Here is a 55,863-nt window from a genome sequence, read left to right as displayed (position 1 = left end):
TCATGCTTATTCCGTGGGGATCCATAGGCTCCTTCCGGAAGCTGTTCCGGGACCAGATAGTTCCGCTGGGCTTCTACGTTGGCAAAATCGGAATAGTCTTTCTTTTTCTTGTCGCTCATCATATTTGACCTCCTTATGCTTAGAGTGAGCGTAAGGAACGGATTTATGCTACAGGAGATATGGAAGATAGTTTCTGAGCTCTTCAGCTTCCATCGCACTCAGCTGGAATAAATGCTCCAGGTATCCGTCCCTGTTGATGTTTTCTTCATCCAGAAGCCCCTGCCTGTTTTTAGGCAGGTTGATGACGAGAGATTGGTTTTGGAAATACTCTGCTTTCATAATAGCAAGTTCGAACCGATGACTGCCTGCGGTAAACGAAACGAACCGTGTGCTTGTATCCTGGGTAACATCTTCTAATAGTGGACGTTGGGACATCCTTTACACTCCTTTTGTTCGTGCTCTTCTGCATAGTTATCAGGTAGTATATCCATTACGCTGGAATTTATCGACCTAAAATAGTTGTGGTATGATAACGGTAGCATGGACTTTATCAGTCAGGAGGGTTTTACATGTATTTTGTGGATCGGGAAAAAATTGAAAAGATCTTATCTTATATGGAAACAATACAAGCAGAAGTGAGAAAGCAGGGGTTTTCCACATTCCGGGAGAAGCTTGTACTGGAGCGTTTGACACATCTTACTGTCGAGGCTGTATTAGATGTCGGCAATATGATGATTGATGGTTTTATTATGCGCGATCCGGGCAGTTATGATGATATTATCGATATCTTACTGGATGAAAAAGTTCTTCCTGCTGAACATGAGGAAGCATTTAAACAGTTCATTCAATTAAGGAAGATGATCGTCCACGAATATACGGAGGTGGATCATGAGTCTGTCGAACGTGCATGGACGACGTATCAACAGGCACTGGAAGCTTTCCCTGAGCGGATCCGCATGTACCTCGATCACGAACTGGGTCCTGTATCCGCTTTTTCAAAAACCACTACGAAAGGGGAAGACTGATGAAACATTATCAGGGGTACCTGGTGGATTTGGATGGGACGATGTATAAAGGGGAAGCGGCCGTGGACGGGGCTTCTCACTTTATTGACCATCTCATCGGTCTTCAGGTCCCTTTTTTATTTTTGACTAATAATTCCTCCCGTACGCAGGGTCAGATTGCAGCGAAATTGAACAAGCTTGGTGTGAAAGCCCGGCCTGATCAAGTGTATACAAGCAGTTTAGCAACGGCTGACTTCATCAAGGAGAAGAAGGAGCAGGCACGAGTGTATGTAATTGGGGAGGAAGGTCTTCATAAGGCTCTTACAGACCGGGGGCACACCCTTGTGGAGGAGGATGCAGATTTTGTAGTCATCGGCATCGACCGGGAAATTTCCTATACCAAGCTTGCCCGCGCCTGCCTCGAAGTGAGGAAGGGAGCCGGTTTTGTGAGTACGAACAGCGACACAGCCATTCCGACAGATAAGGGGATGCTTCCTGGAAACGGAGCCCTGACAAGTGTTGTTGCTGTCAGTACGGGGGTGGATCCCACCTTTGTCGGTAAGCCGGAGCCGATCATTATGGAGCGGGCTTTGAAGGAGCTGCAGCTTCAGGCGGACCACGTATTGATGGTGGGCGACAACTATCACACCGATATCCTCGCCGGCATGAAAGCAGGGGTGGACACATTGATGGTGGAAACCGGATTGAGCTCATTTCATGAGATAGAAGCTCATACCCATCAGCCTACCTATAAAAAGCTGAACCTACACGAGTGGTTAAACGGCCATAAAGGGTAAATAAAAATCACCACCTGCTTCATGAAGCAGGTGGTGATTTTTTTATAAAACGTAAGGGCCGAAGAAGATGGTGATCAAAGCGACGTGAACGCTGATGAAGTAGGTGATCTGAACAGGGATCGACCAATCTCTTCGTTTTGCACCGGTTTTCAGAATTCCAAAGGAGATCAGGGCAAAACCAAGGATGAAAATGATTGGACTTCCGGGGAAGCTTAAATAATCAGGTGCCCTGGCGAGGAGCTTTTCTGAGAATAAGGGACTGCGCACAAGAATGGCGGCTGCCAGATAAATGGCGATACCCGTGAGCAGAATCCATGTACGGTCCTGGTCCAGCGCGTCTCTTTTAACAAACATTAGAATCACAAGGAACAAAAGCGGCCATATATACCAGAACGTCATAATGAGGAGTCCGAAAAAGCTGTAGGAAAGCATCCCCATTGTTTTTCCCAGTGCTCCTAAAAGGACACGGGAGTTCCATGTGTCAGCCTTCTCAATGATTTCAGGGTTCTGGGATGATAAGAGGAGTTTGTGACTGTCCCCGCCTTTATCAACCCAGATTACACTGTTATCTTGAATTTGAACCGGGTGGGTGGACAGATCTGGTGTGTTGCTTATCCGTGTGATTTCTCCAACCCCGGAAGCACCGAGCGGGGCTTTATAAATGTTAAACTGGCTGTTTTCACCGAATCTTGTATTGGTGGCCCCCACCGCTTTAAACAGCAGGGAGGTACCCTCTTTCTGAGGATGCAGACTCATATCCGATATTTCTCTGAGAGGCTGCGAAGAAACGGGATCAATAAAGGAAAGGCTGGTGGTCTTTAAAGGTTCTTTAAAGGAAGTGGTTCCGAAATAATAATGGTTTTCCATCTGACCAGAAGCAGATTGTTTCTGAACTGTTGATATAAGCACAGCGGCTTCCTTGTTCTGCACTGTAAACTGGATGTCCTTAATACTTTCAGAACCGGACGGTACAAAAGCGGCTTCTCCAATCTTTTTCACTTGATTGTCCACGTGTTCAAAGAAGTGCAGGTGACGGCCTTCCTCATCTGTGTACTCTTCCATAAGGTAAGTGCCTTCATCCGTCTCTGCCGTTCCCACCTTGGAATCATTGGAGGTGAGTGTCATCAGCTTGCTGCTTTCATAATTGGTTGGATCTATGGCGTAAAGGGCGTTCCCTTTTTGATAAAACGCAGCTGAGGATGTGGGAATAAAGCCGTCAATATCCGTCAGTTTTTCTTCTGTATCTCCGCGGTATAAGCTGTAGTAATCAGAATAGAGGAGTTTGTCATTTTCTATGTAAAAGCTTGTAAACTTATCCACGGGAATCGAGTACTGCTGCTCATCCGTTTCTGTGTAGTTGTCATCATAGGTATGTTGGGTAATCCCACTGTCGGTAAGGTAGGAAATCTGCACGCCATCTTTTGATTTCTGAATACGAGGCTGTTTAACCGCGGCGGTTTCCCCAACCTCCCAATCTCTGCTCCAATCCTGATCGGCAGGTTCCGTAACTTCCTGGTAATTTTCAAAAAATAAAAGCATAATACCTGCTGCAATGATGATCAGCGGCAGGATCCATACAAGTTTTAAACGCAGCGTCTTCACGTTATCCGCCCCCTTTTCTATGTATACGTAGTGGAGAGCGGTGAAGTTTCATTGGATTACAAAAAACACCAGGCAGCTGCCTGGTGTGGGTACGTTCTATTCGTCATCTTCGTCGTCGCCTACAATGCTGTGGGCCAGCCGGCTGGAAGCAGCTGCTGCAATGGCTCCTACAATATCATCGAGGAATGTATGGCATTCGCCGGAAGATTTATCATTCAGTTTCTGGAGAATTCCAGGTTTCTGCTTATCAATATAGCCGTAGTTGGTAAATCCGATCGATCCGTACACATTGACGATGGAAAAAGCAATGATTTCATCGATTCCATACAGGCTTTCGTCCACTTCGATGGTGGATTGAAGCGGCTCTGTAAGCATTTTCTTTTCGGCCAGGCGGTCCATCTCGATTCCTGTGATCACAGCGTTCTGGACTTCCCGTTTGGTGAGGACCTTGTTTACATTGAACCGGCACTCATCCATCGATAGGTCATCATGGTATTTCGACTGCAGATAATAAACAAGATCGGCGATATCGTCGATGGTGACGCCTCTTTCTGTCAGCCACTCCCGTGCGGTTTTTTCAAGACTGGATACTTTCTTCTCATTTGCCATAGCGAACTACCTCCCTGCTCTCTCTTTGGTCGCGATATTATTATACCCGCGTTTATTGTTTCACAAACGACTGGTGTTATGTTCATTATATCAAAAGTCCGGGTTCTCCGTGAAAAAACGTGCCCTTTTTCTTATGTGTTACACTGGAAGAAAAAGGAGTGGAGATGCTGTTATGGGGAAACCGTCAATTTTTATTACCCGCCGTCTGCCGGCAGAAGTTGTTGAACCTTATCAGGACCAGTTGGATATCGAGATGTGGCCGGAAGAGGATGAAGCCGTCGACAGGGAGACGCTTTTAGCTGAGGCAGGTCGCGTGGATGGACTGGTAACGATGCTGACCGACCAGGTGGACGAGGAGCTTCTGGCCGCTGGGAACTCTCTTGGGATTGTTGCCAATATGGCGGTTGGCTACGATAATGTGGATGTGAAAGCTGCAGAGAACATGGGGACGGCCATCACAAACACCCCGGATGTTTTGACGGAAACGACGGCCGACCTTACGTTCAGTCTGCTCATGGCCGCTGCCCGCCGGATTGTGGAGGCAGGAAACTATATTAAGGAAGACGCCTGGAACCACTGGTCTCCTTTACTGCTTGCCGGAACAGATGTGCATCATAAAACGATCGGAATCGTAGGTATGGGGCGGATAGGAGAAGCCGTGGCGCGGAGAGCCAAAGGTTTTCAAATGGACATTCTTTATCACAACCGCTCCAGAAAAGAGGATGTGGAAGATGAAATCGGCGCGAGGTATATCTCATTTGATGAGCTCTTGGAGAAGGCGGATTATGTGGTCAGCCTGGCTCCATTGACGAATGAAACCCGGCATATGTTCAATGCGGAGGCTTTTCGAAAGATGAAGGACACCGCAATCTTTATCAATGCATCCCGGGGGGCTTTGATGGATGAAAAAGCACTCGAAAAAGCGCTCAGAGACGAGCAGATCGCCGGTGCCGGTCTTGATGTGTTTGAGGAAGAACCGATCAGAGCGGGCCATCCGCTCGTTTCCATGCCCGGCGTTGTCTGTCTTCCCCATATCGGATCGGCAACGAAAGAGACCCGGTATAAGATGATGCGTCTCTGTCTGGATAATGTTGTCCGTTACTTCGAGGAGAAGCCGCTGCTCAGTCCGGTTTCCAGGTAAAAGAAGCCCGTACACGACAACGTGTACGGGCTTCTGATTATCTGATTTAGAAAACCTGCTCCACTTCATAAATGCCAGGGATCTCCTGAGAAAGCGCACGCTCAATACCTGCTTTCAAAGTGATGGTTGAACTTGGGCAGTTCCCGCAGGCACCCATAAGACGCAGACGTACAATACCATCCTCTACATCTACCAGCTCAACGTCTCCACCGTCACGAAGTAAAAATGGGCGAAGTTTGTTTAGTACTTCTTGAACCTGTTCATGCATGTTCAATCTTCCCCTTTCTTATAGTATCATTATAAAACGAAGTGACGAAAAAATCTATGGTATCTGCTTATGTTCCTTTGGATTGAGAACTATTATCATTTTATCTTTTTCCGCTTCTTTTGTAAAATGGAAGTACGTATAAAAAAGGGGAGAGGGCCTCATGAATCAACCGGTTATTCGTGTATATGTATACGGGGCGGAAGTGAAGTGTGCAAGCTGTGTGAACGCTCCCGGCTCAAAAGAGACCTATGAGTGGCTGGAGGCCGCTTTAACAAGGAAGTACGGGGAGAAGAGCCTGCAGTTTCACTATTTTGATATCCATACAGAAAACCAGGAAGGCGTGGATATGGAAATCGTCCAGCAGCTGTTGAATGATGACCTGTTTTACCCGCTCGTCCTGGTGGAAGACCGAATCGTGGCGGAAGGAAATCCAAGGTTGAAGACGATATACAAATCTCTGGAAGAACATGGTCTTCAACAGGTAAGTAATTCCTAACGCAGAACCACCAGCGTATGATAAAATCATAAGGCGCAGGGTTCTTCCGAAAAAGAGGTGACGTGGATGAATCCATTGATTGAATTTTGTATCAATAATTTAGCTGAAGGTTCCCAAAAAGCTAAGGATGAACTGGAAAAGGATCCGGATCTTGATGTGATGGATTACGGCTGCTTGAGAAACTGCGGTCTTTGTTCGCAAAGCAATTATGCCCTTGTTGAAGGAGAACGTGTCATTGCCGATTCACCTGAAGAATTAGTCGATAAAATTTATCAACACTTGGACGAAACCCTGTAACAAGTGGAAAGGCATGACTTTTTCAATACAATGAGAGGCACCCGGTAAAGGGTGTCTTTTTACTTGGCTGAGCAGGTGCTGCTGTTTGATAAAAAGCAGGCCGGTTTAGTATACTGAAAAGAAGAAGAGAAAGGAGAGGCTTGGTATGATCCTGAACATTACAGAAGCTGCCGGTCATCAGATCAAAGAGATGATGAAGGAAGAAGAAGGAGATGTCCGTCTCCGCTTTGGCGTGAAAGGCGGCGGCTGCAGTGGATTGTCATATGCGATGGGCTTCGAGGATGAGATTAATGAAGAACTTGATCTTCTTGAAGATTCCAGCGGTATTCCAGTTGTCATCAACCGTCAGGATGCGGCGATTGTAGAAGGTACGACCATTGATTTTAAACAAAATATGATGGGCGGAGGCTTCACGATCGATAATCCGAATGCCATCGTTTCCTGTGGCTGCGGGTCTTCCTTTAAAACGGCGACGAACGCTGGAACACCAGACCCCAACTGCTGATAGATTCCAACCTTCCGGCTCACGGAAGGTTTTTTTTATGGGAACCACCACTCTCCTATCACAACCGGATAGGGGAAGGAAGCTGAACTTTATTAAGCTCCGGCTGCATGAAAAAAAAGCCTGCAGAAAAACACAGGTTTCTCTGCAGGCTTTGTTCTTTAGGAGAACATACTCGTCGAGTGTTTCGGCTGTACACGCGCTCCTGGATCGATATAGGCTTTCGCATTGTTGACCGCTGTCGGACCTTCGCCAAAACCGGATGCAATCAGTTTGACTTTACCCGGATAGGTGCAGATATCGCCGGCGGCGTAAATGCCTTTGATGTTCGTTTCCATTTTGGAGTTGACGACAATGCTGTTTTTGTCGATTTCAAGCTCCCAGTCCTTGATTGGACCAAGGGAGGAAATGAACCCGTAGTTGACGATGACATCATCAACGTCAATCGTCTCTGTACGATCGCCTTTAACTTCCTGAAGCTCGACTTTTTCAATGCGCTTCTCTCCGATAAACTGCTCAGGAGTGAAGGGTGTCATGACGTTGACGTTGGATTCGTTCAACTGGGACACACTGTGTTCGTGAGCTCTGAATTTATCTCTTCTATGGACAAGAGTGACCTGTTTGGCAATCGGCTCCAGCATTAATGCCCAGTCGACAGCAGAATCACCGCCGCCGGCAATCATCACGTTCTTATCACGGAAGTTGTCCATGTTACTGACGTGATAATGCAGGTTGGTATCTTCAAACCGTTCGGAGTCGTCCACTTTGAGTTTCCGTGGCTGGAATGCTCCGTTACCAGCTGTGACAATCACGGTTTTCGTGTAGTGGACATCTTTGTTCGTGGTCAGTTTTAAAGACTCATCTTCCATCCGCTCTACATGGATGACTTCCTCTTCGAGCGCAATGGTCGGGTTGAAAGCCATCGCCTGCTCCTCCAGGTTGTCAATCAGCTCCTGTGCACGGACTTTAGGAAAGCCGGCCACGTCAAAAATGTATTTTTCCGGATAAAGGGCAGTCAGCTGCCCTCCAAGGTGCGGGAGGCTTTCGATGATTTTGACACTCGCTTCACGCATTCCACCGTAAAAAGCTGTGAACAGACCGACGGGGCCGCCGCCGATGACTGTAATATCGTATATTTTATCGCTCATAATAAACCTCCTGAAAAAAATTTCACTAAAATTTATTCTATCATAAAAAAAATTACAATGGGAACACTGAACATATGTAAACCTTTCCAAAGACGGCAATTGTTCAATAATTTTGATAACTTGATTTTGGGTTGAAAATCAAGGGGAAAAGGTCTAAGATGATGATAGACCATATAGTTATGATTTGTGACATTTTTCACCTGATTTCAACAGGTTTTTTTAATGTCTTTTTGTGTGAAACAGGTCACAATGATATAGGTGACGGATGGAAAAAAATACGAGATGGAAGTGATTATTCATGAAGAATCCGAACATTGTCATTATCGGTGCCGGTTACGGGGGCATCATGACAGCTGTCAAACTTCAGAAGAGTCTTGGGGCGAACGATGCCAACATAACACTTGTGAACAAGCACAGCTACCACTATCAAACAACTTGGCTGCATGAGAACGCAGCAGGTACGCTTCACCATGACCGCACACGTATCGCAATCAAAGATGTTGTGGATACAAGCAAAGTCAACTTCATTCAGGATACAGTGACTGATATTAAAGCCGCCGATAAAAAGGTAATCCTTGAAGACGGCGAACTTTCTTATGACTACCTTGTCATTGGTCTTGGATTCGAAGCGGCTACGTTCGGTATCCCTGGACTTAAAGAGCATGCGTACACAATCAACAGCATTAACAGCTCTCGTCTGATCCGCCAGCATATTGAATACAACTTTGCGAAGTACAACAACGAGCCTGAAAAACAGCAGAAGCGTTTGAACATTGTTGTCGGCGGTGCCGGGTTTACAGGGATTGAATTTGTTGGTGAACTTGCGAACCGTATCCCTGAACTATGCAAGGAATACGATGTTCCACGTGACAAAGTGCGTATTATCAACGTAGAAGCTGCCCCGACAGCTCTTCCAGGATTCGACCCTGAACTTGTCGAATATGCGATGAACTCTTTGGAAGCGCGCGGTGTCGAGTTCAAAATCGGTGCGATGATCAAAGAAGTAACCGAAAACAGATTGGTTTTCGAAAAAGACGAACAGCGTGAAGAAATCGATACGAACACCGTCGTATGGGCGGCCGGTGTACGCGGGAACTCACTGGTTGAAGAAGCCGGTTTCGAAGCGAACCGCGGACGTATCCCGGTTCGTGATGATCTTCGTCCAGAAGGATACGATGATGTATTCATCGTAGGGGACTGTGCTCTCATTATGAATGAGAAAACAGAGCGCCCTTATCCTCCGACAGCGCAGATTGCCATCCAGGAAGCGGAGCATACAGCGAAAAACCTTACCCGTCTCGTGAAAGGTGACGATCACCTTGAGCCATTCAAGCCTAATATTCAAGGTACGGTTGCTTCCCTTGGGCACAATGATGCCATCGGTGTTGTCTTTGATGATAAGAAACTCTTCGGCTGGTCAGCGACTGCCATGAAGAAAGTTATCGACAACCGTTATCTTCTAAAATTAGGCGGTCTTCCGCTCGTTCTAAAGAAAGGGAAGTTGAACTTCTTTAACTTCTAAAAGATATAGGAAACGCGAAAGCAGTTCATGCTTTCGCGTTTTTCGTACGTCCGGATATGCTTGCGCTTTCATAGGAAGCGGTTTAGAATGAATAATGGATTTGTACGTCCCTTTTAAGGGGAGTAGGGGGAAGCGACGTTGAATATTGTCCAATTTGCTGTATCCATTCTTTTGTTTTTTGTACTGTTTTTCGGGATATCCTTTCTATTAAATATGATTCTGCGCTCATCCTGGATCATGTCCATCGTGTATCCTGTCATCGTGTTGTTTATCGTGGATAACTTTCCGTGGACGGAATATTTCTCACAGCCGGGCACAGCCTTCCCGACTGTGTTTAAACAGCTCGGCCGTCTAGGTGTCGTGGACGTTGTGATCCTGACCAGCGGTTTTGTCGGCACCATTGCAGCTGGCATTGTTATTAAGAAATTAAGGAAGAGCGGGTATCAAATGTTCTGAGAAGAGAAGAAGGGGCATCGATCTAAGGATCGATGCCCCTTCTTCTGGTTCAATTATTTGAATAAAATGATCGGTCTTGGACATGCTTACATCTAGAGGTGATGACATGTTTGCAGGACGTACGAAAAGGCTGTTTCTTCCTTTCTTATTCGCAGGGGCTGTGGTGAGTACGGCTTCCTATGTAACAAATCTATCTCTATCTGATCTGGGAGAATGGGTGATCGGTGAAATAAAAGACAGGAACAACACGACGGCTGATCCAGACCCACAAGTGAAAAGCGCAGTTGTTGAGGCGGTCCAGACGCTGGAACAGTCGATTGATTTGTCCCAGTATCAAAGCCGTCAGGTTACCGCTACGGGCTATACAGCCGGGTTTGAATCAACGGGAAAAACGCCTGAGCACCCGGCCTACGGCATTACGTTCTCCGGAGTGAATGTAACGAGGGACCTGTATTCCACAATCGCTGCTGATTTGAACGTGTTTCCTTTAGGGACCATCCTTTTTATTCCCGGATATGGGTATGGAGTGGTGGCTGATATTGGAGGGGCTATTGAAGGGGAGGAGCTGGATCTTTATTTCTCCAGCGTAAAGGATGTGTATGACCAATGGGGAAAGAAAACGTTGGACGTGTATGTGATCAAAGAAGGAGAAGGTCAGCTGACGGAAGAAGAACTGGACACTCTGAATGAAAATGAAGCCCAGCAGGTATTCCGGTCTGCAATCAAACCATAAAAAAACACTTCCGTTAAGAATGGCGGAAGTGTTTTTGTCCTTTAATAGATCAGAGAATGAAGCAGGAATGTAAGCAGGATGCCGGTCAGGCCCCCGAAAAACACTTCAATGGGCTGGTGTCCGAGCAGCTCTTTCAATTCCTCTTTTTTTTGATACCCTTCTTTCTGCTGCCAGCTTTTCGCTTCACTGACGAAGCGGTTAAAATCATTCAATAAGATGTTTAACATGATGGCCTGCTCCCCTGTCTGCCGTCGGACACCTGTACTGTCGAACATGACGATGATAGAGAAAACGCAGGCGACAGCGAAAATGGATGAACCGAAGCCCTGCTCAATCCCTACGCCCGTAGCCAGGGCTGTTACAGCGGCAGAGTGGCTGCTCGGCATGCCTCCTGTACTGAAGGCAAGGGTGGCATTAAACTGTCTGGAAGCAATGAATTGTATGGGGACTTTTACCGCCTGGGCAAAAACGATTGCAGCGATGGAGGCCCAGAGGGGGAAGTTTTGCAGTAAATCTAACAGCATTGTAACATCCTTTCTCATCCGGCAGGGTATCGAGATGGTTGATCTTTATGTAAGTCGTTTGTTGCTTATAAACAAAGACATTATATCATACATTCCGATAAAACGTCCCTTCATAAGGAAGGAGGGATGCGTATCTTGTATACTGGAGAAGGAGGTGGCGTTATGTTGACAATAACACAGAAGTGGAAACCCGAAGATCCCCTTGTCGTCGGGGTGTCTGCGGATGAGAATCAAAGCATTCTGATAGAGAAGATAAAAGATGCAGCAGGATTACATACAGCGGATTATTTAAAGAGTGGTCTCATTCAGCCCCCGCCGGGCCGAGTGGAAAATGTGATTGTTCCGTATGAGAATCAAATGGTCCGGGTCTTATGTATCGGTCTTGGGTCCAGGCAGATGATGACAAAAACTGATAGGAGAAACCTGTGGGGACAGGCTTTTCAGCAGATTGAGGCTCAAGGTGTGGAGCGGTGTTCCCTTTTGCTGGAGACTCTAATTCCTGATGGTAAGCAATATAAAGAGTGGACGGCGTTGTTAGCGGAAGCGATCGGTTTATCAACCTATAAGCAGGAAAATTATAAAAAAGGATCGGATGCAGTCAAACGGCTGAAGAGCCTGTCCATTTTTTCTGCTCAGTTCGATCAAGCTACGATGGAAACAGCCGTTGCGGAAGGGATGGCTTATGCAGAAGGGGCCAATACAGCAAGGAAACTGGTTCACCTTCCCTCCAACATTCTTACTGCATCCGAACTCGCCGCACAATCCCTGAAAATGGCGGAGCGGTTTGGGTTGGATGCCCAAATCCTTGAGAAAGAAGATATGGAAAATCTGGGCATGGGAGCGCTCCTCGCTGTAAATCAGGGTTCTGTAGAGCCGCCGGAGCTGATTGTTCTGAAGTATCAAGGACTGGAGGAGTGGGAGGATGTCACTGCTCTTGTAGGAAAAGGCATAACGTATGATACGGGGGGCTATTCCATTAAACCGAAAACAGGCATGCCTGGTATGAAAGGGGATATGGGAGGCGCTGCTGCCGTTCTCGGAGCTATGGAAACCATAGGGCGCATCAAGCCTGAGAAGAATGTCATGGCTGTGATTCCGTCTACGGATAATATGATATCCGGTGGAGCATTTAAACCTGATGATGTGATTACTTCCATGAGTGGTCAAACCATTGAAGTACTGAATACAGATGCCGAGGGGCGTCTGGCACTGGGCGATGCAGTAACGTATGCCCGCTCAGAAGGGGCTGACAGGGTTATTGATGTGGCTACACTTACCGGAGGAGTAGTCACGGCCCTGGGATCGTGGATGACAGGGGCGATGACAAATGACGAGTCCTTTTATAAACAAATCGAAAAGGCAGGTCAGGAGACTGGAGAAGGGATCTGGCTTCTTCCGTATAACGATGATTATAAAGCTCAGGTAAGGAAAAGCAGCATTGCTGACTTGAATAATTCTCCAACACGCAAAGCTCATGCGATCATGGGAGGAGCGTTTGTCGGGGCTTTTGCGGAGGGGGTTCCGTGGGTGCATCTCGATATTGCCGGAACATCTGCAGCAGAATCCGGGCACGCCCTTGGCCCTGAAGGATCTACAGGAGTCATGGCGAGGACACTTGCCTATTATGTGAACCATTAAAAAACATAAGTTCCTGTCCAAGATAGCTGACGCCGTGCCGCGGCAGGCATCCACCGATATGCGCAGCGGGATTGTATAAACGAAATGCGGGGCAGCCATTCTATATCGAATATTTACGTCTGGGCTTCAGCCCAGGCTTTTTTTGTGTGGATGGATATTGTATAGGAAGCGGTTTTTCAAGGAGGGCTTCCTATCTCTATTGCTGTTTCAATAAGAAACAAGACCCGGCAGCTGATGCAGATCGTCCGAACGCCTCTGCTGCTATCCAAAGTGGATAAGCATATAGGTACGATGCTGCTGCTTTATACAGCCTCCCAAGTATACTACGGGAAGGTGGACATGGTGCAGGGGCGGGAAATCTATATGACCATCGGTGACCGTGTCCTGATCATCGACGGCAGAACCCTTGTTCATGTTTGCCCCGCGTGAAGGGTTTCTCGTCAATATCTCAACTGTGGATATAAAAAAGCACATACGCTTGTAAGCGTATGTGCTTTTGATTGTTAATCCTGGATGGCTGCTTCAAGAGCCACTTCAATCATTTCGTTAAAGGTGGTCTGACGTTCTTCGGCCGTCGTTTCTTCTCCGGTAAGGATATGATCACTGACAGTAAGAACGGACAGCGCCTGGCGGTTGTATTTCGCTGCAAGCGTATAAAGAGCGGTTGTTTCCATCTCTACAGCCAGCACGTTGTACTCAGCAAGCAGGTTGAATAGATCCATTGCATTGTCACGGTAGAAACTGTCACTTGTAAAGACGTTTCCGACTTTCAAGTCCAACCCTTTTGCTGTTCCTGCATCGTAGGCGTTCTTCAACAAATTGAAGTCCGCTGTCGGTGCATAGTCGATGCCGCCGAATACCATGCGGTTCATCTGGGAATCCGTTGTCGATGTGGAAGCAAGAATCACGTCACGTACGTTTACATCGTTCTGCAGTGCTCCGCATGAGCCGACGCGGATCAACTTCTGCACGCCGTAGCTGTCCATCAGTTCATTGACGTAGATGGAGATGGACGGTACCCCCATCCCTGTTCCCTGAACAGAAATGCGCTCTCCTTTATATGTACCTGTGTATCCGTACATGCCACGTACTTCGTTATAGCAGACGGCATCCTCCAGGAAGTTTTCAGCAATATATTTGGCGCGGAGCGGGTCTCCTGGCAGCAGGATCTTATCCGCGATATCTCCTTGTTGTGCTCCAATATGTGTTGTCATGGGTTTTTCCTCCTTCATTTCTTTCAACATTTTAAAATTACCACACCACGAAAGCGAATACAAATGTCGTTGGTTTCAACCGAAATATTGTTTTTCCAGATCATTCAGCTGGTCTGCCGCATGGCTGTTGAAATCGGTGTCCCGGCGGTTTAATTTTTCTTTCAGTTTTTCAACAGACAGCTTGAGAGATTCCTGGTATTCGGGGATTTCTGTCCCTTCATAAGGATGAACGGCTTCTTTTTGGACGTTGGCTTTTTCAAGATAACTCAGCGCTTTCCGTTGATGAAAAAAAACATTCTCTGTTTTACCTGGGTTGTGAAGGTCGCCCTGCATCGGATGTTTATCAACGGCGAGCACCTGAACGAGGTAAAACTTCCCGCGGTCCTCTTTCACTTCTCCCATATATATCCCTGTTTTATAGTGTGCTTTTACTTTAGAACCGACCTGGATCTCAGACATCTTATTCCCTCCTAAATTCATCTCTTGTTTCATTGTAACAAAAAATATGTAGATCTTATGAAAACGGATGCGGAATTCCAGATGTTTGATATACTTGGGGAAGAAGGGTGGGGTTCACCATGATGGAATTTCTGTACTTCCCAGAAGATAAGTCTGAGTATATTCCTGCTGTCCTGATGCTTCTGCTGTTCATTGTGGCTGCAGCGGTGACCATGATCTGGATTATTAAAGCCTCTCAAAAAGAAGAGCATACATTTGATCAGAATTACTCCATAAATGAACAGGAAGATCGCGAACCGAAAAAGCCGCATTAGGTGCCTGCCTAATGCGGCTTTATTATATTTTCAGCAGCATGGGGGACACTAGAAAAAGCAGATTTCATCAAATGGAGGTTTTGAACCCATGAAGCGTGCCTTTATGTGTGCCGGTACGATCGCTGTTGTTTTGACGGCGTGTTCCGGAGAGGAAAGATCGCCGTTGGAAACATCTATCTATAACAAGGATAATGACAAAATCGGAACAGCCGTATTGACCGAACAGCCTGAAGGCGTTCAGGTGAAATTGAAAGTAGAAGGGCTTGAACCGGGGATGCACGGGATAGCTGTTCATGAATTTCCAAAATGTGATGCGCCTGAGTTCAAGAGTGCCGGGAACCATTTCAATCCTATGTCCAAAGAGCATGGTCTCATGAATCCCAAAGGGGCGCATGTGGGGGATATGCCGAACGTGGAGGCTGACCAGAGCGGTATGATTGATGTTGAGGTCATGCTTTCGGAGGCGAAGCTGAAAGAAGACCAGAAGTCGCTTCTGAGGGATGAAGGGACTTCCTTGATCATCCAGAGCGGACCAGATGATGGAATGACCCAGCCGGCAGGAGATGCAGGGGAACGTGTAGCCTGTGGAGTAATTACCATGGACGCAGACAAGGATGAAACGAGTGATCCCACGGAACCGGATAAACAGCAGGAATAACATGCCCTTTGCCAACTAGACGGAAGGCCATTCTGGCGTTTACGGATACCTCTATGCAGACAGAAGGAATGATAAAATAAAAAATAAGGCTGCCGTTTTTTCCCGGCAGCCTTATTTTTTATTCTATATTAAGATTGTTCAAAGGTCTGGACAGCTTTAATGATGCGTGTGACACCTTCCTCAAGTGTAGACATCGGAGCAGCCAGGTTGAGGCGCATAAAGCCGCGGCCTTCTTCTCCGAAGGACGCACCGTCGTTTAAGCCGACACGGGCCTCTTTCTGCATGAACTTCTTCAATTCCGTCTGGGAAAGTCCCATTTGTGAACAGTCCAGCCATAACAGATACGTCCCTTCGATCGGAAGCGCACGCACAGATCCTGTTTCATTCTCCAGCCGCTGAATCACATAGTCGCGATGCTCCTTCAGCACTTCTGTCAATGCGTCAACCCAGTCGGATCCATGTGTATACGCGGCTTCCATCGCCGTAATACCGAGGGTGTTCAGCATCATCATGCCTTGATTTTTAAAGTGTTTATCCAGCTTTTTCTTATCTTCCTTGTTTGCAGTAATGACATAAGATGCCTGCAGACCGGCAAGATTAAATGTTTTTGTAGGGGAAAGGCATGTGACCGTCTGCTGGTTCGTTTCTTCAGAAAGAGAAGCCATAGGTATATGCTTGTTCGGTGGGAGAATCAAGTCGGCATGAATTTCATCCGCTGCGATTTTCACACCGTGCTTCCGGCAAATCCGGCTCATTTCCTCCAGTTCCTGCTTCGTCCATACCCTCCCGACAGGATTGTGAGGGTTGCATAGGATGAACATGGTTACCTGATTATCTTTGATTTTGTTCTCGAAATCTTCAAAGTCTATTTCATACCTGTCCTCTTTATGAAGGAGTGGGTTTTTAACGATATGTCGGCCATGGTCTTTGACAACACTGTAGAACGGAGGATAAACCGGCGTCTGAATGAGAACGTTGTCGCCGATTTCCGTCAACGATTGAATAATCATGTGCAGAGATGGAATGACACCCGGGCTGAAAGTAATCCAGTCCGCTTCTGTTTCCCATCCGTGACGATTGCGAAGCCATCCCGTAATGGATTCCTTCACATCCTGGTCGGGAATGGTATATCCGAAAATACCGTGTTCGACTCTAGATGTCAGTGCGTCTGTAACCGCTTGCGGCGTCTTGAAATCCATATCGGCCACCCACATCGGTAAAACATCTTTATTCTGATAAAAGTCTTCAATGAGATCCCATTTGACCGAGCGGGTCCCGGTTCTTGGGGTATATTGTTGAAATTCTTCCAAAGTTCTCGCCTCCATCAGCCATTTTTCCTTATCATAACCGAAACCGGGTCCTTCATGAAACTAACTTGTTCGGGAAGGGATTTTGGCCAAAAAAAAAAGCAAAGCGAACGCTCGCTTTGCTTACACAGGGGGAATACGAGAAAGTCTTACGTTATTTAATATAACCCTGTTTCATAGTTTATAAACCTCTTTTTTAATTTTTCTGCTGATTCAGGTCATAAAGCAGATTCATAGCCCGGAGTACGTCCTGTTCTGAAAAGTCACGGGCTTTCCTTAAGATCAGTTTAGAGCTTTTGACGCCGATGTCCTGGACCAGCTGTGTAAGTTCTTCGTCAAAAGGAGATTCATCTTCATCGTGGAATTCCATCAGTTCGGAGGCGGGAATATCCAGAACCGTCGAGATCTTTAAGACGGTATCAAGTTCTGGTGTGCGCTCATTAGATTCATAACTTTCCAATGTGTGGACGCCCATCCGGGCTTTGAGAGCCAGTTCCTCTTTCGTGAATTTCTTCATTTCCCGGTACTTTCGGATATTGTTTCCTACGGACATACGCTGAATCCTCCTTTATTCTTTTTTCTAGTATATCACGATGCGAACAAATGATGTCTGAACGATTCGTGAACATAGACGGGATATTGCTTATTTCGCGCCTTTGTGGTAAAATCATTTATTGCGTGAAAAGAAGCGAATATTTAATGAATCAGGAGTTGTATAGCATGTCAGAGAAGTTCCAAGAAGGTCAAGTATTAGAAGGTAAAGTCACAGGCATTCAGCCTTACGGCGCGTTTGTAGCATTGGATGAGCAGGTTCAAGGTCTTGTACACATTTCCGAGGTTACTCACGGTTATGTAAAAGATATTAATGAACACCTTTCTGAAGGAGATGAAGTTCAGGTTAAAATTCTGAACATCGATGAGAAGAGCAACAAGTATTCTCTATCCATCCGTGCGACTCAGGAAGCACCTAAACAGCAGGAGCGTCGTCCACGTAAACAGGCGGCTCCAAAACAGCAGGAAGAAGCTGCAGGCTTCAACACGCTGAAAGACAAGCTTGAAGACTGGATCAAACAGTCTGATGACCGCGAAAAATTCCGCAAATAAGGAATGAAGAAGAGACCAGGGCCTGCCCTGGTCTCTTTTTTTATTCGTGTTCAACAGCTGTGTCGGCCGGTACATCACTGTTTTGTGCTGCGGGGATGAAATAAAGGGAAATCGCAATAAGTCCGCTGATCCCTACAGCCGTATAGATGATACGCGCAAGGAATGCACGCTGCTCACCACCGCCAAACAGCCCGGCAACAAGATCATACTGGAAAAGTCCGATAAGTCCCCAGTTGATGGCGCCAATGATGATCAGCAGGAGAGCCGTCCGTTGTATCCAGCTCATATTCAGACCTCCTTTTCTTCTCTTGTATTTAGTATGGATCTCGAAGCCGATGTTCATTCCAGACAGCATTTCTTTTGAGATTCTTCAAATTATCGGGGATAATAGGAAAGCACGTTAAGAAAAGAAAGGAGCTTCCAATCCATGGATACATTTACATTTCATAACCCAACCAAACTGATCTTTGGTAAAGATCAAATTGAACAACTGCCCGGCCAGCTGCCGGAAGGGGCGAAAAAAGTCCTTGTTGTATACGGCGGAGGCAGTATTAAGAAAAACGGCGTTTATGACCAGGTCATGGACCAGCTGAAAAAAGCTGAGGTTGAAGTTCTTGAGCTTTCCGGAGTTGAACCAAACCCTAAATTGACAACGGTCGAAAAAGGGGTGGAGATTTCCAAACAGGAAAATGTTGATTTTCTTCTTGCTGTCGGTGGCGGTAGTGTCATTGATGCTACGAAAACCATCGCTGCAGGTGCTAAATATGAGGGTGCCCCTTGGGATCTCGTAACCCGTCAGGCGACACCTGAAGATGCTCTTCCATTCGGTACAGTGCTGACGCTTGCAGCGACAGGCTCTGAAATGAATGCGGGCGCTGTTATTACCAATTGGGAAACGAATGAGAAATACGGATGGGGTGCGGCTCCATTGACCAACCCGGCCTTCTCTATTCTTGATCCGGCCTACACTGCAACGGTTCCTGAAGATCAGACAGTATATGGCATTGTCGATATGATGACACACCTATTCGAACAGTATTTCCACAATCCGACACAGTCTCCTGTGCAGGATGAGATGATTGAAGGTGTCCTCCGCTCTGTCATTGAAACAGCTCCGAAGCTGCTTCAAGACCTTGAATCCCTGGAGCATCGTGAAACGATCCTTTATGCAGGTACGCTTGCATTGAACGGGATGATGCAGATGGGTTACCGCGGAGACTGGGCAAGCCATAACATCGAGCACGCGGTTTCAGCGGTTTATGACATTCCGCATGCCGGTGGACTGGCGATTCTATTCCCGAACTGGATGAAGCATAACCTTGAGGTTAATGTTTCCCGCTTTGCCCGTCTTGGTGAAAAAGTGTTTGGTGTAGAAACTGAAGGGAAATCAGAGCGTGAAGTGGCTGAAGAAGGTATCCAGGAACTTCGTAAATTCTGGACATCCCTTGGTGCACCCCAAACGCTTGCTGACTATGACATCGGCGATGATAAGTTTGACGTAATCGTTGACCGTGCGATGAAACGCGGACCATTCGGTAACTTTAACAAGCTGCACGAAGAAGACGTTCAAGAAATCCTGGAAATGTCTAAATAAGGTTTATCGAAAAAGGCGCGGGGATCCGTGCCTTTTTCTTTTACAAAACATTTTCCCGATGTATCCGTTTACAAGTGGAGCTTTGCTTGATTTGCTATGGAGGTTTCGATAAAGTGAAATTGGTCAGGTATAAAATTGACGATTTGGAGGGTATGACATGACACATATTCGTTTTGATTATGAAAAAGCGCTGCCATTCTTTGGCGAACATGAATTGGAATATATGCAGGGTGCTGTATCAACAGCCCACAAAGCGCTCCATGAAAAGACAGGAGCAGGTAACGACTTTCTAGGGTGGGTCGATCTTCCCGAGGACTATGATAAGGAAGAATTCGCCCGCATTAAAAAATCCGCAGAAAAAATTAAATCCGACTCGGACGTCCTTCTTGTCATCGGTATCGGCGGTTCATACTTAGGGGCAAGAGCAGCCTTGGAAATGCTCAACCACAGTTTCTACAACACGCTGGCGAAGGAAGACCGTGACACACCACAGGTCTTCTTCGTAGGAAACAGCATCAGCGCTCCATACATGAATGAGCTGTTTGATGTCCTTAAAAATAAAGATGTTTCCATTAACGTCATTTCTAAAAGCGGAACGACGACAGAGCCGGCGATTGCATTCCGTGTCTTCCGAAAGTTCCTGGAGGACAAATATGGGCAGGAAGAAGCGCAGAAACGTATTTATGCTACGACGGATGCCAACAAAGGTGCATTGAAGACACTTGCTGATGAGCAGGGATACGAATCCTTTGTGGTCCCTGATGATGTGGGCGGTCGTTATTCTGTCCTTACTGCTGTTGGACTGCTTCCAATTGCAGCGAGCGGCATTGATATTGATGCCATGATGGAAGGGGCGCAGAAGGCCCGCCAGGAGCTGAGTGCCGAAAAGCTTTCTGAAAACCCGGCCTATCAATATGCAGCGGTTCGTAACGTTCTTTACAACAAAGGCAAAACGATTGAAATGCTGATCAACTATGAGCCATCCCTTCAGTACTTCTCTGAATGGTGGAAGCAGTTGTTTGGCGAAAGTGAAGGAAAAGACCAGAAGGGGATCTTCCCGGCTTCTGCCAACTTCTCTACAGATCTTCACTCTCTTGGACAATATGTTCAGGAAGGGCGCAGAGACTTGTTTGAGACGGTTCTTCACGTGGAAACGCCAAGCTCTGACATGACCATTGAAGAAGATGATCAGAACCTTGACGGGTTGAACTACCTGGCTGGAAGCACTGTGGACAAGGTCAACGAAAAAGCATACCTTGGTACAATGCTGGCGCATACAGATGGGGATGTTCCGAACTTGATTGTTCACCTTCCGAAGCGTGACGCCTACACGTTTGGTTATCTTGTATACTTCTTCGAGAAAGCCTGTGCCATCAGTGGCTATCTTCTCGGGGTCAACCCGTTTGATCAGCCTGGAGTGGAAGCGTATAAGAAGAATATGTTCGCCCTTCTTGGCAAGCCTGGATTTGAAGAAGAAAAAGAAAAACTCGAAAAACGCCTGTAAAGCGCAAAAGCGTGGCTCATCCATGAATTGGATGAGCCGCGCTTTTTTTATTGGGGCATAGTAAAACATAAAGGAGGAATGACAATGATACCTTTAACCTCTTCATTGACGGGACAGGTCTTTTCTTTTCAGGATGCAGAAGCAGCTTTGAAAACGATCGGATTTAAACTGGCGGACAACTGGGATTATGAACACGGCTATTTTGATTATAAAATTGATGACCGCGTTGGCTATCAATTTATCCGCCTGCCTTTTGTAGTGACGTCCGGATCCCTTGATGCCCCATCAGATTACGCCATGATTGAGATGACGGAGCCGTTTCTGCTTTCTCATAAATACAATCCCGGTCTTGATGACAATGTCAAAGAAGGGAACATCCGGGCCATTTTTGACCAGTTCCAAGAGCCTGTGGATAAAGATGCCTCTTTTCCGGAAGAACACATCCAATCAGGTCAAGAGCTCCTTCAGGCGGCAGAAGAAGTGCTACTTCCTCAGAGGTGAGAACAATATGAGCTCATCTCCCTTTTCCAATTCGATGTTTTCGTCAAGGTGAAAGGACAGCTCTCCATTTTTTCGGATGCCGATAATCTGGCATCCTTTTTTTAAGAAAAATTCATAAGCCGTTAAGATCGGGTGACCTGCGAGTGTTTCGGTAACTTTCTCTTCGTGAAACTGACGCTCGGTCAACAGGGAAAGGAGGAGCTCGAATGGTTTGACAGGATCATTGCGGTAAAGCTCCTGGTAAAACAGGCTGCTCATAAAGTCATTGGAACGGATGATTGTACTGGCGCCGGCACGCTGCGCATTAATTTTCTGGCGGTCTGTCAGCACCTCCGCGATAATGAACAATTCCGGGTGATGCCCTTTCAAGGCAACAATCTGATGGATCACAGCCTGGTCCGACTGCTGTTCCTCCATGGATGGATCTGCCGTGATGATTGCCATCCGGGCTTCTTTAATATTGGCATGCTCCAGCGTGTCTTCATTTGTCGCACTGCCGCTGATAAAGTGGACGCTTGGCAAGCGCTGATAAAACTGGTTCATGGTCTGATCAATCATCACGATCCGTTCGTGAAGGTTCTGATCCTGCAGCATATCAATTAAGTGGCGGGTCCGCTCATTCCAGCCGATCAGGACAATGTGATTGGCTCCCTTATACGGAACACGACCTTCGGACAAACTGGTTTCATGCTCCACCGTAGAAGCTGATAACGTGGCCATATAAAAGGTGACGAGCCCTCCTCCCGAGAGAATTAATAGAATAGCCACAGCTTTCCCCGCAGGACTTAAAGGCACATAGTCCCCGTATCCCACAGTGGCACCTGTTACGAAAGCCCACCATAATCCGTCAAAAAAGGTAGGGAAATTCTCAGGTTCGATGATATGGATAATGATGCCGAATAAGGTCATCGTGAAGAATACCGTACTTAAAAGGCGGACAAATAAAGGCAGTTGAAAGTAAAGGCGGATGAGGTGCTGCATAACCCGGCCCCCTTTTTTACCTACAGTATGGCTTGAATCCAGGCAAAACAAACGTAAAAAGAACCTGCTTCATGGAGAAAGCAGGTTTTGGTGTGTCAGGATTGAAGGGTCTGTTTCATATCTTCATAGACGTACTGCCATAGATCCTGGTTATCACGGAAGGCTTTTGTAACGAAAAGCAGGACTTCCCTGCGCTTTTCTTCGTAATCCGGTGCTTCTTTATCTGGGAGGTTTGTAAGAGAGTCGGTTACGTACTGTTCCAGTTCCGGTGCCCGAGGCCCCCAGACAGCGGCTTCTTTCCCTTCTGGATCGATCAGAATGATTTTTGGAATGGAACGGGAGGTGCCATTTGTTAAATAGCGGTCCATCAGCTCCGGGTTATCATCCCGGAGGAAAAAGCGCGTATCGATCTGTCCGGCTTCTGAAATCCTGAGGAAAATAGGCAGGTTCAGCATTGCATCGCCGCACCAGTCTTCGGTCAGCACCAAAGCTCTCCACTGTTTGTTCTGTACGTTTTCAAAAAGAGGTACATCCTCCACTTGTGTAGAGAAGTGTTCATATATGTACAAAAAATCATTTTGATGGGACTGCATCTGATCCACATATTCCTGAGGCTGCATTCCTTCGTAAAACTGCTGGTTCAAGTCCATAAGAAATTCTCCTTTCTAATGCCTACCTATTCCTTTTCCCTAAAAAGAACAGAAGTATGCATCCATATGAAGTCCGTCTGTTTTTTTGTTAAGATAATTACGAAGGAGGGTGTTTACCTGTGGAAAAAGAACGTCTGGACTTTCTAATGGAATTGTTAAATACCCCGTCTCCGTCGAGTATGGAGATGGAAATACAAAAACGCTGGATCGAAGAAATGCGTCCTTACGCAGATGAGATTCAGACCGATCATGCCGGCAATGCGATTGCTGTGCTCAACCCGGAAGCGGATTTCAAAATCATGCTGGCGGGTCATTGTGATGAAATTGCTCTTGTCGTCAATCGGATCGATGAGAACGGGTATGTGTATGTCGATAAGATGGGGGGCATTAACCCTAAAGCGGCCGTAGGGATGAAAGTGAGCATTCAAGGTCACGGCGGGACACTAACCGGCGTCATTGGTGTCAATGCCCAGCACCACGGTGGACTGAAGGGAGACTTCGGACTTGAAGAACTGTTTATCGACTGCGGAGCCAAATCCAAGGAGGAAGTCGAAAAGTTCGTACAGATTGGCGATCTGGCCGTTTATAAAAGGGAGCCGGAAGTGCTGATGGACCGATACATAGCCGGCCGTGGTCTTGATAACCGGACCGGTCAGTTCGTTGTCGGGGAAGTGCTGCGCCGCTTATCTGAGAAAAAATTGAATGTCGGTGTGTATGCAGCGAGCACGGTGAATGAAGAAACGAATATGGGCGGTGCCTATTTTGCAGCAGCAGGCATAGAACCTACGATGGCCATTGCCTGTGACGTGACGTTCGCTACGGATTATCCGGGTGTAGACAAACGGAAACACGGGGACGTCCGTCTTGAGAAGGGTCCGGTACTTGCCAAAGGGGCTCCGATAAACCGCAAAATTAATCAACTGCTGGAAAAGACAGCCTCCTCTCTCGATATGGATGTTCAATATGAACTGACTCCCAGAGCGACAGGTACGGATGCTGATAAGATGCGGTTGACAGGGAAAGGTGTGCCGGTCAGTCTTGTCTCGCTGCCGCTTCGGTATATGCATTCCCCTGTAGAAACAGCGAGCATTCAGGATATGGAAGAGGAAATCACCCTTCTTGTCGAAATGATCGCCGGCATGACTGGAAAAGAAAGTCTAAATCCACTGGATGATTAAAATGACTGAGGATATGCTGTTCCTTCAATAAGTCAGAGGTTTCCCGAACGGCGTATCGGTGGATGCTTATCGTGGGCACGGCCTCAGCTGTTCCTGGAGGCGTCACCACCGAGCACTCCTCGTGAAATCACCTGAGGTGAAAGGGAATAGAGTGGGATGATAGACGCTTGATAATCTTCTTTTTGTTCAAACCATCATGTCCAGGGCTCGTATATTCCTTCAGCTGTTGAGATTCATTTTCAACAGCTGAACTTATGATTACATGAAAAACACATGCTCTCGCAAAGTCCGGTATCATCAACCATCTGTGTGTAAAATCGTTTTATACCAGCCACTCCCTCAACGTTCTATAGTATTTTGTTTATTTTCATGCATATTTGGGGACACTAGCCGATATAATCTTCTATAGTGTTAAGGAGTGATCGGCATGGACCGTGAAGCACTGCATCAGCAGATTGTAATGTTGAAAGGAAGAATCAATGCCGGCCAGGTTCACGTTCAGGGGTATGATGACTACATTATGCTTCAGTTAGGAAAAGTGAAAGACAGTGAAGACGGCCTCGTAGACGTCTCAACGGTTTCTGCAACACTGAGGCTTCTGCTGGACGCGACGGATAAAGTGGATGGTCCTGCTCATTAGGAGCGGGATTTTTTATGTATTTTTTTACATAATTACGGCTCATTTTCAAGACTGTTCAGGAACCGCCTCTGTTATACTTAAATCAAGACGATTGGATTTAAAACTTTGCAATTTCTGGAGGCGGAGAAATTTGGATTGGGATGTCGTAGAAAAAGAAACGACCCATGTCGAATTGTTTAAAGCGGTTGAGGATCATCTGGCCCTCATATTTTTTGGGAAGGACCGCAGGGTATCCTATGCGAACGATATTTTTGCACAGACGATGAACTATCGGAAGAGCCAGGATTTGATTGGCAGGCATCACAAGGAATTCTGCTTCAGTGATTTCACGCAAAGCAACGCGTATGAACAATTCTGGCGTGCGTTGTGGAATGGGAAAAGCTTTCAGGATAAGATTAAGCGCAAAGATGCTTCAGGTCATGAAGTGTGGCTGGAAGCTACTTACATGCCTGTATATAAGAACGGAAGCATTATCGGGATAATGAAGGTGGCTTCTGACATCACACCGAGGCAGAATGAATTGACCGGAACGGTGGAAGAGCTTCAGAATGTATCCTTGAACTTGAACAACCGAGCTGAGGAAGGGATGGAGGAGCATAAGGCTTTGAACAGTCAGATTGCTCTCATTAATGAGACTTCCAAAGAGAACACGAAAACACTGGCAGGTTTGAAAATACAGGCGCAGAATATCCAGGGGGTTGTGAAAACCATTAAGGAAATCGCCTCCCAGACGAATCTTTTGTCATTAAATGCTGCTATAGAAGCCGCAAGGGCAGGGGAGCACGGTCGAGGATTTGATGTGGTTGCTAAGGAAGTCCGGAAGCTCTCCAACAAAGTGGAGCATTCCATTGGGGAAGTCCGGGAAAATGTGGACAAGATTACGGAAGAAATCACCCGTATCAATCAGGGGACCGAGATGATTCAAAAGGAACTGGTGGAAGCACTGCATAACCTCGAAGGTGCATCCCGTGGCTATCAGCAGGTAGTCGAAGCAGGAGAAGCGGTTAACAAAGAAGCGCAGTCCTTGAAGGAATTGATATAAAACTGGAATGGAAAAAAAGAGAGCCTGCCATGTGGCGGGCTCTCTTTTGCATTATAGAAGACCTCCGTCATCAGGAGCTGGGAAAGTGAAAGATGGGGCGTCTGTATCTTGTTTGCAGCGGTCAGGATTCAAATCACAGACATTTCCGTGTGCGTCGCGAATGACCGGACGAGTAACCGTGATTGTTGTTTTAAGAATGATTTTCACAATAATTCCTTCTACTAGAGTGAGGCCGGCAGCTCCTACAACAGGAACGCCTTCCTGGGTGAAAATCCCCTCAATTTCCAGTGGTGTTTCCGTCAGGTTATCTTCTGGACAGGCGCCTGGAAAGTCAGTGTGGGCTTGGAATGGGATCGAAGTATTGACAACCCCTGTAGTCAAAGTACCCCCATCAGGAAGGAATGTGACGGTAACGGTCGCTGGAATCAGACCGATGTTGACAACTTTGTTTCTGATGATACGGGCGTTCATCGTAATGTTTTCCAAATTAGGGACGACTTCTATAGATACAAGGCTGCCAATGGTTACACCTGCAGCTGCAAATACACTGAGCGGCAGGGTAGCTTCAGCAACTTTCTGTACCTGCTTGGTTCCGACCAAAGCATTTTCTACGAAGCAGTCACTGTTCAATTTGGCGGGCTTAAGTTCAGGCTTTTTGAAGTTACACTTACATCCGGACGGACAATAATGTTTTTTCTCGCATTTCTCTTTCTTCTTAGGAAACTTCATCGGCAGTTTCCCCGGCACGGAAATTTTCCTGCAGTGCGCCATATTTTTTCCACCTTTATCAATGAATTTGTGTTGTACATAGGTATACTATTCCTGAAGGGATAGACGGTGTAGGCCAGTGTGATAGATTTATTGGAATAGGCTGTAAGATTCGGTTAAATACCGCTGAAAGACCTGCCTGATCATGGACGTGTCTGCAGCACACCGGATTCCTGATCGGGGAATTAGCATAAGAAGGACCGGTGTTTAATGGAAAAGAAAGAGAGCTTATCACCCGATAAGCTCTCTTTCTTTTCCATTAAAGGATTCCGTCGTCTTCCGGGCCGGGGAATGTAAAGGATGGAGCGTCAGTGTCCTGCTTGCAGCGGTCGGGGTTCAAATCACAAACGGTTCCGTGCGCGTCACGAATGACAGGTCTCGTAACCGTGATTGTGGTTTGAAGGATGATTTTCACAATGATCCCGTCTACCAGCCCTAACCCAGCTAAATCGACAATGGGAACTCCCTCCTGCGTAAAGATCCCTTCGACTTCCAGCGGTGTTTCAGTCAACGTATCTTCCGGACACGCCCCAGGGAAATCCGTATGGGCTTGGAACGGGATGGAAGTATTTAAGACACCCGTTGCCAAAGCTCCATCGCCATCAAGGAAATTGACAGTCACTGCAGCCGGAATTAAGCCAATATTGACGACTTTGTTTTTAATGATACGCGCGTTCATTGTAATATTCTCCAAGTCAGGGACAACTTCTACAGATACCAGACTGCCAAATGTAATTCCATCAGCTGGAAATAGACTGAGCGGCAGGGTGGATTCAGCAACTTTCTGTACCTGCTTGGTTCCAACCAAAGCATTTTCTACGAAGCAGTCACTGTTCAATTTGGCGGGCTTACGTTCAGGCTTTTTAAAATGACACTTACATCCGGACGTACAATCATGATGTTTCTCACACTTCCATTTTTTCTTAGGAAACTTCATTGGCAGTTTCCTGGGGACGGAAATTTTCCTGCAATTCGCCATGGTTTTCCACCTTTATCCATATTATTGTGTTGTACATTGGTATCGTATTCATCCTTAGGTAGACGGTGTAGGCCAATGTGGTAGATTTAACAGAACAACCTTTTGATGAAAACAGAGGGTGGAACCAGCCGTCAGAACTTCCTGATATCACCAAGATTATATTGATTTCATCTTCGAGTCAGCGTGAGTAAATCAACGCCTGGCTCGTTTTCTACGTAATATCCATCGGTGTGAAGGTGTTTGAAAAATGAGCACCGCAATAGGTGTTCTCACTTGTAGACGAAGAGCTTTGGATTGAATTCTTTGACTCCATCTGTCATAGATTGTTTCCTTTATAATTACATGGCTATAAGTATCTGTAGTTATACGCGAACCCGAATTACAGCCTGTTCTTGGGTGTTTTTTTAAGCTTTCTTCTTATTGGAGAAGATATGTGATCATTGTATGTTTGAGGTCCTGAACTTTAACTTCATATGGCGTATAAGGAATACCTGCGCCAGCGTGGACAAGAAATGTGCTTTTTTATCCTTACCAATTTCTTTTACCATTACCTGTAAAAAACACTTCATCCTTGTACCATTTAGGCAAGGAAATTCTCTATTAAATATAGGAATAAAAAAAGTGAACCCAATGGATTCACTTTAGAAAATTCATCGCCTTATAGGGTTTTCGAGTGTTCTTACTTCTTCTTCGATGGAAGAATATTGTGTTTGCAACACAGATATCGCATCGTTCACCGCATTATTGTAGAAGTGGGAGGCTAGTGAATCTTTGAAGAAATCAAGGATGCTCTCTGCAGCAAAGTCTGACAGTTCTTCATCTCTTTCTTTTAGGAAGAACTGTTCGATTTCTTCAATCATCATTTGTCTCTGTTCTTTCGTAAGATTATGTTTCATATGATCACTCCTTTATAAACAACAGGAGTATTATATAACGCTGATAAAATGCATTGAAGACTTTCATTTTATTAATATCTGTGTCCAACGATTATTCGATATTTTAGAGAGTTCAAACAAAGAAGAGAGCGTTCATAAGAATTGATCGTTATTTGCAGATTCTCATAAATTTGTTAATCAATAGATCAAGTTCTTGAGATTTAGTAACACATTTAGAGTAATTCTTTTCGACAAGGTAGGCATCGTGCATTTCTTCGCGTTTGAGGTCAATTTGATGTTTTAAGTTTTCGCATATATCCATGATACAGCCTCCTTTAAGGTTGGACTGAATGATTATACCAAAACCTACAAAGGAAAACCTTGCCAAAATGTGCTCGGAAACTAACATTATAATGAAATGAGAGAGAAGACCTAGCGCTGATCTGGGATAACTTGAATGTCCATCAATCCGCACTTAGGACATTGTATCCAGAGGATGGTTACATAGGTATCTTCCAACGGCCTAACGATCAATTGGGTTATCACTGACTTTTTATAATGGCAGCTTGTACATCTTCTCAGCATGCATTGTCCTACTTGGTGCTCTGTCACAGTTTACCTCCATTGAAATGCATATGTTTTAGAGGTATAGAGTAACCTGAGAACAAGTATATAAGCAAGAAGAAAATAAGAAGTTAAAAAGTACTTACCACAGAAGGCGGGCATTGTCATGTATGGAAGGTAAGTCAACAATACTATTTGTGGGGAATTCAAAAGATTAAAATTTATGGTCTATACACAAAGAGGGAACTTCTTATAAGTTTTTGTTGGGTATTATAGCAAGATTGAATCATGTAACAATAAGTTCCATGTAATAATCTGCAATATACAAAATGGGAAGCTCAATGATACTGATCTTTTGCAGTGGAAGTATGTTTAATTTGAAAATACATAGGTTATTGTAAAAAATGTAAAATCAATATTAATAGGAGGTCGTTACTTGTGTCTCATGAACAGTATCAGTCGGTAATACAATCCCTACATGAATGTATGGAAGCTTGTAATCATTGTTATGACTCTTGCTTAAAAGAAGAAGATGTGAAAATGATGGCTGAATGTATTCGATTAGATCGAGAGTGTGCAGATATGTGTTCCTATCTTGAACAATCATTAGTAAGAAACACACCTTTTGCTGCTGAACTTGCTAATGTCTGTGCAAAAATTTGTGAGGCCTGTGGTAACGAATGTCAAAAACATAATCATGAGCATTGCCAAAAATGTGCGGAAGCGTGTTTCAAATGCGCAGATGCATGTAAGAGTATCGCTTAACCCTATTCAACGAATAATATAAGAAAGGCCGGCTTAAATCCGGCCTTTTATTTTTTGAGTTTATTTATACCCCTACTAGGTAATGGTATTGAATATAAATGCAAAATAGAATGGAGGGTTTTCTTTGAAAATGAGTTCTACCCATGACACACACGAGGATCATAGCCATAGCCATGAAGGTCATGAGCATCATAGTCACGCAGGACACGATCATGGATCAATGGTTGAAGAATTTAAGAAGAGGTTTTTTGTGTCTTTAATCGTAACTTTGCCTATTCTTATCTTGTCACCAATGATTCAGAACTTTATAGGTTTAGACATTTCTTTTCAATATGACCAGTATGTATTATTTGGTTTAGCAACGTTCGTATTTTTCTACGGTGGTTGGCCATTTCTTACGGGAGCTATTGGTGAATTAAAACAGAAAAACCCCGGGATGATGACTCTTATAGGGCTGGCTGTAGTTGTTGCTTATGTGTATAGTTCCCTTGTTGTTTTCGGATGGGCAGGTAGAAATTTCTTTTGGGAATTAGCAACATTAATAGACATTATGCTGCTGGGACACTGGATTGAAATGAAATCAGTGATGGGGGCTTCCAATGCTCTTCAAGAATTAGTCAAATTAATGCCTAATGAAGCGCATCGTTTAAAAGAAAATGGGGAAACAGAGGATGTCCCATTAAATGAGCTGCACTCAGAAGATTTAGTGGTTGTAAAACCGGGGGGAAAAATCCCTGTTGACGGTCTTATTACTGATGGGAAGTCGGCTATTGATGAATCCATGCTTACTGGAGAGTCTGTACCTGTAGAAAAAGAAACAGATGATGAAGTGATTGGGGGATCAATGAATAAAGAAGGCAGTCTTACAGTTCAAGTGAAGAAAACGGGGGACGATACGTATTTGTCTCAAGTAATTAAATTAGTTCAGGAAGCCCAAAATTCAAAATCCCGCGCTCAAGATTTCGCTAACAGGGCAGCTAAATGGCTTTTTTACTTAGCCCTTGGTGCAGGAATTACAACCTTTATTATATGGATGGCGTTAGGGTATTCTTTTGATATAGCCTTGGAACGTATGGTTACCGTTATGGTCATTACCTGCCCGCATGCTCTGGGTCTTGCTGCTCCCCTCGTGGTGGCGGTTTCTACTTCGTTATCTGCTAAGCAAGGGCTGTTAATAAGAAATAGGACGCAGTTCGAAAATGCTAGAAATATAGATGCGGTTATTTTTGATAAGACAGGTACGTTAACCAAAGGTGAATTTGGTGTCACGGATATTATTCCAAATGAACTAGAGGAAAATGTTGTGTTGTACTGGGCTGCAAGTGTTGAGCAAAATTCTGAACACCCACTAGCTAGAGGGATTTTAGAGAAAGCCAGGGAACAAAAGATATCACTTGGAAAAGTTGAAGGCTTTGAGTCTATTACGGGGAAAGGCCTAAAAGGGTTGGTTGATGAAAAAGAAGTGAAAGTTATGAGTCCTGGTTATATGGAGGACGAAGGCTATTCCTATGACAAAGATTCTTTTAATGGCTTATCAGGACAAGGGAAGACAGTGGTATTCGTTTTACTTGACGATCAATTTATAGGAATGATAGCCCTCGCTGATATGGTACGAGATTCGGCTAAAGAAGCTATAGCAGAGCTTAAGGCAAACCAAATTCATTCAGTTATGCTTACTGGCGATAACCGGAAAGTCGCAGACTGGGTAGCTGCCCAACTGGGCATTGACGAAGTTTACGCTGAGGTATTACCTGACCATAAGGCCGATAAAGTAAAGGAAGTACAGTCACAGGGAAAAAAAGTGGCGATGACCGGGGATGGAATCAACGATGCACCTGCTTTAGCAACTGCAGATGTAGGTATAGCTATAGGAAGTGGAACAGATGTCGCAGTTGAAACAGCAGACATTGTATTAGTAAAAAGCAATCCAAAGGATATTGTCTCCATTATACGTTTATCGAAAAACACGTATAAAAAGATGGTCCAGAACCTTTGGTGGGCTGCAGGATATAACATCTTTGCCATTCCTTTAGCTGCCGGCATACTGGCGCCTTTGGGCTTTTTACTTAGTCCAGCTGTAGGAGCAGTCTTAATGAGCTTAAGTACAGTTGTGGTGGCTGTTAATGCAAAATTATTAAAGACAGAGTGAAAATTAATAATATAATCAAATAGCAGTATATGTTTACTGATATTATGGTGTGACACCTAAATATGATTAATGAAAAAGGAGAGGATTATGAGTCATGAAAAAATATAATGTGAGTGCATTGCTTCTATTATTGTTACTAACGCTAGCAGCTTGTTCTATGGGAAATGAAGATAGTAGTAATAATGAGTCTGACCAAAATGAAAACAATAATGAGGAAATGTCATCTGAAGATCATAGTGGTGAAAAGAAAGAGACCCATGATAACATGAATCATTCTGGATCAAGTGAAATTCCGGAAGGCTTAGAAGAAGAGGAAAATCCAATGTTTAAGGTTGGAAGTCAGGCTCTTATTCAAGCCGACCACATGAAAGGTATGGATGGAGCAGAAGCTACTATTACAGGAGCGTTTGATACTGTAGCTTATATAGTTTCGTATGATCCAACAAATGGAGGAGAGAGAGTAGAAAACCATAAATGGGTCATTCATGAAGAAATTGCAGGAGCAACTGAAGAGGAGCTTCCAAAGGGAAAAGAAGTAACTCTTGAAGCTTCTCATATGGAAGGTATGAATGGAGCAGAAGCTGTTATAGAATCAGGTGAGAAAACAACTGTTTATATGGTTGACTATACACCGACAGATGGAGGCGAAAAAGTTACAAATCATAAATGGCTTACAGAGAGTGAATTGAAAAGTAAATAAGTCAAAGGAAAACCAGAAGCTGATTTGTAATAAAGTGACCTCTAAAGAAGATGAGGTCACTTTTTATTTACAACGCTGAATGTGCGGCAACGGCCTTTTTATGCAGAAAAATAGGTGGACCTTTGATTTCAGTGTTTGTTTACTGGTTGAATCCTGCTGGAAACCCTTTGATCGATAACTTGGCCCTTATTGCTATCGGCTTTTTAATCTATGGCCCAGTTATGTTGATTGGCTTACAGGCTTTGGACTTCGCACCTTACTAAACCAAAACGAATCGAAGGTCAAATCTTTCTAGGTTGTTGACGAAACTCGTCAACAGCCGTCCTTTTTAATCCTAAAAGAACCAAAAATGGTCAGTCGCAAAACTTTAAACTTGCGATATCATAAGGTTTTATATAAAATGAAGTTACAAAATTATATTGATTCCATCTTCGGGGCAGGGTGAAATTCCCGACCGACGGTAAGAAGGCATAGTGACCTTTAAGTCCGTGACCCGTGCAGTTCTTCTGCATGGCTGACCTGGTGAGAGTCCGGGACCGACAGTTACAGTCTGGATGGGAGAAGATGTCGAGCGGAACAGGCAGCGCATGCTAGATATGCTGCCTCTATTTAGCCGTGGACCAAGACCATCCCTAAGCCCAATGCTTCAGGGGTTTTTTTATTGGTCAGGCTCAGCCGCTCACCTTCATCTGGGATGTGAATCAATGTGTAAAGATGAAGGGGGAGATCGATGATGAACCGTTATCCGGCTCAGTCATCAAGAAAATTATTTACACTGATTACGATTGCTTTGTTTGGGACCATTTCCATGGTCCTGATGCTGCTGAACTTTCCGCTGCCGCTGCTTCCGCAGTACTTGAAAGTGGATTTCAGTGATGTACCTGCATTGCTTGCAGGCATCATGTTTACACCCGCAGCAGGCATCCTTGTTGAAGCGTTAAAAAATGGTCTTTATTTTATATATACCGGTGCAGGAGACCCTGTAGGCGTAGTTGCAAATTTTGCAGCAGGTCTCTTGTTTATCCTTCCGGTAACGATGATCTATCACAAATTCAAGAGTGTTAAATCGCTTGTATCAGGACTTGTGACGAGTTCTTTGATTATGGCGTTCGGTATGGGTGTGCTCAATTACTTCGTTATTCTACCAGCCTACAGCTGGTTCATGGGATGGGAAACGATGAGTGCCCAGGTGAAGTGGATTACGGTAGTGGCGGGGATTCTTCCTTTCAACGCTCTTAAAGGAATTATAGTAAGTGCGTTGTTCACGCTGCTCTTTGTACGTATGAAGCCTTGGATTGAACAGAAAAGTCCACGTTCCTCATCTGCGGCGTAAAGGGAAAGCCGGCGAGTTAATAACTCGCCGGTTCTTTTTATATTGAAAAGGAAAATGACATAGAGGAAAGAATGTCCTTCACTTATAGAAAAACATAGGGTTTTTTTCAAGATGCTGGCTGGGATGTCAGGGTCTTTATCTATGAGCTGGAAAGCCAGTGCGTTCTCCCATGTGTAAAACCATCGTAAAAGGAGAAAGTAAATATGCTCTTACTATTTGGAAAGAGGTGTTCATGGATGAAAAAAATCATGGGAGCTGCTTTGCTGGTGATGGTTACCTTAAGTGGCTGTGGAATGAACGGGAACGAGGATGGGCCGGAGGATATGAATTATGAGCCTGCCCGTTATGAACGTACAGATAGGAATGAAATGCCGGAGGAACAGCGTTTCCGCAACAATCGGGAGCACCAGGACATCGATGAAATGAGACGGGATTATGAAAGGGATGTACGACAGAGCGGGGAACGGGATACGCCGTTCAATATGGACGAAGAAGAGCCGGATTTAGATGAAGAACCTTCCGAACAGCGTCGGGAGATGGATTGACAAAAGAGGATGCCGTTTTAATGACGGCATCCTTTTTATCAGGCATCCTTTTCTATTTCCCGTTCTTCTTCAACGGTGTAGCGGGCGGTTGGAAGAGCTTCAAGTCTTTCGACAGGGATTGGATCTCCTGATTTTTCACTGACGCCGTAACGGCCTTCCTCGATTCGTTTCAGGGCGTCTTCCGCTTCCATGTGCTTCTCTCTTGCCTGTTCATAAAATGTGTGGCGTTTTTCCCGTTCGTGCTGATCTGTCCCAAGGTTTCCCGGGTGGTCCGCGACGCTGGAAATTTCCCCTGTCCGGTCATTCGGATAAAGCTCCTTGGCATCGTCCTCTTTGTACTTTTCCATTTCCTGTTCAGCTTCTTCTTTCATTTCTATGATCTGCTGTTTAAATTGTTGAATCTGCTTGTCTGATAACATGCTTCATGTCTCCTTCCTTTTTATAAGGATGGCTTACTTTTTTAAAGGAACGACCCCGAGGGTGCATCTGGAAATGCAGAGCAGGGTGCCGGATTCATGTACGATGCGGATTTCCCATACCATCGTTGTTTTACCAATATGGGAAGGGACAGCCGTCGCTGTCACGTACCCTTCTCTCGCGCTCTTCATATGGTTGGCGTTGATTTCAATACCGAAGACCTGCTGCTCTTTGGCATCGATGTTTAAAAATCCGCCGATACTTGCTGCGCTTTCGGCAAGGGCGACGTTCGCACCACCGTGGAGGAATCCCATCGGCTGATGAGTGCGGGCATCCACTGGCATGCGCATTTCCACACGATCCGGTTCTGCTTTCATGACTTCCATCCCCAAGGCTTCCATCAACGTATTCTTCATCATCATTTCATTCATAGTCATCCCATCCTTTATGTAATATTCCCATTGATCCAATGGTCAAACCTATAGAAAAGAAGGATGGCTCTCCATCCTTCTTTCAGACAATTGTGTAATGTGTTTACGTCGTTTCCCTTTTATATCAAAGAGGGAAGTACAGTTGTATAAGCAGCGACAATCCGAGGAGGAATCCATACAGGGTATTCGTCTGCGCTGTTGCTTTCATAGCCGGCATCATTTCCAGGGGTTCTTTTTTTCCTATAAATCCCTGAATGGCCTTTCTGGCTTTTCCTAAACTAATGAGAGTCACCAGGGACCACCATGGCAGCAGGCCGATGATCATAAGGACAGCCGTCCAAAGATAAGCGATGGCAAAGAGAGCTGTCAAAAAGCGGATGGATCCTTTATGGCCGAAGAGGATCGCTAAAGTTTTCCTGCCGTTTTCGGCGTCGTTTTCCCTGTCGCGGATATTGTTGGCTAACAGGATGCAGCCGACGAAGATGGCGACGGGAACAGAAACGATCAGCACATCAGCGGTAAGCGTCATCGTTTGGATGTAGTAGCTGATCGCTATTATGATGGTGCCCATAAAGAAGCCTGCTGTCAGTTCACCGAGCGGTGTATAGGCGATGGGAAACGGTCCACCGGTGTAAAGGTAGCCGAACAACATGGATACAAGTCCGACAGCAGCCACCCACCAGCTGGAGGAGGCGCATATATAGACACCGAGCAGTCCGGCAGCAGCGAAAAAGCTGAGAGCCAGCAGCAATACCATCTGCGGCCGGATCCCGTCACGGACAATGGTACCTCCGATGCCGACGGAGTTCTCATTATCCAGACCCCTCACATAATCGTAGTATTCGTTAAACATGTTCGTAGCCGCTTGAATGAGAATGGAAGCCAGCAGCATGGCTGCAAACAACCAGAAATCAAAGGACTGTTCGATGGCGGCCAGCATCGTCCCTACGAAAACGGGGACAAAAGCAGCCGTCAAAGTGTGGGGGCGGAGCAGTCTCCACCACACCTGAAAACCTTCACGTTCATTCAAGGAAGCTTTTATATTTTGGTTTTGTATGGAACTCATCGATGTTCTCTCCCTTGTCATTCTACAATTTTTATGATAACAATTTAAGTTTAGGGAAAGAGTCCCGGGGTGTCAATCATTCGGTGAAAATGCTCCTGGAAGGTAAGATTTCTTGAGTCAATAGAAAAAAGAGAATAAAATAGAGAGTGGTGCATGCAGTTACGCCTAACTGTGTAGTAAATATGGATTACTCAACGTCCCTTAAGGAATGGGAGGAATGAATATGCTTCATACGAAGGCCCCTCATATAGAAGAAATAGCAGGGGAAGCCCTTCAAAGAGCGCATCTTCTAGGGGAACCTCAATGTATAAGTATCGTTGAACATATAGATGATATGGATGCTTTTCAGTTTTTTCATACCGGTGAGGCGGTTGATCTTCACCGGACGTTCTGGCAGAGTGCGGATAATGACTTGACGATGGTCGGCATCGGACGGGCCAGCCAGCTTTACGCCGAACGTACTGATCGTTTTCAGGAAGTGCAGAGATTGTGGCAGAAGCTTATGGATAATGCTGTTGTCTATGACGATTATCAGAAGAAGGGAACGGGGTTGGCCGCTTTGGGGGGGTTCAGCTTTGATCCGGGAGAAGCGGATGAACGCCTGTGGGAAAGCTTCCCCGACAGTCAGATGACGATTCCGGCTTTTCTGCTTACGAAAGTGGACGGGGCTTCTTATTTAACGATGAATGTTCTCATTTTCCCCGAAGACCATTTGAAGCAGATGGTCCATCAGCTCTTGGAGCAGCGCGAAACGCTGCTTAAATCCGATACTTTTGAACCGTTATTTCCCGTAGTGACAAGCAGGGAGGAAATAGCCCCTGCCCAATGGAAAGAAACGGTGAAAAAAGCAACAGAAGATATCAGACACGGGAAAATCAGCAAAGTTGTCCTGGCCAGAGAACTTCGTCTAAAGTTTCAGGAGGCTGTTCAGGCTGCTTCTGTGATCAAGGAGCTCGCTGATTCACAGCCGAACAGCTATATTTTCGCCTTTGAGAGCCAGGGGGATTATTTTGTCGGGGCTACTCCTGAGCGGCTTGCCAAGCTTGAAAACCGCCGGCTTGTATCTACCTGTCTGGCAGGAACAATACCGCGGGGAGCTACGTCTGAAGAGGACGAAGCACTCGGGCTGGAACTGCTGAACGATTCAAAAAACCGCCAGGAACATCAATTTGTCGTAGATATGATTAAAGAGGCGGTGGAAGCCTGTTCCAGCGCTGTCTCAATCCCGGATGCTCCTGTGCTGTATCCGTTGAAGAATCTTCAGCACTTGTATACACCTGTAACGGCCGTACTGGATGAAGGGTATACGCTTCTGGACGTTGTTGAAAAACTTCACCCGACACCAGCTTTAGGCGGGATGCCACAGCAGGAAGCCGTTTCCTATATCCGTCAGTATGAACGGTTGAACAGAGGGTGGTATGCTGGTCCTGTGGGCTGGTTTGATGCGAAGAATAACGGAGAGTTTGCGGTGGCCATCCGCTCAGCGCTTATTCAACAGGATAAGGCGTCCTTATTTGCGGGCTGTGGAGTGGTGGAAGATTCCGACCCACAGGCGGAATATGAGGAAACCGCTGTTAAACTTAAGCCGATGCTGACAGTTTTAGGAGGCTTGTAATGGGACACGTGGAAGCTTTAACGAAGTATGTTACACATTTTGTCGACCAGCTCGCATTTTCAGGAGTGAGGCAGGTCGTTATTTCCCCAGGGTCCCGGTCTACGCCGCTGGCCCTGACATTTGCTGAGCATTCAGAGGTGAAACACTGGGTTCACCTTGATGAACGGTCAGCTGCTTTTTTTGCCCTGGGGATAGCCAGGCAGACCAAGGAGCCGGTAGCTCTTGTCTGTACGTCCGGGACAGCCGCCGCCAACTATTACCCGGCTGTTGTTGAAGCGTACTATAGTCGTGTTCCGCTAGTTGTTCTGACTGCGGACAGGCCGCATGAGCTCCGTGAAACCGGTGCTCCGCAGGCGATCAACCAGCTCCAGATGTACGGATATTACGTGAAATTTCATGCGGATTTGGCTCTGCCCGAGGAAAATAATTTCATATATGCAAGAAGGCAGGCGGCCAGAGCGGTAGATCAAGCTGTTTCCGGACAGCCGGGGCCTGTCCACTTGAATCTTCCGTTCAGGGAACCGCTTATTCCTGATTTTTCTCTCAAAGGGGCATGGCGTGGAGAGACCCTGCCGGTTCCGGTTCCTGCTGCAGGGAAAAAACAACTGGATTCTCAGGCCGTTAGTGACCTGTTGGAGCAGCTCGGGCGTTCGGATAAAGGGTTGATCGTCGTAGGCCCTCAAATCGATGAGGAGCTCGCGGAAGCTGTCACGGACCTGGCTGCCCGCCTTGGCGTTCCGGTTTTTGCTGATCCTTTATCCCAGCTCAGGGCCGGAGATCACGATAAACGGCATGTCATTGAGAGTTATGGAGCTCTCCTGAAGTCTCCCTGGGTAAAAGAAACCATGAAGCCGGACTACATTCTTCGTTTTGGAGCGATGCCTGTATCTAAAACGTATTTAAAATGGGTCCAGCACCATAAGGATACCGTAGACCATGTCGTTGTCGATGATGAGCCGGGGTACAGGGAGCCGGCCGGTCTTGCTGTCCAGTATATCTGGGCAGAAGCCGTGGAACTCTGCCGGCAGTTAGCCGCTGAACTTCCTGAAGGAAATGTTCAGACAACGTGGCTTGCAGAGTGGCAGCAGATGAACACGATCGCCAAAACCGAAATGATGAAAGATCCGTCCGCAGCCTTGAATGAAGGTCATGCAGTGGCTTATCTTGCCGAGGCTCTTCCTGATCAGTCCACCTTTTTTATTGGAAACAGCATGCCGATCCGGGATGTTGACAGCTTTTTCATGTCGACACCGAAGCGGGTGACCATGATGGCCAATCGGGGAGCCAACGGAATTGACGGTGTCATTAGTACAGCGCTCGGTACAGCCGCGGCCGGTCAGAAAACGACTCTGCTGCTTGGGGATATTTCCTTCTTTCACGATATGAACGGTCTATGGATGGCGAAAAGTCAGGGCCTTCCTTTGACCATCGTTGTCATTAACAATGATGGGGGAGGCATTTTCTCTTACCTGCCCCAGTCCAAGGATCCGAAGCATTTTGAAGAGCTCTTTGGTACGCCGCTTGGACTTGATTTGAAGCCGGCGGTTGAAATGTATGGCGGTCGTCACATGTGTGTGCAGACATGGGAAGAGTATCGGCAGGCGGTTGCTGAAAGCGCATCGTCTCAGCAGTTGACGGTGATTGAAGCAATGGTCAGCCGTGATGACCATGTCGACTTTCATAATACCCGGTGGAATGATGTTCATGACGCAGTGATCCGTTGGAGGGAAAACGATGAACAGTAATATAAACGGCCGCCAATACGGCGTGGAGCGGACAGGAAGAGGGGAGCCTCTCCTTCTCCTCCACGGATTTACCGGTACGTCAGGGACCTTTGACGAGGTATTGTCGTACGTAACAGGATCTTATGATATCGTTAAAGTCGACCTGCCCGGCCATGGGAACACCGGGCCGCTGGGTACGATTTCCATGGAGCGTTTCTGCAGGGATCTTCATGTACTACTGGATCGCTTGGAAATTGAACAGGTTCATCTGCTTGGCTATTCACTTGGAGGCCGGGCTGCGCTTTCCTTTGCTATGCTTTACCCACATAAAGTGAAAAGTGTCCTGCTGGAAAGTGCTTCACCTGGTCTTGCTTCGACGGAAGAACAGCTGGCCAGACAGGCCAAAGATAAAGCGCTGGCTGATATGCTTCTGCGGGAAGGTCTGCATGCTTTCGTTGATTACTGGGAGCAGATTCCGCTCTTCCGTACCCAGGAAAGGCTCCCGGAAGTGAGGAAGCAGCAGATCCGGAGTGAGCGCCTCAGCCAGCAGAAGCAGGGTCTTGCGGAATCACTATCGGGGATGGGGACAGGCCATCAACCGTCGTGGTGGGAACAGTTAACTACTTTAACCGTTCCAGTCTGGCTTATTACAGGGGTGGAGGATGAGAAGTTCCAAAACATCAACAAACAGATGTCTGAACTGCTTCCGCAAGTCCATTGGGAAGAGGTGGAAGGGGCCGGACATGCCGTACACCTTGAGAAACCGCGAATTTTTGCTAAAATTGTAGATAGCTTCATGTTAAAATAGTCAATGAAAGCGTTTTTCATGAGGGTATATAGATGAAACATAATGAAGGAGGAAATGATATGTCTTTTGATTGGATTCAAGATCGCGAGTACGAAGATATTATGTACGAGCGTTTCGAAGGAATTGCTAAAATAACGATAAATCGTCCGGAGGTCCGCAACGCGTTCCGCCCGCAGACGGTTTCCGAACTGATCGACGCATTTGCCTATGCTCGTGACGATTCCAGAATCGGTGTGATTGTTCTTGCAGGAGCCGGTGATGATGCGTTCTGTGCCGGAGGTGACCAGAAAGTACGTGGGCACGGTGGATATGTCGGCAACGACCAGATTCCACGCTTGAACGTCCTGGACCTACAACGTTTGATCCGTGTTATTCCTAAACCGGTCGTAGCTATGGTTTCCGGTTATGCTATTGGTGGGGGTCACGTCCTACATATTGTCTGTGACCTGACGATTGCTGCTGATAATGCGATCTTCGGCCAGACAGGACCGAAAGTCGGAAGCTTTGACGCCGGTTATGGCTCTGGTCTTCTTGCGCGTATCGTCGGCCATAAGAAAGCTCGGGAAATCTGGTACCTGTGCCGTCAATATAGTGCAAAAGAAGCGGAGGACATGGGCCTTGTCAACACGGTTGTTCCTTTGGAGGAGCTTGAAGCAGAAACGGTTCAATGGTGTCGTGAAATGCTGGATAAGTCCCCGACAGCCCTGCGTTTCTTGAAGGCTTCCTTCAACGCAGATACAGATGGTCTTGCAGGTCTGCAGCAAATGGGTGGAGATGCAACACTTCTTTACTACACAACAGATGAAGCAAAAGAAGGCCGCGACGCCTTTAAGGAAAAGAGAAAACCTGATTTCGATCAGTTCCCTCGTTTCCCTTAATAACTGGACATCATAAGTGAAGGGGCATTCCAAAGAAGGGAATGCCCCTTTTCCAATGAAGGAAAGGAGAGAACAATATGGGGGAAAAGATTCCTCACTGGCTGGATAAACAAGCCTTTTTAAATCCGGAAAAAACAGCACTGGAAACACCAGAAGGACACGTTTGGACATTTTCTGAGCTTCAGGAAAGAAGCCGGCAGATGGCTTATGATTTAAAACGTATGGGAGTGGAGGAAGGTGATCATATTGCTTTTCTTTCAGGAAACGATATTCATTTTCCTGTGTTCATCCATGCGGTCAGCTATATAGGAGCTGTTGTCGTTTTACTGAATACAAGGCTGACAGCGCCTGAAATCTCCTATCAGCTTCAGGATGCCGATGTCTCCCGATTGTTTTTCGCAGCCTCCTTAACAGAGAAAGCATACCAAGCTGTGGAAGGTACAGGGGTGAAGGCTGTGGAATGCATAAATGAACCTTCCGTGAGCAGAGAGGAAGGGGGATTGAAGAAAGAGATTGATTTTGATGCTCCCTATACGATGATGTACACATCCGGAACGACAGGAAATCCAAAGGCCGTGATTCACACCTACGGCAACCATTGGTATAGTGCAGCTGCTTCCGCTCTTAACCTTGGTTTGACGCCTGATGATAAGTGGCTCATCTGTCTGCCGCTTTTTCACGTCGGCGGTTTCTCTGTATTGATCAAGAGTGTGGTTTACGGAATGTCCGTGTACCTTATGGATAAATTCGATCAAGAGCAGGTCCATGAAGCTGTGATGGATAAGCATGTGACCCATGCGTCTGTCGTTACGGTGATGCTCCAGCATCTTGTCAAACGGGCGGGTTCATCCGGTTATCCGGATACGTTCCGCTGCATGCTGCTCGGGGGCGGTCCCGTTCCGAACGTGCTGTTAAAGAACTGCTCTCAAAAGGGAATCCCTGTTTTCCAGACCTATGGGATGACGGAAACCTCCTCACAAATTGCAACATTGAGCCCTGCTTCCGCTTTTGATAAGGCGGGATCGGCAGGAAAAGCATTGAGCCTTGCTCAGCTGTGGATCGACACTCCTGTCCCAGGGGAGATTGGAGAAATCATTGTCCAAGGGCCTATGGTGTCGAAAGGATATTATAACCGTCCGGCACGGCAGGAACCTTATATTCATACCGGAGATCTTGGGTATCAGGATGAGGACGGTTTTTTATACGTCGTCGACCGTGTGAAGGATATGATTATATCCGGTGGGGAAAATGTCTATCCTGCTGAAATAGAAAGCGTGCTTTCAGAAATCCCCGGTGTTAAAGAGGCTGGAGTTACGGGGCGTCCGGACGATCGATGGGGTGAAGTGCCGGCAGCTTTTCTTGTGGCGGAGAACGAGACGATCAGGAATGAGGACATCTACCGTTATATTGGTGATAGGCTGGCGAAATACAAGCAGCCGGCTGATATTTACTGGGTTCAGGAACTGCCACGAAACGCCTCCAACAAATTACTGAGAAGGAAATTGTTTTCCCTGACAGAGGGCGGTGACCAATGAATATCGAGAGAATCATCCTCAAAAAGATTGAGCTGAAGATGAAACATCCCTTTCGTACGAAAAGGGGGAGTCTAACGGCACGTCCACTTATTATCGTTGAAGCTCACGATCGCTCAGGCTTGACCGGATACGGAGAAGTGACGGCATTTCCAGAGCCTTTTTATACGTATGAAACGACAGACACGGCATGGCATATCCTCAAGGATTTTCTTATCCCTCTATTGGCGGAAAACCCGCTTTCCCACCCCGGGCAGTTTCAGGAAATCGCAGCTTCCGCGCAGGGACACCCGATGGCCAAAGCAGGATTGGAAGGCGCTGTCTGGGATCTGTATGCCAAACAGAAGGAAACAAGCCTTTCCTCTTTGATCGGAGGAACGAGAAAGATGGTACAGGCGGGAGCTGTCCTCAGCCTGAGTGACCACCTTGAAGAGGATATTGCTGAACTGCAGATGGAGGGCTTTGAAAGGTATAAGCTTAAAATCATCAAAGGGAAGGAACAGGAGATGATTGAATCGGTCCGGGCTGCTTCTCCGGATCTGCCCATCATGATCGACGGGAACGGGCAGTACGATGAAACGGATATGGAGAACTTGACCGCTTTGGATCGTTATGGCCTGCTGATGATTGAGCAGCCGTTCCGTTCCGGCGATTTTCACCTGCACCAGCAGCTTCAGAAACGAATGCAGACATCGATCTGCCTGGATGAATCGGTGACCTCTTATCAAGATGCTGTACAGGCGGTTGGATTGGGCAGCTGCCGGATCATCAATGTGAAAATCAGTCGTGTAGGAGGATTGGGGGCCGCCAAAGAAATCCATGATTTCTGTGCTGCATCGGGAGTGCCGGTGTGGTGCGGAGGTATGGTGGAATCGGGGATATCCAAAGCTCATAACCTTGCCCTCGCCTCGCTGCCTAATTTCACCATACCGGGAGACTTGTCCGGGTCGACACGTTATTTTGAAGCTGATATTGTAAAGCCTCCGTTGAAGGTGCAGAAAGGCGCCTTACCTGTGCCTCAAGGTCATGGGATCGGCGTAGAAGTCGATGAGGAAAAGCTGGCAGAGGTGACGCAGCAGTCTTCCACCCATACCCTTTCCTAAATGGATTCATAACCTTCGCCTTCATGGTTCACACTAAGGGAAAGGAGGGTGAAGATGGGACGAGATCCGTATTACATTAACATCGGTACGCGGGAGATTTCGATAAATCATGATGCCAACAATGATGATTTTATTATCTACGCCACCCCTGAAGAAGTGACGGCTCTGCGTGAAGTGTTTGATGAGATTGCTCATGCAGACGTCCGGTCCTTTTACAGGGCTCATATTCCATTTATGCCTTACCATCAGGATCAGGATAACGATGATACCGATGCCGATATGCATAAGGCTTTCCAACAGATCTATGATCTGGGTGATGAAATGACGAAGAAGCATATTGAGGAAATGGGCGTATTGAAAAGTTGAGAGAAGGGCCGCTTCCCCTTTTGAAGCGGTTCTTTCCTACATAATAGGGGGATTTTGTGTCGGTACGGACCGGAAATCCTATAAGTGGAGAGGGACTGGTTTGTATTTGCGGCTGCTTATGGTACGATTTAAACAGGAAAGTGAACGTATAACAAGGATTAAAGGCAGTTGAAGAGACATGAAAACTTTTTATGATTTTTATCAAAATCCTGTCCGGTTATCCTTCGAGGATCACCCTTTTTCTGAAGAGCCAAAACATGTGTGGATCATCTGCCGCTTTCGTGATCAGTGGCTGTTAACCCGGCACAAAGACAGAGGGCTCGAATTCCCTGGTGGGAAAGTAGAAGAAGGGGAGACGGCGGAACAGGCAGCAGTAAGAGAAGTGAAAGAAGAAACAGGAGCCGATATTGATGATCTGACTTATCTTGGGCAGTATCATGTCGATGGAAAAGGCGGAACTGTCATCAAGAATGTCTATTTTGCTACAATATCTGAGCTGGCTGATCAGGATCATTATTTTGAAACGCATGGCCCTGTTCTTTTCCGGCACCTGCCGGGAAACTTGAAAAATAACGACCGGTTCAGCTTCATGATGAAGGATGAGGTTCTTCCGGAATGTTTAAAGCGGCTGGAACACCGCTGAACAGAAAAAATCCGCCGTTGGATAACGGCGGATTTTTTGTATTTAGTTTGTGTGGTGGGTCGGGCCGGCCTGCTTGATTTTATCACTGGCGTATGTGAACTTTTTGAAGTTGGCATGAAACTTCTCGGCAAGTTCCTTGGCACTCTCATCATAAGCGGCCGGATTGTTCCACGTTTTTCTCGGAAATAAGACTTCGTCCGGTACTCCCGGGCAGTGGGTCGGGATGTGAAGCCCGAACACAGGGTCTTTATAAGTTTCGGCAGAACTCAGTTCACCTTCCAGAGCTGCATGGATCATGGAACGTGTGTAACTCAGTTTGATACGCTCGCCTTCTCCGTAGGCTCCCCCTGACCAGCCTGTATTGACAAGGAAGACGTCCGTATTGAACTGGTCTATTTTCTCTCCGAGCATCTCTGCATATGCTGATGGAGCAAGCGGAAGGAAAGGGGAACCGAAGCAGGCGGAGAAAGTAGCTTCCGGCTTGGTAATCCCTCTCTCTGTGCCAGCCAGTTTACTCGTATAGCCGCTTAGAAAATGGTACATTGCCTGTTCTTTTGTTAAACGGCTGATCGGTGGGAGGACTCCCGTGGCATCGGCTGTCAAGAAAATGATGGCATTTGGATGGCCGGCAATACTTGGCTGCACTGTATTATCAATGTGATCCAGTGGGTAGGCAGCCCGTGTATTTTCCGTCAGGCTCGTATCGTCATAATCCGGTGCGTGTGAATCCGGCTGAAGGACGACGTTTTCCAAAACGGATCCAAAATGAATGGCATCATAGATCTGCGGTTCTTTTTCTTTGGACAGGTTGATGCACTTGGCATAGCATCCTCCTTCAATGTTAAAGACACCGTAGGGGGACCAGGCGTGCTCATCGTCCCCGATCAGGCGGCGCTGAGGATCAGCGGACAGAGTCGTTTTTCCTGTGCCTGACAGACCGAAGAACAGAGCAACGTCGCCTTCTTTGCCGATGTTGGCCGAACAGTGCATCGGAAGGACGTTCTTTTCCGGAAGCAGGTAGTTCATGACGGAGAAGATGGACTTCTTGATTTCCCCTGCGTATTCTGTTCCTCCGATGAGGACAACGCGGTGTTTAAACGAAACCATTATGAACGCTTCGGAATTCGTGCCATCCACGTCAGGATCTGCTTTGAAGGTTGGAGCAGATATGACAGTGAACTCTGTGTCATGCTCCTCCAATTCGGATGCCTCCGGCCGGATGAACATTTGGCGGGCGAATAAATTGTGCCAGGCGAATTCTGTAAGTACCTGCATAGGAAGGCGGTAGCGCTCATCCGCTCCTGCAAATCCTTTAAAGACGAATAACTCCCTGCGGTCTTTCAAATAATCGAGCACTTTATGGTATAATTTCACAAACGTATCATCGTCAATAGGCTGGTTCACAGCACCCCATTCAACTTTATCTTCGGTTACGTCGTCGCGGACAATGAATTTGTCCTTTGGTGAGCGTCCCGTATAGGTACCGGTCGTAGCCTGAACAGCCCCTTTTTCCGTGAGTGTACCTTCATTGCGGTATAAGATCTTTTCCACTAAATGTGGAACAGATAATTGGTGGTGGACATGGTCCTGGGAAAGTAGAAGATTAAGTTCTGACAGTTGGTTTATTGTACTCATATGCATCGTCCCGCCTTTGCAGTTTAATAATGTGAGATTAGTATAACACATTTATTTTAATCGTCCATACTATTCAGTGGATTGTGGGAAAGTTTTCAATTCTGCCCTATTTCATGGCTGTTATTATCCTATGATGGTTTTATCAGAACGTTTATCCAGGATGAATTTGGATGGAAAGGGTTTTTCGAAACCCGATGAATCTAATTGACATTAAACACGCTTTTCGATACGATAGCTGAGAACGGAAACTCTCTTATCCAGAGTTGGTGGAGGGACAGGCCCTTTGAAACCCAGCAACCGTCCTCAGGGACATGGTGCTAACCTGAAGCAAGGAGTCAGCTCCTTGGACGATAAGAGCGAAAGGAAGCAGCCCCTTTCCTCGGTATAGGAAGGGTTTTTTCTTTTTATATGAAGGAAATGTCCATGACCAGGCCTTGCCGCCTGTTTATTATTTCTGACTGAGAACGTGCACGAAAACGTTTTCGGATCCAGGGTGACACTCATGAAATGAACTTATGTTTTTCTACACATACTGGTAAAGAGTTCCGTCTAATACTTTGTACTTACAGAAGGAGGAGTTTTTAGAATGCCAGCGAACCGCCGGTTATTCACATCAGAATCCGTGACAGAAGGTCATCCGGACAAAATCTGTGACGCTATTTCTGATGCTATTTTAGATGAAATTTTAAAAAACGACCCGAATGCAAGGGTGGCATGTGAGACAACAGTAACTACGGGACTTGTCCTGGTTTCCGGTGAAATCAGTACGAATACCTATGTTGATATTCCATCAATCGTGCGCCAGACGATTAAAGATATTGGATATACACGAGCAAAATACGGCTTTGATGCAGATACATGTGCCGTTTTGACGGCTATTGATGAGCAGTCCCCGGATATTGCGGGTGGGGTGGATGTTGCGCTTGAATCCCGTGAAGGGAAAATGAGCGATGATGAAATAGAAGCCATCGGTGCTGGTGACCAGGGATTGATGTTCGGGTTTGCCAACAATGAAACACCTGAACTGATGCCGCTGCCTATTTCTCTTGCCCACAAACTCTCCAAGCGTCTTTCTGATGTCCGCAAAGACGGAACACTCGATTATCTTCGTCCTGATGGCAAGACGCAGGTAACGATTGAATATGATGAAAATGATCATCCGGTCCGCGTGGATACGATTGTTATTTCGACTCAGCACGCTGAAGAGGTCACGCTCGAACAGATCCAGAAGGATTTGAAAGAGCAGGTGATCGGGCCGGTTGTACCGGAAGGCTATATTGATGATGAAACCAAATACTTTATCAATCCGACCGGGCGTTTTGTAATCGGCGGTCCTCAAGGGGATGCCGGTTTAACAGGACGTAAGATCATCGTAGATACGTACGGTGGATATGCGCGTCACGGTGGTGGTGCCTTCAGTGGGAAGGATGCGACCAAAGTGGACCGTTCCGCTGCATACGCAGCTCGTTATGTTGCGAAAAACATCGTAGCCGCAGGTCTTGCGGATACGGTGGAAGTCCAGCTCGCCTATGCGATCGGGGTGGCTCAGCCGGTTTCCATTTCCATCAATACCAGCGGGTCCGGCAAAGTGTCGGAAGAAAAGCTGGTGGACGCTGTGCGTGACTTGTTTGATCTCCGTCCTGCTGGAATCATTAAAATGCTCGATCTTCGTAAGCCTATTTACCGTGATACGTCTGCCTACGGCCACTTTGGCCGGACAGATGTTGAGTTTCCATGGGAACGTACGGATAAAGCGGAAGAGCTCAGTGGTCGTTTTCAATAAAAAAAAGCTGTTTCCTTGTTGGAGGAAGCAGCTTTTTCTATTTTCACGAGTGTACAAAAGGTAGAGTACGTATTGGTCTTTCAATCTACGATACGGCCATCCCTTGTTCTTCCTGAGAGATTGTATCCATTTCCCTCCGCCTGTCTTCTATTCATGCAGGCATCCAGCTGAAAAGCGTTGGATGACTACATCAATGCGATTTGTGGACACCCCTGCTGAATGACATGTTTTTTTGTCTATCAGCCCCGAAGGTTTTTATAGTACTGCCCTTTTGCGACATACGATTTCCGGATCCGGTCCATTTCTTTGTAATCCTCTTCTGTTAAGGAACGGATCACCTTGGCCGGACGCCCGAAGGCCAGTGTATCCGGAGGGATTTCTTTTCCGGGCGGAACAAGGCTTCCTGCTCCGATAAAGGCCCGCTCCCCTATGACAGCGCCATCAAGAATCATGGATCCCATACCGATCAGAGCGTCGTGTTTAACGTGTGCAGAATGCAGGGTAACCTGATGCCCGACCGTAACGCCGTCTTCCAGTATGAGAGGCTGGTCAGGGCTTTGGTGCAGCATACTCAGATCCTGGACATTTGTGTTTTTACCGATATGTACCGATGAGACATCGCCGCGGATGACCGTCTTAAACCAGATGCTTGCGTTCTCTTCTATGACAACATCCCCGGTAATGACGGCATCTTCTGCTGTAAAAGCTGATGGGTGGATGAGAGGTTGTTTCCCTTTATATTCGCAAATCATACGAAGCCCCCTTATAATATGAATAACATCAGTATATCAAATGAAAAGAGGGATCGGCTGTGGAAAAACTGGAATCGACCCGTGATCGCGCAACGATCATTCTCGTCCATGGCGCTTTTGAGCATAAGGGAAGGTATAAGGAACTTGCCGATCGTTTCCGTCAGGACGGTTTTTCAGTGATTTATGGAGACCTGCCGGGACAGGGGTTGTCCGATGGGAAGAAAGGTCATATTCGTTCGTTTGGTGATTACGTTGAAACCATTCAAAGCTGGTATGAGCAGGCGGATCCGGATAAAAAGATATTCCTTCTCGGCCACAGCATGGGTGGACTGGCTGTGATTCGTTTTATGGAGGAAAAGCAGCCCCAGCTGGATGGTGTGATTTTGTCTTCTCCAGCTGTACAGATCCGGAATAAAACGGCCCGGCCGCTGGAAGCTTTATCATATCTAATGAATGTTTTTACACCTTCGCTGCGTATGAAAGCGGGACAGAATCCCGAAAATGTAACTAGAAACCAAATCAAGGTTGAAGAATTCCGTCAGGATCCTCTTGTCATTGATAAAGTATCGGTGCGGTGGTACCGTGAGTTTCAAAAGGCGGGAAGCCGGGCGTTTCAACAAGTCAATCGTTTTCCTGATGTTCCTCTCTTAGTGATGCAGGCAGAGGAAGACCTTTTAGTGGATCCGGCACGCACGAAAGAATGGTTCAATCATGTTGATACCAGTGAAAAAAGTTATAAGCTGTGGCCGGGCCTTTATCATGAAATTTTCAATGAGCCGGAAAATGACCAGGTCTATCACTATACACAGTCTTTTTTGAGCAACATAATAAATGAACGTTAGGAGTGTCCACCCTTGAAGGAGTCCGTTCCAAGCAATGCTGTCCATCTGCTTTATGAAGTGTATCGGAATGTGTTTCCGCGAGTACATAAAGAACTAGCCTATTGGAAAGATGCTGCCTCCCGCATCCCTAATGAAGAATTAAGAGCACAGGCCGAGGCCAGTATCAAGGATAAGACCTTTCATTGCGAAGGTGGGGCGATTTATTCCGTGCTTTCCGGTGACCGCCCGGATCTTGCTGTCCGTTTTATTGTCGCTTACCAGACGATCAGTGATTATCTCGATAATTTATGTGACCGGAGCACCTCCATGGATCCTGATGATTTTGAAAGGCTCCACTTGTCGATGGCTGATGCATTAACCCCGGGAAATCCGTGCCGTGACTATTATAAATACAGGGAAGAGAAGGATGACGGCGGGTATCTTCATGAGCTTGTGAAAACCTGTCAGGATGTGCTGGGTCAGGCTGATAATTATCAGATTGTCCATGGGCGGGCACTGAAGCTTGGGCGTTTGTACTGCGACCTTCAGGTACATAAGCACGTGATCGAAGAGGAAAGGATTCCGAGACTACAGCAGTGGTTCGAACATCACCAGACCGACTGGCCGGAATTGAAATGGTATGAATTTTCCGCCTGTACCGGCTCCACCTTGGGCATTTTCTGCCTGGTTTCCTATGCGCTGGGGAACAAAATGGATGAGGATCTCGCCCGTAATGTGGAGGACAGTTATTTTCCGTTTATGCAGGGGCTTCATATTCTGCTTGACTATTATATTGATCAGGAAGAGGATGAACGGGAAGGAGATCTCAATTTCTGTTCCTATTATGACCATCAGGAACAGATGAAAGGGAGATTTGAATACTTTGTGCGCAGGACGGATGAAGAGGTTCAGAAGCTTCCGGACCGGGCCTTTCATCAAATGATCCATAAAGGCCTTGTTGGGATGTATCTGGCTGACAGGAAAGTCGGGCGGTTGTCCAATGCAAAGAGCTTTGTAAAGGATATGCTGAAAATCAGCGGCCGGAAGACGGCGTTCTTTTATTTCAATACGAAAATGTACCATAAATTAAAGCCTGGCAGGGGTTAAAACTGCCAGGCTTGTTTTATACGTTTTTCTCGATGGCGATAATAAAGGGAGGGGTCCGATCCTTGTTGATGAAGCTGTAGTTGAGAACTTCATAGTCCTTATGGTCCAGTGAGGAGACATAACGGAGGACGGCTTCCTTTTCCTCTTTTCCTCCCGGGTGTCCGTGATAGACGACGAGGACGACAAGGCCTCCTTTTTTTAAGGATTTCAAGACGTTTTGGATGGAAGTAATGGTGTCATTCGGTTTTGTGATGATGCTTTTATCACTGCCCGGCAGATATCCAAGATTGTAGATAGCCGCCTGGATCATGCCTTTATGCTCCTCCTGCAGGTGCTTCTCAATGTGCGTATGAGAGTCATGAATGACCGTGGCCCTTTCCAGTACTTCGTGCTCTTTCAAACGTGCCCTGGTATTTTCAACGGCCTGTTCCTGGATATCAAAAGCATAGACGTGACCATCGTTTCCGACGAGGTTGGATAAGAATAAGGTGTCATGACCGTTGCCGCACGTCCCGTCAATGACAGCGCCGCCTTCATGAACAGCCTTTTTCATAAGAGCGTGAGCCTGCTCCAGTATTTTATTTAAAATCATGCTGTGCCTCCAAACAATAGATTTCACCCTATTGTAGCATGAATGGCTGGGTGATAAGAGGAGCGCTTGACAAAGGACTGCCCTTTCATTAAGATACGAATATATATGATGACGTTGAAAAGGAGTAGTAAGGTTCTGATTAAGTACCAGAGAGGCAGCGGCTGGTGGAAGCTGTCCTTAATTGTCCTGAACTCGCCTTGGATGTCGCAGAAGTGAACGAAGAGTAGCTTCTGCCGGTTTCATCGCCGTTACAGATGTCGAGTTGAACACATAAGTTGTGTTAATTTGGGTGGTACCGCGGGAATCAAGCCTCTCGTCCCATTTGGGATGAGGGGCTTTTTTATATTTTTTTAAAGAGAGATAAAGGAGGAAATGAAGTGGCTTTTGATCATAAAACGATAGAGAAAAAGTGGCAGAATCATTGGTTGAACGAAAAAACGTTTAAAACAGACAGTCATTCAGACAAACAGAAATTTTACGCATTGGATATGTTCCCGTATCCGTCCGGAGCAGGTCTGCACGTCGGGCACCCGGAAGGTTACACGGCAACAGACATTCTTTCCCGTATGAAGCGGATGCAGGGATATGAAGTTCTACATCCGATCGGCTGGGATGCCTTTGGTCTTCCGGCGGAACAGTATGCACTGGATACAGGAAATGATCCGGAAGAATTCACAAAGCAGAATATTGATAACTTCCGTCGTCAAATCCAGGAGCTGGGTTTTTCCTATGACTGGGACCGTGAAGTCAATACAACAGACCCTGATTACTATAAGTGGACACAGTGGATCTTCCTGAAGCTTTATGAAAAAGGGCTCGCCTATATCGATGAAGTCGCTGTAAACTGGTGCCCTGCCCTGGGTACGGTTCTGGCCAATGAAGAAGTCATTGATGGAAAGAGTGAGCGTGGAGGTCACCCTGTTGAGCGCCGGCCGATGAAACAATGGATGCTTAAAATCACGGCTTATGCGGATCGTCTTCTGGATGATCTGGAAGAGCTGGACTGGCCGGAAAGCATTAAAGATATGCAGCGCAACTGGATCGGTAAATCCGAAGGGGCGGAAGTCACCTTTGCGCTGGACGGTACAGAGCTTACCTTTGATGTATTTACAACGCGTCCGGATACATTGTTCGGGGCCACTTACGCGGTTCTTGCACCTGAGCACCCATTAGTCGATGAAATCGTAACAAGTGAACAAAAAGAAGCAGTAGGCACTTATATTGAAAAAGCGAAAAACAAGAGCGACCTTGAGCGGACAGATTTAGCGAAGGATAAAACCGGAGTATTTACCGGAGCCTATGCCGTCAACCCGATCAATGGTGAAAAACTTCCGGTATGGGTGGCGGACTACGTGCTTATGAGCTATGGAAGCGGAGCAATCATGGCGGTCCCGGCTCATGATGAGCGGGATTATGAATTCGCCCAGGCTTTCGGTCTGCCTATCATCCCCGTTGTTGAAGGCGGGAATGTAGAGGAAACGGCTTATACAGAAGACGGACCCCACATCAATTCCGGCTTCCTTGACGGCCTCCAAAAAGAAGAAGCCATCCAAAAAGCCATACAATGGCTGGAGGATAACAGCCGGGGACAGAAGCAAACGACATACCGTCTGCGTGACTGGTTGTTCAGCCGCCAGCGTTACTGGGGAGAGCCGATTCCTGTCATCCACTGGGAAGACGGATCCATCACACCGGTAAAAGAAGCGGATCTTCCTATTGAACTGCCGAAAACAACAGAAATCAAACCATCAGGGACCGGGGAGTCACCGCTGGCTAATATTGATGACTGGGTAAACGTTGTGGACCCTGAAACAGGGATGAAGGGCCGCAGAGAAACAAACACTATGCCGCAGTGGGCAGGAAGCTGCTGGTATTACCTTCGTTATATTGATCCGACTAATTCAGAAACATTTGCAGATTATGAAGCCTTGAAGAAGTGGCTTCCTGTCGACGTATATATCGGTGGGGCTGAACATGCCGTTCTTCACCTTCTTTATGCCCGTTTCTGGCACAAGGTTCTATATGATGCAGGTGTCGTTCCAACAAAAGAACCATTCCAAAAACTGTTCAACCAGGGGATGATTCTCGGAGAGAATAACGAGAAAATGAGTAAATCCAAAGGGAACGTCGTGAACCCTGATGATATCGTCTATTCACACGGGGCCGATACCCTGCGCCTTTATGAAATGTTCATGGGCCCATTGGAAGCATCTATTGCCTGGTCGACAAACGGTCTTGACGGCGCCCGTCGTTTCCTTGATCGTGTATGGAGGTTGTTCATGCCGGATGGTGAGCTGTCAAGCTCAATTCAACCGGAACAATCCGGCCATCCCTTGGAGAAGGTCTACCATGAGACGGTGAAAAAAGTGACGGAAAACTTTGAGGAACTGCGTTTCAATACAGGCATTTCACAGATGATGGTCTTCATTAATGAAGCCTATAAGGCCGATACGATTCCAAAAGCCTATGCGGAAGGATTTGTACAGCTGCTTTCCCCTGTTGCTCCTCACGTTGCAGAAGAACTATGGGAAAAGCTTGGACATGAGGAAACCATCACTTATCAGCCTTGGCCTTCTTTCAATGAATCCAAACTTGTCGAAGATGAGGTAGAGATTGTCGTTCAGGTCATGGGTAAAGTAAGAGCGAAAATGATGGTGCCTGTGGAGGCCTCCAAAGAGGATCTTGAAAAGCAGGCGCTGGAAAATGAGGACGTTCAGGAATGGCTGAACGGAAAAACGGTTCGAAAAGTCATTGCAGTCCCTGGAAAACTTGTGAATATTGTAGCCAACTGATCGTTTTAGAAAGAGTGCCGCTGGGTAAATTGCCTGTGGCACTCTTTTTATGCAGGAAACCACCTCTTGAACAGATGTCTTGACTTTGAAATATGATGAATTAAAATGAACATGGATCAATACAATTGGAGGGGTTATCGTGAACGAAATTAAAGAAATAACACCACAGGAAGTCGAAAACAAACTGGACAATAATGAAGATATTAAAGTCATAGATGTGAGGGAAGATGACGAAGTGGCTCAAGGTATGATTCCTGGTGCCAGACACATTAAACTAAGCGACATCCCGCAGTCTGTAGATCAGCTTCCAAAAGATGAATCCTATGTGATGGTCTGCCGCTCCGGCCGCAGAAGCATGAACGCATCAGAATTTATGAAGGAAAAGGGCTTCTCCAATGTATCGAATATGGAAGGCGGCATGTTGAAATGGGACGGAGAACTCGTCTTTTAATCCTGAAAGGGTTGTGAGATCAATGGAATTCGTATATGGGTCGGCCATAATAATATTCCTGACCACCTTGTTCTACTATAATCGGAGATCATCTCTGAAGTCTTATTTCGAACAGTCTTATTCAGGGGATAACGTCTGTGTGATTGATATCAGGGATTACATCATCGCCCACCGCTCCCCCTATCCTGGAGCCGAGAACATTCCATTGAATTATTTGCCCCGGGCTTTAAAGGAACGGTTTGACTGCACAAAAGATATCTTAGTCATTTCCGACAATAAACGGGCCGCTCGGATGGCCGCACGTATCATCAGAAAGAAAAAAAGAAAGGCCGTCTATTACTTGCAGCCTGAATGAGCCTCTTCGATTATAGAAGAGGCTCATTTTTTTAATTGTCCGGATCATATCCATATAAGAAAACCATGATAGTAGCAGAATATAAAAAGTTGATAAAGATATCTATCATTCTATTGACGTAACGGTGTGAAACATGTAATATAGTAAACGTTGCTTCAGAGAAAGTAACATCAACATAAAAGTTTCAACAAAATCTAGTAAATGCTATTGACGAAATGAGAGTAGTTGTGCTAGAATTTGATTACTGTCGCACAAGGCAGTATTTGATCTTTGAAAACTGAACGAACCAACCAGTACGTCAAAACATTTCTTCTTTACTGAAGGAATTTGAAACAAAGCACATTCGGTGTGCAGATGAGCAAGTCAAACTACTTTTATGGAGAGTTTGATCCTGGCTCAGGACGAACGCTGGCGGCGTGCCTAATACATGC

At 46.3% G+C, this 55,863-nt stretch carries 62 protein-coding genes, 1 rRNA gene, 1 pseudogene, 2 riboswitches and 1 other annotated feature (1 of these 67 only partly in view); of the genes and pseudogenes, 41 read left to right on the top strand and 23 right to left on the bottom strand.

Annotated elements, in window-relative coordinates; all coding sequences use genetic code 11:
• Both QMA39_RS08410 and QMA39_RS08405 read right to left on the bottom strand, forming a co-directional pair.
• A protein-coding gene (locus tag QMA39_RS08410; protein WP_027956431.1) for a hypothetical protein crosses the window boundary here: on the bottom strand, positions 1–119 show its beginning. 172 nt of this gene lie to the left of the window's left edge; the window shows 119 of its 291 coding nt (coding positions 1–119); it begins with the start codon at positions 117–119; its stop codon lies beyond the left edge, outside the window.
• Positions 120–168: 49 nt separating this feature from the next.
• Positions 169–435: a DUF3055 domain-containing protein gene (locus tag QMA39_RS08405; protein WP_027956432.1), complete on the bottom strand. Its 267-nt coding sequence runs from the start codon at positions 433–435 to the stop codon at positions 169–171.
• A 134-nt stretch (positions 436–569) separates the two neighbouring features.
• On the opposite strand from QMA39_RS08405, the gene QMA39_RS08400 reads away from it, so the two are divergent.
• Complete coding sequence (locus QMA39_RS08400; RefSeq protein ID WP_206933583.1) at positions 570–1,025, top strand: DUF86 domain-containing protein; 456 nt, start codon at positions 570–572, stop codon at positions 1,023–1,025.
• Positions 1,025–1,801, top strand: coding sequence for a TIGR01457 family HAD-type hydrolase (locus QMA39_RS08395; RefSeq protein ID WP_281658412.1), 777 nt, complete (start codon positions 1,025–1,027; stop codon positions 1,799–1,801). The genes QMA39_RS08400 and QMA39_RS08395 overlap by 1 nt, the downstream gene beginning before the upstream one ends.
• A gap of 42 nt (positions 1,802–1,843) precedes the next feature.
• On the opposite strand, the gene QMA39_RS08390 is transcribed toward QMA39_RS08395, so the two are convergent.
• Together QMA39_RS08390 and QMA39_RS08385 are read right to left on the bottom strand one after the other, a co-directional pair.
• Positions 1,844–3,403: a hypothetical protein gene (locus tag QMA39_RS08390; protein WP_281658411.1), complete on the bottom strand. Its 1,560-nt coding sequence runs from the start codon at positions 3,401–3,403 to the stop codon at positions 1,844–1,846.
• 96 nt (positions 3,404–3,499) lie between these two features.
• Entirely contained in the window at positions 3,500–4,012 is a 513-nt protein-coding gene (locus QMA39_RS08385; RefSeq protein ID WP_027956436.1) for a phosphatidylglycerophosphatase A, read from the bottom strand.
• 172 nt (positions 4,013–4,184) lie between these two features.
• On the opposite strand from QMA39_RS08385, the gene QMA39_RS08380 reads away from it, so the two are divergent.
• On the top strand, positions 4,185–5,153 hold the full coding sequence (locus QMA39_RS08380) for a D-glycerate dehydrogenase (protein ID WP_281658410.1): 969 nt from the start codon (positions 4,185–4,187) through the stop codon (positions 5,151–5,153).
• 46 nt (positions 5,154–5,199) lie between these two features.
• Here QMA39_RS08380 and QMA39_RS08375 read toward each other — a convergent pair whose 3' ends face one another.
• On the bottom strand, positions 5,200–5,421 hold the full coding sequence (locus QMA39_RS08375; protein ID WP_027956438.1) for a NifU family protein: 222 nt from the start codon (positions 5,419–5,421) through the stop codon (positions 5,200–5,202).
• A gap of 160 nt (positions 5,422–5,581) precedes the next feature.
• On the opposite strand from QMA39_RS08375, the gene QMA39_RS08370 reads away from it, so the two are divergent.
• The 3 genes from QMA39_RS08370 (at position 5,582) to QMA39_RS08360 (ending at position 6,719) form a co-directional block, all read left to right on the top strand.
• Positions 5,582–5,917, top strand: coding sequence for a YuzD family protein (locus QMA39_RS08370; RefSeq protein WP_027956439.1), 336 nt, complete (start codon positions 5,582–5,584; stop codon positions 5,915–5,917).
• A 66-nt stretch (positions 5,918–5,983) separates the two neighbouring features.
• A complete protein-coding gene (locus QMA39_RS08365; RefSeq protein ID WP_027956440.1) occupies positions 5,984–6,214 on the top strand; it encodes a YuzB family protein in 231 nt (76 codons plus the stop codon).
• 145 nt (positions 6,215–6,359) lie between these two features.
• Complete coding sequence (locus tag QMA39_RS08360) at positions 6,360–6,719, top strand: iron-sulfur cluster assembly accessory protein (RefSeq protein WP_027956441.1); 360 nt, start codon at positions 6,360–6,362, stop codon at positions 6,717–6,719.
• 158 nt (positions 6,720–6,877) lie between these two features.
• Here the strand turns inward: QMA39_RS08360 and QMA39_RS08355 are convergent, their stop codons facing one another.
• Positions 6,878–7,864, bottom strand: a complete 987-nt coding sequence (locus tag QMA39_RS08355) for an NAD(P)/FAD-dependent oxidoreductase (RefSeq protein ID WP_281658409.1) — start codon at positions 7,862–7,864, stop codon at positions 6,878–6,880.
• Positions 7,865–8,162: 298 nt separating this feature from the next.
• Here QMA39_RS08355 and QMA39_RS08350 point away from each other — a divergent pair, with 298 nt between their 5' ends.
• The 3 genes from QMA39_RS08350 (at position 8,163) to QMA39_RS08340 (ending at position 10,575) form a co-directional block, all read left to right on the top strand.
• On the top strand, positions 8,163–9,386 hold the full coding sequence (locus tag QMA39_RS08350; protein WP_027956443.1) for an NAD(P)/FAD-dependent oxidoreductase: 1,224 nt from the start codon (positions 8,163–8,165) through the stop codon (positions 9,384–9,386).
• A gap of 138 nt (positions 9,387–9,524) precedes the next feature.
• Entirely contained in the window at positions 9,525–9,842 is a 318-nt protein-coding gene (locus tag QMA39_RS08345; RefSeq protein WP_206933592.1) for a YuiB family protein, read from the top strand.
• 106 nt (positions 9,843–9,948) lie between these two features.
• Complete coding sequence (locus QMA39_RS08340; RefSeq protein WP_281658408.1) at positions 9,949–10,575, top strand: 3D domain-containing protein; 627 nt, start codon at positions 9,949–9,951, stop codon at positions 10,573–10,575.
• A 41-nt stretch (positions 10,576–10,616) separates the two neighbouring features.
• On the opposite strand, the gene QMA39_RS08335 is transcribed toward QMA39_RS08340, so the two are convergent.
• The gene (locus QMA39_RS08335; RefSeq protein WP_027956446.1) at positions 10,617–11,099 is read right to left on the bottom strand and encodes a divergent PAP2 family protein; all 483 of its coding nucleotides are present in this window, start codon (positions 11,097–11,099) and stop codon (positions 10,617–10,619) included.
• 162 nt (positions 11,100–11,261) lie between these two features.
• Between QMA39_RS08335 and QMA39_RS08330 the strand changes: the two genes are divergently transcribed.
• Both QMA39_RS08330 and QMA39_RS08325 read left to right on the top strand, forming a co-directional pair.
• Positions 11,262–12,737 (top strand): leucyl aminopeptidase, encoded by a 1,476-nt coding sequence (locus QMA39_RS08330; RefSeq protein ID WP_281658407.1) that lies wholly within the window; start codon positions 11,262–11,264, stop codon positions 12,735–12,737.
• 234 nt (positions 12,738–12,971) lie between these two features.
• Positions 12,972–13,166: a hypothetical protein gene (locus QMA39_RS08325; RefSeq protein ID WP_206933599.1), complete on the top strand. Its 195-nt coding sequence runs from the start codon at positions 12,972–12,974 to the stop codon at positions 13,164–13,166.
• 74 nt (positions 13,167–13,240) lie between these two features.
• Here the strand turns inward: QMA39_RS08325 and deoD are convergent, their stop codons facing one another.
• Together deoD and QMA39_RS08315 are read right to left on the bottom strand one after the other, a co-directional pair.
• Positions 13,241–13,951 carry a purine-nucleoside phosphorylase gene (gene deoD / locus QMA39_RS08320; protein WP_027956449.1) on the bottom strand — a complete coding sequence of 237 codons (711 nt, stop codon included), beginning with the start codon at positions 13,949–13,951 and terminating at the stop codon, positions 13,241–13,243.
• A gap of 75 nt (positions 13,952–14,026) precedes the next feature.
• Entirely contained in the window at positions 14,027–14,410 is a 384-nt protein-coding gene (locus QMA39_RS08315; protein WP_281658406.1) for a kinase-associated lipoprotein B, read from the bottom strand.
• Between the two features lie 119 nt (positions 14,411–14,529).
• Here QMA39_RS08315 and QMA39_RS08310 point away from each other — a divergent pair, with 119 nt between their 5' ends.
• Positions 14,530–14,724: a hypothetical protein gene (locus tag QMA39_RS08310; protein ID WP_027956451.1), complete on the top strand. Its 195-nt coding sequence runs from the start codon at positions 14,530–14,532 to the stop codon at positions 14,722–14,724.
• Between the two features lie 88 nt (positions 14,725–14,812).
• Complete coding sequence (locus QMA39_RS08305; RefSeq protein WP_281658405.1) at positions 14,813–15,382, top strand: superoxide dismutase family protein; 570 nt, start codon at positions 14,813–14,815, stop codon at positions 15,380–15,382.
• Between the two features lie 128 nt (positions 15,383–15,510).
• Here the strand turns inward: QMA39_RS08305 and QMA39_RS08300 are convergent, their stop codons facing one another.
• Positions 15,511–16,692: a PatB family C-S lyase gene (locus QMA39_RS08300; protein ID WP_281658404.1), complete on the bottom strand. Its 1,182-nt coding sequence runs from the start codon at positions 16,690–16,692 to the stop codon at positions 15,511–15,513.
• Between the two features lie 193 nt (positions 16,693–16,885).
• Positions 16,886–17,242 carry a helix-turn-helix transcriptional regulator gene (locus tag QMA39_RS08295; RefSeq protein WP_027956454.1) on the bottom strand — a complete coding sequence of 119 codons (357 nt, stop codon included), beginning with the start codon at positions 17,240–17,242 and terminating at the stop codon, positions 16,886–16,888.
• Positions 17,243–17,409: 167 nt separating this feature from the next.
• Here QMA39_RS08295 and yugI point away from each other — a divergent pair, with 167 nt between their 5' ends.
• Positions 17,410–17,793, top strand: a complete 384-nt coding sequence (gene yugI / locus QMA39_RS08290; RefSeq protein ID WP_027956455.1) for a S1 domain-containing post-transcriptional regulator GSP13 — start codon at positions 17,410–17,412, stop codon at positions 17,791–17,793.
• Positions 17,794–17,833: 40 nt separating this feature from the next.
• Here the strand turns inward: yugI and QMA39_RS08285 are convergent, their stop codons facing one another.
• Positions 17,834–18,079: a DUF378 domain-containing protein gene (locus QMA39_RS08285; protein WP_027956456.1), complete on the bottom strand. Its 246-nt coding sequence runs from the start codon at positions 18,077–18,079 to the stop codon at positions 17,834–17,836.
• Between the two features lie 141 nt (positions 18,080–18,220).
• Here QMA39_RS08285 and QMA39_RS08280 point away from each other — a divergent pair, with 141 nt between their 5' ends.
• The 3 genes from QMA39_RS08280 (at position 18,221) to QMA39_RS08270 (ending at position 21,392) form a co-directional block, all read left to right on the top strand.
• Complete coding sequence (locus QMA39_RS08280) at positions 18,221–19,387, top strand: iron-containing alcohol dehydrogenase (protein ID WP_027956457.1); 1,167 nt, start codon at positions 18,221–18,223, stop codon at positions 19,385–19,387.
• 157 nt (positions 19,388–19,544) lie between these two features.
• Complete coding sequence (locus QMA39_RS08275; protein WP_027956458.1) at positions 19,545–20,891, top strand: glucose-6-phosphate isomerase; 1,347 nt, start codon at positions 19,545–19,547, stop codon at positions 20,889–20,891.
• An 84-nt stretch (positions 20,892–20,975) separates the two neighbouring features.
• Positions 20,976–21,392 carry a YugN-like family protein gene (locus QMA39_RS08270; protein ID WP_027956459.1) on the top strand — a complete coding sequence of 139 codons (417 nt, stop codon included), beginning with the start codon at positions 20,976–20,978 and terminating at the stop codon, positions 21,390–21,392.
• Here QMA39_RS08270 and QMA39_RS08265 read toward each other — a convergent pair.
• Positions 21,375–22,373, bottom strand: coding sequence for a potassium channel family protein (locus tag QMA39_RS08265; RefSeq protein WP_281658403.1), 999 nt, complete (start codon positions 22,371–22,373; stop codon positions 21,375–21,377). The two genes, QMA39_RS08270 and QMA39_RS08265, sit on opposite strands and share 18 nt — an antisense overlap.
• 95 nt (positions 22,374–22,468) lie before the next feature.
• The gene (locus QMA39_RS08260) at positions 22,469–23,023 is read right to left on the bottom strand and encodes a thioredoxin family protein (RefSeq protein ID WP_206933610.1); all 555 of its coding nucleotides are present in this window, start codon (positions 23,021–23,023) and stop codon (positions 22,469–22,471) included.
• A 119-nt stretch (positions 23,024–23,142) separates the two neighbouring features.
• Here QMA39_RS08260 and QMA39_RS08255 point away from each other — a divergent pair, with 119 nt between their 5' ends.
• The 3 genes from QMA39_RS08255 (at position 23,143) to QMA39_RS08245 (ending at position 25,883) form a co-directional block, all read left to right on the top strand.
• The gene (locus QMA39_RS08255) at positions 23,143–24,201 is read left to right on the top strand and encodes a M20/M25/M40 family metallo-hydrolase (RefSeq protein ID WP_281658402.1); all 1,059 of its coding nucleotides are present in this window, start codon (positions 23,143–23,145) and stop codon (positions 24,199–24,201) included.
• A gap of 427 nt (positions 24,202–24,628) precedes the next feature.
• Positions 24,629–24,841 (top strand): hypothetical protein, encoded by a 213-nt coding sequence (locus tag QMA39_RS08250; RefSeq protein WP_027956463.1) that lies wholly within the window; start codon positions 24,629–24,631, stop codon positions 24,839–24,841.
• 130 nt (positions 24,842–24,971) lie between these two features.
• Positions 24,972–25,883, top strand: a complete 912-nt coding sequence (locus QMA39_RS08245) for a methyl-accepting chemotaxis protein (protein WP_277988096.1) — start codon at positions 24,972–24,974, stop codon at positions 25,881–25,883.
• A gap of 51 nt (positions 25,884–25,934) precedes the next feature.
• Here QMA39_RS08245 and QMA39_RS08240 read toward each other — a convergent pair whose 3' ends face one another.
• The 3 genes from QMA39_RS08240 to QMA39_RS08230 all read right to left on the bottom strand — a co-directional run bounded on the left by QMA39_RS08240 (position 25,935) and on the right by QMA39_RS08230 (position 28,526).
• Complete coding sequence (locus tag QMA39_RS08240) at positions 25,935–26,654, bottom strand: hypothetical protein (RefSeq protein WP_206933614.1); 720 nt, start codon at positions 26,652–26,654, stop codon at positions 25,935–25,937.
• 256 nt (positions 26,655–26,910) lie between these two features.
• Complete coding sequence (locus tag QMA39_RS08235; RefSeq protein WP_281658401.1) at positions 26,911–27,588, bottom strand: hypothetical protein; 678 nt, start codon at positions 27,586–27,588, stop codon at positions 26,911–26,913.
• A 692-nt stretch (positions 27,589–28,280) separates the two neighbouring features.
• Positions 28,281–28,526: a DUF2164 domain-containing protein gene (locus QMA39_RS08230; RefSeq protein ID WP_206933618.1), complete on the bottom strand. Its 246-nt coding sequence runs from the start codon at positions 28,524–28,526 to the stop codon at positions 28,281–28,283.
• Positions 28,527–29,507: 981 nt separating this feature from the next.
• Here QMA39_RS08230 and QMA39_RS08225 point away from each other — a divergent pair.
• From QMA39_RS08225 to QMA39_RS08200, 6 genes and pseudogenes are all read left to right on the top strand, one after another.
• On the top strand, positions 29,508–29,834 hold the full coding sequence (locus QMA39_RS08225; RefSeq protein ID WP_206933621.1) for a four-helix bundle copper-binding protein: 327 nt from the start codon (positions 29,508–29,510) through the stop codon (positions 29,832–29,834).
• A gap of 130 nt (positions 29,835–29,964) precedes the next feature.
• Complete coding sequence (locus QMA39_RS08220; RefSeq protein WP_281658713.1) at positions 29,965–31,983, top strand: heavy metal translocating P-type ATPase; 2,019 nt, start codon at positions 29,965–29,967, stop codon at positions 31,981–31,983.
• A gap of 94 nt (positions 31,984–32,077) precedes the next feature.
• Positions 32,078–32,683: a YdhK family protein gene (locus QMA39_RS08215; protein WP_281658400.1), complete on the top strand. Its 606-nt coding sequence runs from the start codon at positions 32,078–32,080 to the stop codon at positions 32,681–32,683.
• 125 nt (positions 32,684–32,808) lie between these two features.
• Positions 32,809–32,940, top strand: a pseudogene (locus tag QMA39_RS08210) (hypothetical protein); the annotation flags it as partial.
• 166 nt (positions 32,941–33,106) lie between these two features.
• Positions 33,107–33,253, top strand: a riboswitch (FMN riboswitch).
• Positions 33,254–33,413: 160 nt separating this feature from the next.
• Complete coding sequence (locus QMA39_RS08205) at positions 33,414–34,016, top strand: ECF transporter S component (protein ID WP_027956467.1); 603 nt, start codon at positions 33,414–33,416, stop codon at positions 34,014–34,016.
• 236 nt (positions 34,017–34,252) lie between these two features.
• Positions 34,253–34,561, top strand: coding sequence for a hypothetical protein (locus QMA39_RS08200; RefSeq protein WP_281658399.1), 309 nt, complete (start codon positions 34,253–34,255; stop codon positions 34,559–34,561).
• A 38-nt stretch (positions 34,562–34,599) separates the two neighbouring features.
• On the opposite strand, the gene QMA39_RS08195 is transcribed toward QMA39_RS08200, so the two are convergent.
• The 3 genes from QMA39_RS08195 to QMA39_RS08185 all read right to left on the bottom strand — a co-directional run bounded on the left by QMA39_RS08195 (position 34,600) and on the right by QMA39_RS08185 (position 36,475).
• Complete coding sequence (locus QMA39_RS08195; protein WP_027956469.1) at positions 34,600–34,980, bottom strand: hypothetical protein; 381 nt, start codon at positions 34,978–34,980, stop codon at positions 34,600–34,602.
• 33 nt (positions 34,981–35,013) lie between these two features.
• Complete coding sequence (locus QMA39_RS08190) at positions 35,014–35,409, bottom strand: hotdog fold thioesterase (RefSeq protein WP_156896526.1); 396 nt, start codon at positions 35,407–35,409, stop codon at positions 35,014–35,016.
• Between the two features lie 124 nt (positions 35,410–35,533).
• On the bottom strand, positions 35,534–36,475 hold the full coding sequence (locus tag QMA39_RS08185; RefSeq protein ID WP_206933624.1) for a 1,4-dihydroxy-2-naphthoate polyprenyltransferase: 942 nt from the start codon (positions 36,473–36,475) through the stop codon (positions 35,534–35,536).
• A gap of 223 nt (positions 36,476–36,698) precedes the next feature.
• On the opposite strand from QMA39_RS08185, the gene QMA39_RS08180 reads away from it, so the two are divergent.
• From QMA39_RS08180 to ytkD, 8 genes are all read left to right on the top strand, one after another.
• Positions 36,699–38,090 (top strand): isochorismate synthase, encoded by a 1,392-nt coding sequence (locus QMA39_RS08180; protein ID WP_281658398.1) that lies wholly within the window; start codon positions 36,699–36,701, stop codon positions 38,088–38,090.
• Positions 38,090–39,835 (top strand): 2-succinyl-5-enolpyruvyl-6-hydroxy-3-cyclohexene-1-carboxylic-acid synthase, encoded by a 1,746-nt coding sequence (gene menD / locus QMA39_RS08175; RefSeq protein WP_281658397.1) that lies wholly within the window; start codon positions 38,090–38,092, stop codon positions 39,833–39,835. Before QMA39_RS08180 ends, menD begins: the two co-directional genes overlap by 1 nt.
• Positions 39,825–40,622, top strand: coding sequence for a 2-succinyl-6-hydroxy-2,4-cyclohexadiene-1-carboxylate synthase (gene menH / locus QMA39_RS08170; protein ID WP_281658396.1), 798 nt, complete (start codon positions 39,825–39,827; stop codon positions 40,620–40,622). The genes menD and menH overlap by 11 nt, the downstream gene beginning before the upstream one ends.
• Positions 40,623–40,681: 59 nt before the next feature.
• Complete coding sequence (menB, locus tag QMA39_RS08165; protein ID WP_027956475.1) at positions 40,682–41,500, top strand: 1,4-dihydroxy-2-naphthoyl-CoA synthase; 819 nt, start codon at positions 40,682–40,684, stop codon at positions 41,498–41,500.
• Between the two features lie 77 nt (positions 41,501–41,577).
• Positions 41,578–43,035 (top strand): o-succinylbenzoate--CoA ligase, encoded by a 1,458-nt coding sequence (locus QMA39_RS08160; protein WP_281658395.1) that lies wholly within the window; start codon positions 41,578–41,580, stop codon positions 43,033–43,035.
• Positions 43,032–44,135: an o-succinylbenzoate synthase gene (gene menC, locus QMA39_RS08155; RefSeq protein WP_281658394.1), complete on the top strand. Its 1,104-nt coding sequence runs from the start codon at positions 43,032–43,034 to the stop codon at positions 44,133–44,135. The genes QMA39_RS08160 and menC overlap by 4 nt, the downstream gene beginning before the upstream one ends.
• 54 nt (positions 44,136–44,189) lie before the next feature.
• On the top strand, positions 44,190–44,501 hold the full coding sequence (locus tag QMA39_RS08150; protein ID WP_027956478.1) for a hypothetical protein: 312 nt from the start codon (positions 44,190–44,192) through the stop codon (positions 44,499–44,501).
• Positions 44,502–44,679: 178 nt separating this feature from the next.
• Positions 44,680–45,144, top strand: coding sequence for an RNA deprotection pyrophosphohydrolase (gene ytkD, locus QMA39_RS08145; protein WP_027956479.1), 465 nt, complete (start codon positions 44,680–44,682; stop codon positions 45,142–45,144).
• A gap of 42 nt (positions 45,145–45,186) precedes the next feature.
• Here ytkD and pckA read toward each other — a convergent pair whose 3' ends face one another.
• Positions 45,187–46,779 carry a phosphoenolpyruvate carboxykinase (ATP) gene (gene pckA, locus QMA39_RS08140; protein ID WP_281658393.1) on the bottom strand — a complete coding sequence of 531 codons (1,593 nt, stop codon included), beginning with the start codon at positions 46,777–46,779 and terminating at the stop codon, positions 45,187–45,189.
• 250 nt (positions 46,780–47,029) lie between these two features.
• Positions 47,030–47,136, top strand: a riboswitch (SAM riboswitch).
• Between the two features lie 229 nt (positions 47,137–47,365).
• Between pckA and metK the strand changes: the two genes are divergently transcribed.
• Positions 47,366–48,562 carry a methionine adenosyltransferase gene (gene metK, locus QMA39_RS08135; protein ID WP_206933631.1) on the top strand — a complete coding sequence of 399 codons (1,197 nt, stop codon included), beginning with the start codon at positions 47,366–47,368 and terminating at the stop codon, positions 48,560–48,562.
• Between the two features lie 239 nt (positions 48,563–48,801).
• On the opposite strand, the gene QMA39_RS08130 is transcribed toward metK, so the two are convergent.
• Positions 48,802–49,314, bottom strand: a complete 513-nt coding sequence (locus tag QMA39_RS08130) for a gamma carbonic anhydrase family protein (RefSeq protein ID WP_027956482.1) — start codon at positions 49,312–49,314, stop codon at positions 48,802–48,804.
• Positions 49,315–49,373: 59 nt separating this feature from the next.
• Here QMA39_RS08130 and QMA39_RS08125 point away from each other — a divergent pair, with 59 nt between their 5' ends.
• A complete protein-coding gene (locus QMA39_RS08125) occupies positions 49,374–50,156 on the top strand; it encodes an alpha/beta hydrolase (RefSeq protein ID WP_281658392.1) in 783 nt (260 codons plus the stop codon).
• A gap of 12 nt (positions 50,157–50,168) precedes the next feature.
• Positions 50,169–51,242: a tetraprenyl-beta-curcumene synthase family protein gene (locus QMA39_RS08120; RefSeq protein ID WP_281658391.1), complete on the top strand. Its 1,074-nt coding sequence runs from the start codon at positions 50,169–50,171 to the stop codon at positions 51,240–51,242.
• 16 nt (positions 51,243–51,258) lie between these two features.
• Here QMA39_RS08120 and QMA39_RS08115 read toward each other — a convergent pair whose 3' ends face one another.
• Positions 51,259–51,834: a class I SAM-dependent methyltransferase gene (locus QMA39_RS08115; RefSeq protein WP_281658390.1), complete on the bottom strand. Its 576-nt coding sequence runs from the start codon at positions 51,832–51,834 to the stop codon at positions 51,259–51,261.
• Between the two features lie 105 nt (positions 51,835–51,939).
• Positions 51,940–52,158: a binding site (T-box leader), on the top strand.
• Between the two features lie 53 nt (positions 52,159–52,211).
• On the opposite strand from QMA39_RS08115, the gene leuS reads away from it, so the two are divergent.
• The 4 genes from leuS to QMA39_RS08095 all read left to right on the top strand — a co-directional run.
• Entirely contained in the window at positions 52,212–54,626 is a 2,415-nt protein-coding gene (leuS, locus tag QMA39_RS08110) for a leucine--tRNA ligase (RefSeq protein WP_281658389.1), read from the top strand.
• Positions 54,627–54,765: 139 nt separating this feature from the next.
• Positions 54,766–55,077: a rhodanese-like domain-containing protein gene (locus QMA39_RS08105; RefSeq protein WP_027956487.1), complete on the top strand. Its 312-nt coding sequence runs from the start codon at positions 54,766–54,768 to the stop codon at positions 55,075–55,077.
• A 139-nt stretch (positions 55,078–55,216) separates the two neighbouring features.
• Entirely contained in the window at positions 55,217–55,432 is a 216-nt protein-coding gene (locus QMA39_RS08100) for a rhodanese-like domain-containing protein (RefSeq protein WP_242520310.1), read from the top strand.
• A 373-nt stretch (positions 55,433–55,805) separates the two neighbouring features.
• Positions 55,806–55,863: ribosomal RNA gene (locus QMA39_RS08095) — 16S ribosomal RNA — on the top strand; the annotation flags it as partial.

Source organism: Halobacillus sp. Cin3, assembly GCF_947311855.1.
Classification (GTDB): Bacteria; Bacillota; Bacilli; order Bacillales; family Halobacillaceae; genus Halobacillus; species Halobacillus kuroshimensis.
Note: the sequence above shows the minus strand (reverse complement) of the source record. Positions and strands in the feature narration are given on the sequence as shown.

Coding starts and splice junctions, on each gene's coding strand:
- QMA39_RS08405 (WP_027956432.1), bottom strand. CDS start 435: ATGTCCCAACGTCCACTATTAGAAGATGTTACCCAGGATACAAGCACA.
- QMA39_RS08400 (WP_206933583.1), top strand. CDS start 570: ATGTATTTTGTGGATCGGGAAAAAATTGAAAAGATCTTATCTTATATG.
- QMA39_RS08395 (WP_281658412.1), top strand. CDS start 1,025: ATGAAACATTATCAGGGGTACCTGGTGGATTTGGATGGGACGATGTAT.
- QMA39_RS08385 (WP_027956436.1), bottom strand. CDS start 4,012: ATGGCAAATGAGAAGAAAGTATCCAGTCTTGAAAAAACCGCACGGGAG.
- QMA39_RS08380 (WP_281658410.1), top strand. CDS start 4,185: ATGGGGAAACCGTCAATTTTTATTACCCGCCGTCTGCCGGCAGAAGTT.
- QMA39_RS08375 (WP_027956438.1), bottom strand. CDS start 5,421: ATGCATGAACAGGTTCAAGAAGTACTAAACAAACTTCGCCCATTTTTA.
- QMA39_RS08370 (WP_027956439.1), top strand. CDS start 5,582: ATGAATCAACCGGTTATTCGTGTATATGTATACGGGGCGGAAGTGAAG.
- QMA39_RS08365 (WP_027956440.1), top strand. CDS start 5,984: ATGAATCCATTGATTGAATTTTGTATCAATAATTTAGCTGAAGGTTCC.
- QMA39_RS08360 (WP_027956441.1), top strand. CDS start 6,360: ATGATCCTGAACATTACAGAAGCTGCCGGTCATCAGATCAAAGAGATG.
- QMA39_RS08355 (WP_281658409.1), bottom strand. CDS start 7,864: ATGAGCGATAAAATATACGATATTACAGTCATCGGCGGCGGCCCCGTC.
- QMA39_RS08350 (WP_027956443.1), top strand. CDS start 8,163: ATGAAGAATCCGAACATTGTCATTATCGGTGCCGGTTACGGGGGCATC.
- QMA39_RS08340 (WP_281658408.1), top strand. CDS start 9,949: ATGTTTGCAGGACGTACGAAAAGGCTGTTTCTTCCTTTCTTATTCGCA.
- QMA39_RS08335 (WP_027956446.1), bottom strand. CDS start 11,099: ATGCTGTTAGATTTACTGCAAAACTTCCCCCTCTGGGCCTCCATCGCT.
- QMA39_RS08330 (WP_281658407.1), top strand. CDS start 11,262: ATGTTGACAATAACACAGAAGTGGAAACCCGAAGATCCCCTTGTCGTC.
- QMA39_RS08325 (WP_206933599.1), top strand. CDS start 12,972: ATGCAGATCGTCCGAACGCCTCTGCTGCTATCCAAAGTGGATAAGCAT.
- deoD (WP_027956449.1), bottom strand. CDS start 13,951: ATGACAACACATATTGGAGCACAACAAGGAGATATCGCGGATAAGATC.
- QMA39_RS08315 (WP_281658406.1), bottom strand. CDS start 14,410: ATGTCTGAGATCCAGGTCGGTTCTAAAGTAAAAGCACACTATAAAACA.
- QMA39_RS08310 (WP_027956451.1), top strand. CDS start 14,530: ATGATGGAATTTCTGTACTTCCCAGAAGATAAGTCTGAGTATATTCCT.
- QMA39_RS08305 (WP_281658405.1), top strand. CDS start 14,813: ATGAAGCGTGCCTTTATGTGTGCCGGTACGATCGCTGTTGTTTTGACG.
- QMA39_RS08295 (WP_027956454.1), bottom strand. CDS start 17,242: ATGTCCGTAGGAAACAATATCCGAAAGTACCGGGAAATGAAGAAATTC.
- yugI (WP_027956455.1), top strand. CDS start 17,410: ATGTCAGAGAAGTTCCAAGAAGGTCAAGTATTAGAAGGTAAAGTCACA.
- QMA39_RS08285 (WP_027956456.1), bottom strand. CDS start 18,079: ATGAGCTGGATACAACGGACGGCTCTCCTGCTGATCATCATTGGCGCC.
- QMA39_RS08280 (WP_027956457.1), top strand. CDS start 18,221: ATGGATACATTTACATTTCATAACCCAACCAAACTGATCTTTGGTAAA.
- QMA39_RS08275 (WP_027956458.1), top strand. CDS start 19,545: ATGACACATATTCGTTTTGATTATGAAAAAGCGCTGCCATTCTTTGGC.
- QMA39_RS08270 (WP_027956459.1), top strand. CDS start 20,976: ATGATACCTTTAACCTCTTCATTGACGGGACAGGTCTTTTCTTTTCAG.
- QMA39_RS08265 (WP_281658403.1), bottom strand. CDS start 22,373: ATGCAGCACCTCATCCGCCTTTACTTTCAACTGCCTTTATTTGTCCGC.
- QMA39_RS08260 (WP_206933610.1), bottom strand. CDS start 23,023: ATGGACTTGAACCAGCAGTTTTACGAAGGAATGCAGCCTCAGGAATAT.
- QMA39_RS08250 (WP_027956463.1), top strand. CDS start 24,629: ATGGACCGTGAAGCACTGCATCAGCAGATTGTAATGTTGAAAGGAAGA.
- QMA39_RS08240 (WP_206933614.1), bottom strand. CDS start 26,654: ATGGCGCACTGCAGGAAAATTTCCGTGCCGGGGAAACTGCCGATGAAG.
- QMA39_RS08235 (WP_281658401.1), bottom strand. CDS start 27,588: ATGAAGTTTCCTAAGAAAAAATGGAAGTGTGAGAAACATCATGATTGT.
- QMA39_RS08230 (WP_206933618.1), bottom strand. CDS start 28,526: ATGAAACATAATCTTACGAAAGAACAGAGACAAATGATGATTGAAGAA.
- QMA39_RS08220 (WP_281658713.1), top strand. CDS start 29,965: ATGAGTTCTACCCATGACACACACGAGGATCATAGCCATAGCCATGAA.
- QMA39_RS08215 (WP_281658400.1), top strand. CDS start 32,078: ATGAAAAAATATAATGTGAGTGCATTGCTTCTATTATTGTTACTAACG.
- QMA39_RS08205 (WP_027956467.1), top strand. CDS start 33,414: ATGATGAACCGTTATCCGGCTCAGTCATCAAGAAAATTATTTACACTG.
- QMA39_RS08200 (WP_281658399.1), top strand. CDS start 34,253: ATGAAAAAAATCATGGGAGCTGCTTTGCTGGTGATGGTTACCTTAAGT.
- QMA39_RS08195 (WP_027956469.1), bottom strand. CDS start 34,980: ATGTTATCAGACAAGCAGATTCAACAATTTAAACAGCAGATCATAGAA.
- QMA39_RS08190 (WP_156896526.1), bottom strand. CDS start 35,409: ATGAATGAAATGATGATGAAGAATACGTTGATGGAAGCCTTGGGGATG.
- QMA39_RS08185 (WP_206933624.1), bottom strand. CDS start 36,475: ATGAGTTCCATACAAAACCAAAATATAAAAGCTTCCTTGAATGAACGT.
- QMA39_RS08180 (WP_281658398.1), top strand. CDS start 36,699: ATGCTTCATACGAAGGCCCCTCATATAGAAGAAATAGCAGGGGAAGCC.
- menD (WP_281658397.1), top strand. CDS start 38,090: ATGGGACACGTGGAAGCTTTAACGAAGTATGTTACACATTTTGTCGAC.
- menH (WP_281658396.1), top strand. CDS start 39,825: ATGAACAGTAATATAAACGGCCGCCAATACGGCGTGGAGCGGACAGGA.
- menB (WP_027956475.1), top strand. CDS start 40,682: ATGTCTTTTGATTGGATTCAAGATCGCGAGTACGAAGATATTATGTAC.
- QMA39_RS08160 (WP_281658395.1), top strand. CDS start 41,578: ATGGGGGAAAAGATTCCTCACTGGCTGGATAAACAAGCCTTTTTAAAT.
- menC (WP_281658394.1), top strand. CDS start 43,032: ATGAATATCGAGAGAATCATCCTCAAAAAGATTGAGCTGAAGATGAAA.
- QMA39_RS08150 (WP_027956478.1), top strand. CDS start 44,190: ATGGGACGAGATCCGTATTACATTAACATCGGTACGCGGGAGATTTCG.
- ytkD (WP_027956479.1), top strand. CDS start 44,680: ATGAAAACTTTTTATGATTTTTATCAAAATCCTGTCCGGTTATCCTTC.
- pckA (WP_281658393.1), bottom strand. CDS start 46,779: ATGAGTACAATAAACCAACTGTCAGAACTTAATCTTCTACTTTCCCAG.
- metK (WP_206933631.1), top strand. CDS start 47,366: ATGCCAGCGAACCGCCGGTTATTCACATCAGAATCCGTGACAGAAGGT.
- QMA39_RS08130 (WP_027956482.1), bottom strand. CDS start 49,314: ATGATTTGCGAATATAAAGGGAAACAACCTCTCATCCACCCATCAGCT.
- QMA39_RS08115 (WP_281658390.1), bottom strand. CDS start 51,834: ATGATTTTAAATAAAATACTGGAGCAGGCTCACGCTCTTATGAAAAAG.